Source organism: Micromonospora sp. RTBAU3-60, from assembly GCF_054963695.1.
In genome coordinates, this window is the sequence record NZ_JBUEGB010000054.1 from 1 (window position 1) to 45,887 (window position 45,887).

The following is a 45,887-nucleotide window of genomic DNA, read 5'->3' on the forward strand; positions in this document are numbered from 1 at the left end:
AAGGACTCCTGCCCTGCGGAACCGGAGACCCGCACGTACAGGCCCTCCAACCGAAGACGCCCGCCGCCGCTGGAGACCTTCATCGCCTCGACATCAATCGAGGAAAACCGCCGCTCACGGCCCACCCACGTCACTGGAATCTTCCCCGAATCAGCCCACAGGCGAAGCGTCGCAGGGTGAACACCAAGCCGCTTCGCGGCCTTCGCAAGCCGAAGAAGTTCCACACGATCATCCTACGATCAATGAGGATCCCTAATCAAACTAGTCAGCCTGGTGAAGCTCGTCCACGACGCCATCCAGTTGAGCTGATTCGTCCCGTGCGGTGAACGCCTCCACAGTGGGGCGACTGGCGGGTCGCGACAGGAGTAGAAGCTGCTGGATGAATGTTTCGCCACTCGTCGGATGATCGGCTGCAAGGGGCACCGTAGCGTCGATGCAATTCACCTCGCGCGGGTCTGGTCACTGAACGTGACCGCCCGGGTGAGTGCTGCGGATGGGCGTGGCGGGCCGCCCTCGGGCGGTGGTGGATCGGCGTTCCGTGCTGTCTTTTCCAACCCCGAGAGGAGCAACGGTGCCTCTGCATTGGCGTCCATCCCGTGGTCGTCGCAACGCTGCGTTGTTGTTGTCCACGACCCTGGTCGCGTCGGTGACGTCGTTGGCCGGGGGACCGGCCTGGGCGGAGCCCGACGGGGCCGGTCCGAAGAATCCGATTTTCCTGACCGGCCCGAACGAGGGCGCGGCGAACGACATCGCCGTGTCCTATGTGCGCGCGCATCCGGACGACTACGGTGTCCGTGCCGCGGACGTGAGTGATCTGGCGGTGGCGTCGAGCTACACGAGTCGCCACAACGGGGTCACGCACGTGAACCTGGCGCAGCGGTACAAGGACCTGGAGGTGTTCGGGGCGACCGCGACGGTGAGCGTCGCCCGGGACGGCAGTGTCGTCTTCGTCGGTGACAGTCTGGTGTCCGGCCTGTCGGAGAAGGCCTCCGGCACCGCGTCCTTGGATGCGGTCGAGGCCGTGCAGGCCGCCGCCGACGCCCTGGATCTGGCCGAGCCGGCCAGCCCGAAGGTGATGAGCCGCAGCGCCGGCGCGGCGCAGCGGACGATGGTGTCCGGTGGTGGGATCTCGGATCAGCCGATCCCGGCGAAGCTGGGCTGGCAGCCCACCGACGACGGACTGCGGCTGGCCTGGCAGCTGGTGATCGACGACTCCTCCGACGTGCACCTGTGGAACGCCAGCATCGACGCCCAGACCGGTGAGCTGCTCAACGCCGACGACTGGACCCATCAGGACAGTCCTGCGGAGCTGGCCGCAACGCTCGGCCGCCGGGAGGCTCCCGCCACGAAGGTCGCCACCGCCATCATTCCCGCGACGAAGGTCAGCCCCCCGAATCCGGCCGATGACGGGTCCAGCTACCGCGTCTTCGAGTTCCCCAAGGGCGACCCGAACGACGGCCCGCAGACCCTGGTCACCAACCCGGCGGACGGGGACGCCTCGCCGTACGGCTGGCACGACACCGACGGCGCCCCGGGTGCCGAATACACCATCACCCGGGGCAACAACGCGCACGCCTACACCGACCGGGACGCCAACAACCAGATCGACCCCGGCAGCTCCGCCGAGGGCGGCGCCGGCCTCACCTTCAACTTCCCCGCCGACCTGAACGAGCACCCGCAGACCTACACGCAGGCCGCGGTGGTGAACCAGTTCTACTGGTGCAACATCGTCCACGACCTGAGCTACCGGTACGGGTTCGACGAGGCGTCCGGCAACTTCCAGGTCAACAACTACGGCCGGGGTGGCACCGGCGGCGACGACGTGCAGTGCGAGGCGCACGACGGCTCCGGCCAGAACAACGCCAACTTCTCCACGCCGGCGCTGGACGGTGGCCGCCCCCGGATGCAGATGTTCCTCTGGCCGGGCAACCAGTTCGGCCTGCCCAACACCGTGACCATCGACGGCGGCTCCGCCGCCGGCACCTACGAGGCGGAGTACGCGCGGTTCACTCCCGCGCCCACCAGCGCCGGCTTCGCCGGCGAGGTGGTGCTGGTCAACGACGGCGTCGGGGCGACCGGCGACGGCTGCACCGCCTACAGCCTGACCCAGGGCGCGATCGCCGTGGTCGACCGGACCAGCGGTTGCAACTTCTACACCCAGGTGGCCAACGCGGAGAAGGCCGGCGCCGCCGCAGTGGTGGTGGTCAACAACGTCGCGGGCGCCCCGGCGGTGATGAGCGGATCCATGAGCCCGGCGGTCGGCATTCCCGCGGTCATGGTGAGTCAGGCCGACGGCAACCGCATCAAGGCGGGGCTCCCGGCGTCCGGGCGGGTGCAGCGGAACCTGGCCCGGCCGGCGATGCGGGACGCCTCGTTCCGCTCGGAGACGATCTTCCACGAGTACGGCCACGGCGTCTCGAACCGGCTCACCGGCGGTCCGACGGTAAACTGCCTCACCGGCGAGGAGCAGATGGGCGAGGGTTGGAGTGACTTCCTCGCGATCACCGCGCTGCTCAACCCCGCCATCGACGACCCGGAGAAGGCCCGCGGGTACGGGCAGTACGCGCTGTTCCAGGACAGCCGGGTCGGTGGGGGTATTCGGCCGCGGCCGTACTCGCGGAACATGGAGATCCAGCCGTTCACCTACGACAGCATCAAGACCGGCGGCTGGCTGGACGGCACGTCGCTGGCCGCTCCGCACGGCATCGGTCACGGCTGGGCGGCCGTGCTGTGGGACATGACCTGGGACCTCGTTGACCGGCACGGGTTCAACCCGAACGTCTACGAGGGGTGGAACACCGGCGGTAACAACCTGGCTCTGCAGTTGGTGATCGACGGGTTGAAGATGCAGGGTTGTGGTCCGGGCTTCGTGACCGGCCGCAATGCGATCATCGCCGCGGACGCCGCCCTTACGGGTGGGGAGAACGCCTGTACTCTCTGGGCTTCCTTCGCCCGTCGTGGTCTGGGCTACAGCGCGGTGCAGGGCACCACCGGTCGCAACGACAACGCGGAGGCGTTCGACACCCACCCGTCCTGCCGGGGTGACTTCGTCGGCCGCTCGGCGCAGCCGGCGCTGAACACCGTCATCGCCGGTGACGCCGCGCCGATGAAGTTCCAGCTGTCGGCGAACCGGGGCCTGGACATCCTCGCCTCCGGGTCGCCGTACTCGCGGCTGGTCGACTGCGACACGCTCAAGACCGTCAACCCGGACGGGTCGGTCACCCCGCGGCCGACCCCGGTCGCCGCGCGCAACCCGGGCGGGTCGAGCATGTCGGTCAGCGCCAACGGTCAGTACAACTACCCGTGGAAGACCGACCCCGCCTGGGCCGGCACCTGCCGCGAGTTCGTCCTGACCCTCGACGACGGATTCCAGTACCGCGCCTACTTCAAGTTCACCAGCTGAACCCGTAACACGCCGGAGGGGGCGTCCCGGACCCGGGCGCTCCCTCCGGCCACGGGGTGACAGGTGCGGGCCAGCTCCCTACGGAGCTGGCCCGCATCGTCGCCGGACAGGTTCGACGGTCAGCCGACCGACTTGTTGTAACCGTCGATGGCGCCCTGGACGCTCGCGGCGGCATCCTTCATGGCCTGCTCCGCCGGCTTGCTACCGACGATCGCGGCCTCCAGGCCGTCCTCCGACGCCTTGCGCGCCTGCGGCATCACACCGAGCAGGCAGCCGGCCGACGCGACCGACGGGGGCAGCGCGTGCAGCTGATCCACGGCGGTACGGAACTGGGGGAACTTCGCCATCCAGTCCTTGTCGATCTGCTCGTCCAGCGCCTTGGGGTTGATCGGCACGTAGCCGGTGCCGGTGTGCCACTTGGCCTGCGCGGCCGGGCTGGACGCGAACTTCACGAACTCCCAGGCGGCCCGCTTCTGCTGCGCGCTGTGACCGACGCCGCCGATCCACAGCGAAGCCCCGCCGATGATCGGTCCCCCCGCCGACGAGCTGTCCAACTTCGGGTACGGGGCGGTGAGCACGGTGAACTTACCCTTCGCCGCGTCCACGTAACCGCGCAGCACGCTGGTCGACTCCAGGTGCATGGCGACCGTACCCGCCTTGAACGCGGCCTGCGCGTCGTCGGTCTTGCGCCCGGTGTTGGTCGCGTAGCCGCCCTTCACCAGGTCCGCCCACCACTGCGCGACGTGTACCGCGGACTCCTGGTCGAACTGCACCTTCGAGGCCAGGCCCGCCCGGCCGTTGCCGTGGTCGCAGTATTCCTTGCCGTCGGTGGCGAGCAGCTGCTCCAGCAGCCAGCCGTAGATCGCGGCGCCGAAGCCGTACTGGATGGTCTTGCCGCCGGCGTCCTTGACGGTCAGCTTCTTCGCCAGCTCGCCGATCTCGGTGAGGGTCCGCGGCGGCTTCGTCGGGTCGAGCCGGGCCCGCTCGAACGCCTCCTTGTTCAGATACAGCAGGGGAGTGGAGGAGTTGAACGGCATCGACCACAGCTTGCCGTCGATGGAGTAGTAGTTGGCGATGTTCGGCTCGATGTCGGCCGTGTTGAACGAGTCCTTCTCGGCGAACTTGTACATCGGCACGACCTGCTTCGAGTCGACCATGAAGCGGGTGCCGATGTCATAGATCTGCACCAGCGCCGGCGTGCTCTTCTGCTGGACCGACGCCTTGTACTTGGCGATCGTCTCGTCGTAGCTGCCCTGGAAGACCGCCTTGACCTCGACCTTGCCCCCGCTCTGGGCGTTGAAGTCGGCGACCAGTTGGTCGACCGCCTCGGCGTTCGCCCCCTTCATCGAGTGCCAGAACTCGATGGTGGTCTTGCCCGAGGCCTTCTCGAGCACCTCGGCGCCGGGTGCGTCGAGCGCGTCGCTGCCGGCGTCGGATCCCGAGCCGCCGCACGCGCCCATCGCCGCGACGGCGACCAGGGCGACGAATGCCGTCATGGTTCGGCGGAGCCGAAGTTTGGTCATGCGCTCTCCTTCTGTCGGTTCAACGCAGCGCGCCGGCGGTGAGCCCGCGGACGATGTAGCGCTGACCCAGGATCACGACGGCCAGCGTGGGGAGCAGGGACAGCGCCACGCCGGCGAGGATCAGACCTGGCTGGGCGGCCTCCGCGTCGTTGAGCTGCGAGATGCCGATCTGCAGCGTCTGGAACTCGGTGTCCCGGATCAGGATCAGCGGCCAGAAGTACTGGTTCCAGGCCGAGAGGAAGACGTACACGCCGACCGCCGCGATGGACGGCTTGGACAGCGGCACGAGGACCCGCCACAACAGCCGCCAGTGGCCGCAGCCGTCGATCACCGCGGCGTCCCGCAGTTCGCTGGGGAACTGCAGGAAGGCCTGGCGCAGCAGGAACGTGCCGAACGCCGAGGCGAGGAAGGGCAGGACCAGGCCGAGGTAGGTCAGCCCGCCGCGGGCCAGTCCCCAACCGGAGACCGTCAGGTAGTTGGGGATGATGATCGACTCCCACGGCACCATCAGGGTGGCGAGGAACAGGCCGAACGTGGCCGCCCTGGCCGGCAGGCGGAGGAACGCGAACGCGTACGCGGCGACGATGCTGGTGATCACCTGGGCCAGGGTGATGATCCCGGCCTGGATCGCGGAGTTGAGATAGAAGCGGCCGAGCGGCACCGACCGGAACACGTCGGTGAGGTTCTGCCAGTGCAGTTCGCTCGGCACCAGCGCGGGCGGGTAGGTCGCCAGGTCGCCGGGGCCCATCACGGCGCCGACGAAGCCGTAGTAGACGGGGAACAGGACCGGGATCGCGGCCACGCCGAGCACGACGTAGACGGCGACCTGGCCGAGGGAGGGTTTCCTCATCGGTAGTGGACCCGCCGTTCGAGGATGCCGAACTGCACGGCCGTGCAGGCCAGCATGATGACCAGGAGTACGACGGCCTGCGCGCTGGCCGCGCCGAAGTCCGCCGAGCCGAAGGCGAACGCCTTCTCGTAGATCGAGTAGACCAGGGTGGTGGTGGCCTGGTCCGGTCCGCCCTTGGTCAGGATGTGGATCTGTCCGAAGCTCTGCAGGGCGTGGATCGTGGAGACCACGACGAGGAAGAACAGTTGCGGGGAGAGCAGCGGCACGGTGATCCGGGACGCCAGCCGCCAGCCGGTCGCGCCGTCCAGCCGGGCGGCCTCGACGACCTCGGGTGGGATGGCCGCCACGCCGGCGGAGAGCACGAGGACGTTGTAGCCGAAGTTCATCCACACCGTCGCCGCGCAGACGGCGGGCAGCGCGATCGAGGGGTCGGTCAGCCAGTTGACCCGGTCGATACCGAACGCACCGAGCAGGCCGTTGGCCACGCCGATCGCCGGGTTGTAGATGACGGCGAAGACGACCGAGGCGGTCGCCACCGAGAACGCGAACGGCAACGCGAACGCGGTGCGCAGCACCCGTACACCACGGATGCGTGCCTCCAGCAGCAGCACCACGACCAGCGCGCCGGCGACGGCCGGCAGCACCGAGAAGAGGGTGAACAGCGCGGTGGTGGCCAGGACCCGGCCGAACTCCGCGGACACCATCTCCTGGTAGTGCGCCGCCCCGACGTACGCCGACGGGGCACCGAAGATGTCGTTGCCGTGTACGGACAGGTACAGGGTCCGCCCGAGCGGCCAGAACACGAACAGGGCGAAGACCACGACCGACGGCAGTAGCAGCAGCCAGCCGAGACCGGCCTCGCGGAGGCGAAGGCGCTGCCGCCGCCGTCCGCGGGAGTTACCGGGCTCGGTAGGGGCGCGCTCGGCCGGTGGTGCGGTGACGGTCGGCGGGGGAGGCACGGCAGCACATTATCAACGACATCGATCAGGAGAAATCCTTACGCCCGCGATTCGCGGCCGGAAATTTTCTCCAGTTCGTGCCGCACCGTCCGCAGGGGATGATCGTGCGCACGGGTGGCAGAGCCGCGGAGCCGTCACGGCTTGCGGGCGACTCCGGCCCAGTAGTAGGCGGCGTGCGGGTCGCTCGGCGCCCCGTCGTCGGGTTGCCAGGCCAGCACCGGGACGATCCCCGGTTCGATCAGCTCCCATCCGTCGAAGAAACGCGCGACCTCGTCCCGGCTGCGCGGGACGAGGGTCATGCCGCCGTGACTGGCGGAGGCGACCGCTGCGGCCATCGCCTCCGGGTCGAAGTCCCCAGTGGGGTGGGTGATGGCCACATAGCTGCCCGACGGCAGCATGTCCATCAGCACCCGCACCTTGCCCCACGGGTCGTCGGCGTCCTTGAGCAGCATGAGGATCGCGATCAGGGTCAGCGCGACCGGCTGGTCGAGATCGAGCGTGCCGGTCAGGGCCGGGTCCTGCAGGATCTTCTCCGGCTCGCGCAGGTCGGCGTGGATGTATTCACTGCGCCCCTCGTCGGTGCTGACCATCAGGGCGCGCGCGTGCACCAGCACGATCGGGTCGTTGTCGACGTAGACCACCCGGGTCTCCGGGGCGATCTGCTGGGCGATCTCGTGCAGGTTGGGCCTGGTCGGGATGCCGGTGCCGATGTCGAGGAACTGCCGCACGCCCGCCTGCCCGACGAGGTAGCGCGCCACCCGGTGCACGAAGCGACGGTTCTCGGCCGCCATGGACCGGATCGTGGGGATCGCGGCGACCAGGGCCTCCGCCACCGCGCGGTCGGCGGCGAAGTTGTCCTTGCCGCCGAGCCAGTAGTCGTAGATCCGCGCCGAGTGCGGCATCGAGGCGTCGATGCCGGCGGACGCCGGCTGGTGCTGATCTGCCACTGCCTCGTCACCGTGCCGCACGAGCAACCTCCCACTGAGGACGATTCGCGAGTTCGGCACAGCGTAGCGTGGCGTGGCTTGGGTGTGTCCTGGCAGCGGCTATTCGTAGGGTTCTGCGGGTGGTGTGATCTGCTGCCAGGTGTCCAGTTGGAAGTACGGGATGTCGGAGTCGTTGACCGGGTCCTTGGCGGTGTGGGGGATCCATCGGCCGGTGGCCCGCACCCAGGTGTCCGCCGGCAGGTGGGGCACCTCGCCGCGCAGCCCGATCTTGATGGGGATGCCGTCGGCGGCGCAGCAGGACAGCACGATCCGGGCGAGCATGGGTTGGCCGTCGGGGCCGGGGGCCAGGAAGCCGGTGAGCTGGATCTGGCGGTCGCGCAGCGTCCGGCCCTGGTCGTAGACCGCCCGGTAGCCGTAGTCGAGGAGGGTGAGCCGGGCCGGGTCGCCGGGTGGCAGGGGCGGGTATGCGACGTCCTGGTTGTCGGTGAGGGCGGAGCCGGCACGGGCGGCGGTGTCGGCGCCGAGGGCCGGTGGCACGACGAACAGGAGCGCGAGCGCCGGCAGCAGCAGCAACCAGCCGACCGCCGGCCCCGAGTGACCGTGCTCGTCGTCCTCGATTGCGGTGGGCCGGTGACGGTCGCGGATCTCGTGTGCCAGCCCCATCACGGCGGCGACGACCAGCAGAACACCCGCGGCGACGAGAAAGGGCCGCAGTCCCTGCTTGACGTAGCGGAGATACAGGTCGGTGACGCTGGCGCGCAGGATCGCGCCGCCGAGGAACACCATCACCACGGCCTGGGCGGCCCGGTTCACCAGATCACCGTCCCGACTGCGGCCGCGACGAGCACGGCGAGGGCGAAGGTGGCCGGTGCGAACCGGGCGGCGAACCGCCGGCCGAAGATGCCGGCCTGCATGGACACGAGTTTCAGGTCGACCATCGGGCCGACCACGAGGAAGGCCAGCCGGGCGGTCAGCGAGAACTGGGACAGCGACGCGGCGACGAACGCGTCCGCCTCGGAGCAGATCGACAGCAGCACGGCCAGCGCCGCCAGCGCCAGCACCGACAGCGCCGGCCGGGCGGCCAGGTCGTGCAGGAACTGCTGGGGCACGGCCACGTTGATGGTCGCCGCGGCCATCGCGCCGACCACGAGGAACCCGCCGGCGTGGACGATGTCGTGCCGGCAGGCGGTCCAGAACGCCTCCATCCGGGGCAGGCCGTCGAGGTGCGCCCGGTGCGGCAGCCGGATCCACTCGGCCCGGCCCAGCCGCAGCCACAGCCAGCCCATCAGCAGCGCCACGACCAGACTCGCGCCGCCGCGGGCGGCGACCATCTCCGGGTCATGCGGGAACGCCACCGCGGTGGCGGTCAGCACGATCGGGTTGATCGCCGGCGCGGCGAGCAGGAACGCCAGCGCCGCGGCAGGCGTGACACCACGCCGGATCAACGACCCCGCGATCGGCACCGAGCCGCACTCACAACCGGGCAGCACGACCCCGGCCACACCAGCGATCGGGACCGCCAACGCCGGATGCCGGGGCAGCGCCCGGGCCCAGAACGAGCGCGGCACGAACACCGCGATCACGGCCGACAACACCACCCCGAACACGAGAAACGGGACCGCCTGCACCAGCACCGACACGAACACCGTCAGCCAGGTCTGCAACCGCGGATCGGCCACCACCCCGCCGACCTGCCGGTGCAGGACACCGACGAGGATGAGCAGCACGCACAGCACCTCGAGCGAACCGATCGCCCGGTCGCGTCGGGGTGACGCGGGTGCGGTGACCGGCGCCGGTGACGCCGGCGGGGGTGGTGCGGACGGCGGCGCGACGAGGTCGGCGGGGTCGGTTGCGCTCAGTACGGCCACCCTCTTCGAGTCGACGACGGGATCGTAGAGTCACCACAGTGTGACGCAGAGTCCGCCATGGCGGTGCTCGATCCCGCCATGGTGGGCCTTCCCCGGTCGGTGCGCGTGTGGACGCACGTGCGGAACAGGTACGGCGCGGCCAGCCTGACGGTGACCAGGTGCCGGGATGAGCTGCCCGACGGGGATCCGCGGCCCGGCGCGCTCCGGCGGGGCCGAGCACGACGACCGATGCGCCGACGACCGAACGGCCGTCCTTTCCCGACGCGCCCGACGGGTACGGTGAGGCGGCCCGGAGGAGGCGGCGATGGTCATCGAGGAACCGTCACGGCGAAGGCGGAAGCGAAGGCTCCTACCGATCGTGGGGTTGATCGGCGTGCTCGTCGTCGGCTTCGGCCTCATCTACGGGTCGCACTGGCTGCTCAACCCCTGGGTGACGGTGCCCGGGCGGCCCGGCCTGACCGGCTACTGGCAGGGCGAGGTGACGGTGGCACCCGGCGACAACCGGCGCGTCGTGCTTCACCTGAAGGGCGACCCACCGAACCGCTGCCAGAACTGCCCCGACATCGACGGCGAGGCCAAGGTCTGCGGCGCCACCCAGCACACGACCTACGACGTGTGGGGCGATCCGCTGAACTTCCGCGGCACCCGCTTCTCGTTGAAGATCCGCCCGGTGCGGGAGGGGCCCGGCCGGTTTCTCAACCGACTCGACGGGGAGTGGGACGGCGACCTGATCAGGGCGGAAACCGAGATCACCGTCATCGATGCCGACGGTGTGGCCCGCTCGACCACCAGCAGTGACAGACCCCCGGACCCGCCGCTGCGAGTGGAGCTCCGGCGCGCCACGGCGGGCGACTACCGCGCCGCGTGCTGACCACACCGCCCAGGGCGAGGCGCTGTCCGGCGGCGGACGGCGCATCGACCCCGGCCGGCCCGAATGGGCGGGCGGGCGCCGGCTGATCAGCACCGCCGGAGAAGGCGAGCAGCGCTGAGGGCACGACAAGCCGTCGACCACCACGACGGCGCCCAAGCACCCGACCGGCCCTGAGCGCCGGTCGAGCGGGCGAGCCGACCGGCTCAGCCACCGGCGAAGCAGACCCGCGCCCGCGCCGCAGGCGGCGGAACGCCGCCGTCACGGCAAGGACGGGCACCGTTCCCGCCAGCGCGCCGACGAGCGCGGCCAGGCCGGGCTGGACGCCGCCCGGCAGGACCAGCAGGACGAGGGCCACCGAGCCACCCGTGACCACCCGACGGATCGCGGTGCCAGCCGCCGCCGCGAGCGGCACGATCGCCCACAGCAGATACCACGGGTGTACCACCGGGCCGGCGATGACGAGCACCGCGAGAGACATACCGAGGGCGGTGACCGGTCCGATCCGCTCGCTGCGCCGCCACAGCGACAGGCACAACCCCGCGGCGACGACGAGACCCACCAACCAGACAGCGTGCCTCGTCTGTTCCACGCCCACGCCCGTCAGGTGGTGCAGCACCGTGCCCACGGCCCAGCCCAGGTCGGTGGTGATGGACATCCAGGTACGCGCGTGGGTGGGCGTACCCAGGGCCTGCACCCAGCCGAAACTCATCCCGGCCAGCGCCGTGACCGACAGCGCCGTGACGCCGGCGACCGCGCCGGTCCGCGCCGCGGCCCGCAGCCGTGGCCGGCTGCCCGCCAGCTGCTGCGCCCAGATGGGCACCACGAAGGCGATCGCCAGCGCCGCCGGCGCCTTGACGAGCGTGGCGAGGGTGAGCAGCACGACCCCGACCGCCGGTCGACGCCGCAGGGCCATGACCAGGCCGACGCACATCAGGCCCAGCATCACCGCCTCGTTGTGGGCATCGCCGATCAGATGGAGGAGCACGAGGGGGTTGAGCACGCCCAGCCACATCGCCGCCGCCGGGCGCACCCCGCAGAAGCGGGCCAGTCGGGGCACCGACCACACCAACAGGGCCACCCCGAGCAGGGCCAGCAGCCGCATCCCGAGGATGCCCACCCACACCCCACCCCCGGTCACCTCGGTCACCCCACCGGCGAGGTTGAGGAAGACCGGACCGTACGGTGCCGGAGTGTGCTGCCAGATGGCGGGCACGTTCACCGTGAGGGGGCCACCCAACGCGGCCGGCCCGACCTGATAGGCGTCCAGTCCGGCCCGGGTCATCGCACCCTGGGCGAGATAGCTGTGGACGTCGCCGCTGAAGATCGGGATGGTGAGGGCGAAGGGGGCTGCCCACCATGCCGCCGTGGTCGCCAGGCTGCGGCAGGAAATGTCACCGGAGCGAACCTGCCGGCCCACCCGCCACCACGCGAGCAGCAGCAGCGTGAGCCCGACGTAGACCACGGCCACCGACAGTGCCGTCGACGCGCGCACCTGATGGACGATCGGCAGGTCAACGGCCACCTCGCCGACGGGCCGTACGCCCGCCAGCAAACCGCCCACCACCGTCACCAGCGAACCCGCCACCCCGAGCGTGCGGAGAGCGGCCAGGCGGTACCTCAGGGGCCGCGCGGACACCCGGCCGTCGCACTCTGTGGTGGCGCTATGCAACATCATCAGCAATCAGCAACCATTCGCCCGGGCAGCGATCGCCGTCGAAGGCGATCCGCGACTGCCATCCCCCCACGTGCAGCCCTCGCCGCGGTCACTCGCCGTCGTCAGCAGGAACGGCTGCACCCCGGACTGAATCTAATGCGATGCACACTCACGTTCACCGGGTTCCGGTGCAATTTGTGGCTCCCGGCCGTCGGGTGGGCGGCCCCTGAGGCAAAGGCGAAGCGAAGGTACGCCTTTGTCCGCTGTCTTCCCGTCCCGTCCGGTCCGACCGGTACTGATCGGTTCGGAAATCATCCGACTTCCCCGCCCAGGCATTCAGCCGGGGGTCACCGCTGACGGTTGTCGAGGAGTTCGTTGAGCTGCAGCGCGGTGGTGATCAGGGCAAGGTGGCTGAACGCCTGGGGGAAGTTGCCGATCTGTTCACCGGTGAGGGCAATCTCCTCCGCGTAGAGGCGAAGGTTGCTGCTGAAGGTGAACATCTTCTCGAAGGTGAGGCGGGCGTCGTCAAGCCGGCCGGCACCGGCGAGGGCGGCGACGTACCAGAAGGTGCACATGTTGAAGGTGCCCTCGTCGCCGGGGAGGCCGTCGGGCGCGGTGGCCGGGTCGTACCGGTGGACCAGGCTGTCGGAGACAAGGTCCTCCTCGATGGCCCGCAGGGTCGACTGCCACAGCGGATCGGTGGGGGTGACGAAGCCGACCGCCGGCATGATGAGCAGCGCCGCGTCGAGGACGGGCTCCCCGTAGCTCTGAATGAAGGAGCGGCGGCCCAAGTGATAGCCGCGCTCCATGATCTGGTTGTAGATGGCGTCGCGCTGTTGGGCCCAGTGGGTCACGTCCCCCGGCCGGCCGTGGCGGTTGGCCAGACGGATCGCCCGGTCGAAGGCGACCCAGGACATCAGGCGGCTGTAGGTGTAGTTGCGGGGGTGGTGGCGGCTCTCCCAGATGCCTGCGTCGGGCTGGTCCCAGTTGTGGCAGAGCCAGTCGACGAGCCGGACGGTGCTGCGCCAGACCTGGTGCGACGGCCGGATGCCCTGCTCGTCGGCGAGGTGCATCGCGTAGAGGGCCTCGCCGTGGATGTCGAGTTGCAACTGTTCGGCCGCGCCGTTGCCGATCCGGACCGGGCCGGAGCCACGGTAGCCCTCGAAGTGGTCGAGGATCTCCTCGTGCAGGTCGGATGAGCCGTCAACGCGGTACATGATCTTCAGGGGGGCGTCGTTGTCGCCAGCCTCGCGGACGCGCTCGTCGAGCCACTCCACGTACCGGCTGGCCTCGTTGGTGAAGCCGAGCCCCAGCAGGGCGTGCACCGAGAAGGACGTGTCCCGGATCCAGGTATAGCGGTAGTCCCAGTTGCGGGTGCCGCCGATCTGCTCGGGCAGGGCGGTGGTCGGGGCGGCGATCATCGCGCCGGTCGGCGCGTACGTCATGAGCTTGAGGGTCATCGCGGACCGCTCCACCATCTCCCGCCAACGCCCGCCGTACCGGGAGCGGTCGAGCCAGCGGCGCCAGTATTCGATGTTCTGCTCGAACATCGCCGCGACCTCCTCGGCCGGGACCACGCGCGGCGGCCGAACGGAGGCCGTCTCCAAGATGACGCCGCCGGTCTCGCCCTCCTGCAGGGTGACCCGGCCGACCAGGTCGTGGCTGTCGGTGGCGGCCTCCCGCTCGCGAAGCAGCCGCGGGACCGGACGGACCGGATTGAGCGTCAGGCTCAGCGACGGGCTGCGGAAGACGTAGCCCTCGGGGTGTACCTCCAGGTTGTGACGGTCCCGGCCGTAGTTGAACCGGGGCCGGCACTCCAGCCTGAAGTGCATGCTGCCCCGGATCATGCGGACCATGCGTACCAGGCGGTGCTGTTCGGTGGGCCGCTCACCGGCGACCGGCATGTAGTCGATGATCTCCGCGACCCCGTCCGCGCTGATGAAGCGGGTGATCAGGATCGGCGTGTCGGGCTGGTAGAGCTGTTTGGTGACGTACCGGACGCCGTCCGGGGCGATGCGGAAGTAGCCACCCTTCGTCCGGTCCAGCAGGGCGGCGAAGACGCTGGGTGAGTCGAAGCGCGGCGCGCAGAACCAGTCGATGGAGCCGTCACACGTCACCAGGGCGGCCGTCTGGAGGTCACCGATGAGGCCGTGGTCCTCGATGGCGGGGTACTTGTCCACGCCGCCCTCCCCACGTCGCCTGCCTCCGATCGGACGGTAGACGCCCGGGGTGCACGCGGGGCCGCAAACGGCGACGGTTACCCCTTCGGGGGCATCCGTCCCGGCGACCCGACCGCGCCGTCAGCCCCGTCGAGGGTGCGTCCCACCGGCCGCACCGCGTCATGCTCCCTTCAACACGGGGCCGGAGTCGCGCTCCAGGCTGTCGGAATCGTGGGTGGGTCGGGTCATCACGTGGCTGACCGATGCCAGCAACAGGCCGAGGAGCAGGCCAGAGAGGGCGATCGAGAGATCAGTGTCGGCAGAGTTGACCGGTGGATTGCCGGCCAGAGAGGTCATCGCGGTGCCGACCGCTGAACCGGCCAGGTAGAGAATCACGGCTGCGGGAAGCAGCGCCACACAACAGGCGACCGCGACGGGAAGCAGCCGGATCAGGGAGACCTCCCGGACCGCGACGACAGCGAGCGCTGCCGCCACCGGCATGCCGATCAGCCCGACAGCGGTGAGAGATCCGTGGTTGCCGGTCGCAAGCCAGGCGGCCAGCGCGGCCACCACGACGAAGGCGACCACCCGCCGGGCACGGAGGAAGGTGAGCTGAACCGCGACGAGTCCCAGGACGACGGCGACGAACAACACCACCAACCCCGCCTTGAGCATCGACAGCGCGTTCTCGATCCGTACCTGATCGGGGTCGGTGACCGGCTCGTCCCACGGGGTGGTGACCACCATCGTGGCCACGGCGAGCACTGCGGCGACGCCAGCGGACAGTTGGCGGGCCAGCGCCGTCCCGGCCTGACCCGTCGAGACCCGGGCAGCGACGACGGCGGTTGCCGAGAACAGGGCGACCGCACCGACGGCGAGCCACGCTGCGGTGGTGCTACCCGCCACGTCAATGCGGTCCAGCCACAGGTCCACGGCGAGCCAGCTGATCGTGGCGATCGCGCCGGCGAGGACGCCGCGTACGTTCGTGCGACAGATCAGGATCACTGCGCCGAAGGCCAGCAAGATCGCCAACTGGCGGATGTCGCGTGGCCAGTAGGTGTTGTTGCCGCCGACCTCCGGGAACGTCTGCCCGGTGCTGGTGTCGGTCCAGAAGCCGTGCGGCTGCATGAGCGGCTGATAGACGGCCGTCGCGAGCGCCCAGATCACCGCGCCAGCCACTCCGGCCAGCCCGCCCACGAGGTTCTGCCAGTTTCTCCGCATGCCGCATCATCGCCTGCGCGCGCCGGGCTGGGAAGTACCGGACCTACGGCCTGCCGCCGAACACCAGCCGCAACATGGTCCGGAAGCATCGGGCAGCGGCGCTGGACCAGCTGGTCGAGGTCGCAGTGTCGCTCTGACACCGCCGCGGTGGTGACCGGGCCAACCCGCCGTGGTCGGGCCGGACGCGGTGTGGCGCGCAGGCGCGGCCCGGGCGCGGGCCTTCCGCGCCGGGCCGCGTCCGGTCAGCCGGACCACGGTGTACGCCGATGCCGCTGCCGGACGATGATCGCCGTGAACCGCTGCCGCGGCAGGCGTTGCCGGGTGGACCGGCATCATCGTCGCTGGCGGGTCCGGTGTGGTGACACTGTGGCTGTTGGTTCCGGGCGCTCAATCCGGGTGGGATTGCCACGGATTAGTTCGTCGTGGACGCGCCACCGGTCGGTGGTGGCGGCCCGCCGGGCTGCCTCATCGCCGTGCTCGATCCGCTGTCGTAGCAGTTGAATGGCGATGCGGCGGTTGAGGCTCAACTGCCGTTCGGTGTCGACCACGACGACGATGCCGGAGGGGCGGTGGGTCGCCCGTACCGCCGTGCTGGCCTTGTTCCGGTGCTGGCCGCCGGGGCCGCCGGTGCGGCAGGCGACGATCTCGACGTCCGCCTCGGTGAAGGTCGTGGCCGGGGTGTCGACCTGGCACGGCCGGGCGGTCACGTACCAGTTCTTCCGCCCGGTGCTCGCCCGGTAAGGGCTGGGCGCCTGCCAGCACAGGGTTCCGGTCCATGAGGCGGCGAACGCCTCGACGCCGGCGCCGAGGATCTGCACCATGACCGATCGATAGGTGCCGGGCCGATCACCGGGCACCGTCTGCACCCGGTGGATGGTCACCTCGTGCCGGGTCGCGTCAGCTTCCAGTCGGGACAGCAGCCGAGCCAGCGCCCAGGCGCACTCCTGCGAGCCGCGCCCGGCGGACAGGAGCAGGTGGACGCTCATGATCGGCCTCGCCTGCGGCGGTTGTCGCGGCGGTCCGGTCGGGCGGTGGATCCGATGTCGGGTGTCTTGTAGGTGACCAGGGGGATCGTGGTAGCCACGGGGGTGGCGAGGTTGTGGTCGACGAGGTCGCTGATCACCTGCTCGATGTGTTTGTAGGCCGTGGGTGCCTCCTCGAAGAGCAGTTGACGGTCGCCGCACACCACCAGCGAGCCGACCGGGGTACGGCGCAGTTCCTCGACGGTGTGCTTGGCCCGGCCGCGGCGCAGGGCGTCGGCGCGGGACATCTTGCGGCCCGCGCCGTGGGCCACGGAGTGGTTGGCCGCCGGGCCGGCGTGGGCGGCCACGAGGTAGGACGGGGTGCCGCGTGTGCCGGCGATGAGCACGTCGCGGCCGTCGCCCGGGGCCGCGCCTTTGCGGTGCAGGTACCCGCCGTCGCGTATCTCGACCTGGTTGTGGCACTGGTCGACGATTGGGTCGGTGGGCTGGGCGCCCAGGGCGTGGGCGACCCTGGCGGCCAGCAGGCGCCGGTTGAGCGAGCCCCAGCGTACGGCCTGGTCGTGCCTGGACAAATAGGCGGCGGGGTCAGGGGCGGGGCCCGCGCCGTGGACCTCGGTGTGCGCCCGCAGGATCCGCTCGCCGAGGCCTCGGGAGCCGCTGTGGACCACGAGCACGAGGTCGCCGGCGTCGAGTCCGAGACGGCTCGCGTGGCCGGTGTCGAAGACGGTGCCGATCCGTGCCAGCTCGACGAAATGGTTACCCCGACCGACGGTGCCGAGGCCCTCGACGTGGCCGGCCGGAACATCACCGTCCACGACGGCCCACGCGGGGTCGTCGGCATCCCGCTCCGGGTCCAGCGGGCGGTCGAGGTCGGGGAACCGGGCGGCGAGTTTCTCGGGTACGGGGCGTTTGAGCTTGATGGGGAACACGGCGATGCCGCACCCGATGTCGGAGCCCACCAGGAAGGGGTACAACACGGTCGACGCCATGGCGGCACCGATGGGGGCGCCCTTGCCGGGATGCAGGTCGGGCATGGCGGCGACGTGGATCATGCCGTCGAGGGCGGCCACCTGCTGACACTGCGCGATGGCATCGGACTCGATCCAGCTGGTGGGGGACGCGAACACGGTGAGGGTGGCCGGGGTGGACTGCGGCGCAGCCTCCGGCCGGGAGGGGTGCTGAGACAAAGACGCTCGCTTCTCGCGGAAAGGTGTGGGCGGACGGCAGGACGGCACGGGTCGGTGCCGTGGAACCGGGGAGCAACGGGGCTGTCCGTCAGAACGTCATGGGACACACCATCCCGGACCCCGCCGGGCGCGGCAAGCGACTTTCGGTCGTGCGACGGGGCCGGCTGCGTGTCGGTGGGCTCGGTTAACCTCCGCCGGTGACCGACACCGATCTCGCGGCTTCGCCGCGGTTGCCGACGCCCGAGGAAGAGAGCCGTTTCTGGGCGCTCGTGGAGGAGGCGTGGGCCCGGCTCGGTCCGGAGCCGGCGGTGCTGCGCCGCGCGCTGCTCGACCGGGATCCGGAGGACGACGAGCAGGGTGAGCTGTACGCGATCGACAGGTGGCTCGACCCGTTCCTCGGGACCTTGCGTGAGTTGTGCGCCGAGCTGTCGGGCCCGGAGTTGGTCGACCTCGACCGGGTCGTCGAGCGGAAGCTGTACGACATCGACCGCGCCGACATCCAGGAGGTCACGGACGGCTCCGACGACGGCTTCCTGTACGCCCGCGGTTTCATCGTGGCGATGGGCCGCGAGTTCTACGAGGCGGTCCGGGCGGATCCGGCGATGGCCGTGCTCGACGCCGACTGCGAGGGACTCTGCTACCTGTTCGCCCACCTCTACGAGGAGTGCTTCGGCGCGTGGCCCGAGACCCGTTCCGGCATCTCGCGGGAGTCGGTCAGCAATCCGGACGGGTGGCCCGAGGACTGACCATCCGGCCGTCTAGGATCTGCGCCAAGATCACGGGGGAGGGGAGACCGGGCATGTGGCCATTCCGGCGCAGGGCGAAGCAGGCTGTCACCGGCACGCTGTCGATCGACCCGGCCATGGGCGATCCGACGGCCGCCGCCCTGCGGGCGGCGTTGCAGCAGCGGGACTGGCACACCGCTCGGGATCTGCTCAGTCCGATCACCGACCCGGACGACCACGCGTACTACCTGGGGGTCACGGGAGACGTGTCCGGCGTGCAGGACTGGATCGGCGAGTGGATCGAGGCCGAGCCGCGGTCGACCCTGCCGCTGCTGGTCCGCGGCGTGCACGCGGTCTACTGGGCGTGGGAGGCGCGGGGTGGCGCCCGGGCGTCGCAGACCAGGCAGGAGCAGTTCCGGGAGTTTCGGAAGCGGCTCACGCTCGCCGAGAACTGCCTCGACGAGGTGGCCGACCGGGACCCGGACGACACCACCGCCCGCACGTTCCTGGTCACGTCGGCCCGTGGCCGGCAGGTCGACCGGGACGAGGCACAACGACGCTTCGACGCGGTGATCGAACGGCATCCGTGGCACCGGATCGCCCACGAGCACATGCTGCAGTACCGGTGCCGGAAGTGGTTCGGCAGCCACGAGGAGATGTTCGAGTTCGCCCGGGGCGCGGCGGCGAATGCGCCCGCGGGCTCCACGCTGGGGCAGCTCGTCCCGGCCGCGCACCTGGAGATGTGGCTCGATCTTCCGGTGGGCGAGGACGCCGAGTACATCGGTGGGGCGGGGGTGGTGGCTGAGCTCAACGCCGCGGCCGATCATTCGGTACGGCATCCGGACTATCAGCGTCGACCGGGTTGGCCGGTGGTGCACAACCTGTTCGCGATGAGCTTCGCCATGGCCGGTGACTTCCCCTCGGCCGTCGAGCAGTTCGAGGTCATCGGTGGCCTCGTGACGGAGTGGCCGTGGCAGTACCACTCGAGCGATGCGGTCGGCTCCTTCGTTGCTGCCCGGCAGCGGGTGCGCGGCGAGGACGGCTGAGCAGGCGGGCGCCGGGCAGGTGGCCGGCGTGCCGCCGTCGGTTAGATCCAGTGGTTGCCCAACCAGATCCGGGCGGCCCAGTCGGTGTACGGCAGAACTCTGCCGACGTAGATCGGGTAGAAGTACGCGAAGCACGCCGCGATCAGGAGCACGTACGCCCCGGCGACGATCGCGCCGATCAGCCGTCGGTCCTGCCCGGACGGGGCGCCGTCGGCCGCAGCCGACGGGAGCGGGCGCGGGGTCATGATCATGCCGAGGACGTGGACGACGGCGAGGACCAGGAACGGCTCTGCGGGGAGGGCGTAGAAGTAGAACATCGTCCGGTGGTCGGCGACGGCGAAGTAGAACCACGGCAGCAGGCCGGCGAGGACGCCGAGCCAGATGGTGCCGGCCCGCCAGTCCCGCCGCGCGATCCCGAACCAGGTCAGCGCGCCCAGCGCCGGGAGGAACGACCACCACAGCAGCGGCGTCCCCAACAGCAGGACCTCCCTGGCGGGGGCCGACCCGGAGCATGGTGCGGGACACCACCAGTCGAACGCGACCGGGCGCCCGAGCAGCAGCCACTGCCACGGCCAGGACTGGTAGGCGTGCTTCTTCTCCAGCGTGGTGTGGAACTGCAGCGCCTCCACGTGGTAGTGCCAGAGGTTCTGCAGGGCGCCGACGACCGGCAACTCGGTGCCGCCGGTGTCGCGCAGCCAGTGCCGGAAGTGTCCCCCGTCGGTGAGCAGCCACCCTGACCAGCTCGCGAGGTAGACCAGGAGGAGAAGCGCGCCGCCGAGTGTCACCCAGCCGACCTCTCCGACCAGAGCGTCCCGCCACGGTCGCGGTACGCCGGCGGAGCGGCGTGCCTGGATCGCCCAGTGGAGCATCAGCGCCGTGAAGACGAGCACGTACCAGATGCCGCTCCACTTGACCGCGCATGCGCAGCCGAGCAGGACGAAGGTGGCCAGGCGCCACCACGGCACCGCGAACGGCAGGCGGCCGGCCGGGCCTGGCGCGGCCGGGTCGAGGCCGGCTTCGAGTGCCGTCAGCCAGCGGCGCCGGTGGGCGTCGCGGTCGAGCAGCAGCGTGCCGAACGCGGCGAGGATGAAGAACATCAGGAAGATGTCGAGCAGCGCCACCCGGGACAGCACCAGGTGCATGCCGTCCAGCGCCATCAGCAGCCCCGCCGCGCAGCCCAGCACGGTGGACCGGAACATCCGCCGCGCCACGCGTACGAGGATCAGCACCGACAGGGTGCCGACGACGGCGGCGGAGATCCGCCAACCGGTCTCGTTGTAGCCGAACACCAGTTCGCCGAGCCCGATCATCCACTTACCGAGTGGTGGGTGGACGACGTACGCGGCGCTGTTGGTCTTCTCGTTCCACTCGAAGCCGCGTAGCAGCAGGTGGTGCGCCTCGGTGGCGTAGTAGAGCTCGTCGAAGATCTTGCCCTTTGGACTGTCCAGGTTGACCAGGCGCAGCACACCGGCGATGACGACGATCAGCGCGGTCGCCCACCACGAGTAGCGGTCGCCGCCCGCGTCGAACGGCGAGAGCCGATGCCGGACGGCTTCCGGGACCTCGCGGCGGACGTCACCGGGAGAACCGGCGCGGTTCGGCGCGCCGGCGGCGGCCCGTTCGGGCTCAGCCCGGAGCGCGGCAGAGATCCGGTACGTGCCAGCCGCCGCCATCATCCGGCAGATCGTATAGGCCAACGAGTCCAACTGTCGCAGCAGCTCATCGTGGCGTGGGGCGACGGTGGGTGACCGGGCTTGGGCGCGGAGTGATGTTCGGCCTATATTCTTGACTCATTCCAGAAAAGAGGCCAGACTGCGTGACGTGGTCACCAGCCTGGACTTCCAGCAGATGCTGCGCGGGGCCGCGTTGCGCGTGACCCGTCCCCGGGTGGCTGTGCTGAACGCGGTGCACGCGCACCCGCACGCCGACACGGACTCGATCATCGGTGCCGTGCGCCAGGATCTCCCCGGGGTGTCCCGCCAGGCCGTGTACGACGTGCTGCACGCGCTCACCGCCGCGAGGCTGGTGCGGCGCATCGAGCCCTCCGGCTCCGTGGCGCGCTACGAGTCGCGGGTCGGGGACAACCACCACCACGTCGTGTGCCGGTCGTGCGGTGTCATCGCCGACGTCGACTGCGCCGTCGGCGAGGCACCGTGCCTGACTGCGTCCGACGACAGCGGCTTCGTGATCGACGAGGCCGAGGTCGTCTACCGGGGCCTGTGCCCCGACTGTTCCACCGCCGGCAAGTCCTGATTTCCCCTTGATCCGCCACGTCACGGAAGGAAACCGATGTCCGAGAACCACGACGCCGTCGTCCACGACGCGGAGGCGGGCAGCGAGTCCCGCTGCCCGGTCGCGCACGGACGCGCCCCCCACCCGACCCAGGGCGGCGGCAACCGCGGCTGGTGGCCCAACCGGCTCAACCTGAAGATCCTCGCCAAGAACCCCGCCGTGGCCAACCCCCTCGGTGCGCAGTTCAACTACGCCGAGGCGTTCAAGTCCCTCGACCTCGCCGCCGTCAAGCGCGACATCGCGGAGGTCCTGACGACCTCGCAGGACTGGTGGCCGGCCGACTTCGGCCACTACGGCCCCTTTATGATCCGGATGGCGTGGCACAGCGCGGGCACCTACCGCATCAGCGACGGCCGCGGTGGCGCCGGTGCCGGGCAGCAGCGCTTCGCGCCGCTCAACAGCTGGCCGGACAACGGCAACCTCGACAAGGCTCGCCGCCTGCTGTGGCCGGTCAAGAAGAAGTACGGCCAGAACCTGTCGTGGGCCGACCTGATGATCCTCGCCGGCAACGTGGCCCTCGAGTCGATGGGCTTCAAGACCTTCGGCTTCGCCGGTGGCCGCGAGGACGTCTGGGAGCCCGACGAGGACGTCTACTGGGGCCCCGAGAGCACGTGGCTCGGCGACGCGCGCTACACCGGCGACCGGGAACTGGAGAACCCGCTCGCGGCGGTGCAGATGGGCCTCATCTACGTCAACCCGGAGGGGCCGAACGGCAACCCGGACCCGATCGCCTCGGCCCGGGACATCCGCGAGACGTTCCGCCGGATGGCGATGAACGACGAGGAAACTGTCGCCCTGATCGCCGGCGGTCACACCTTCGGCAAGACCCACGGCGCGGGCCCAGCGGACCACGTCGGCCCGGAGCCCGAGGGCGCCCCGCTCGAGGAGCAGGGCCTGGGTTGGAAGAACAGCTTCGGCACCGGCAAGGGCGCCGACACCATCACCAGCGGGATCGAGGTCACCTGGACCTACCACCCGACCCGGTGGGACAACGAGTTCTTCCACATCCTCTTCGCGTACGAGTGGGAACTGATGCAGTCGCCGGCCGGCGCGCACCAGTGGCGGCCCAAGAACGGCGCGGGCGCCGACATGGTGCCCGAGGCGCATGACCCGTCGAAGCGCCGCGAACCGCGGATGCTCACGAGCGACCTCGCGCTGCGGTTCGACCCGGTCTACGAGCAGATCTCGCGGCGCTTCCTGGCGAACCCGGCCGAGTTCGCGGACGCCTTCGCCCGGGCCTGGTTCAAGCTGACCCACCGCGACATGGGGCCGGTCGCGCGCTACCTCGGCCCGGAGGTCCCGACCGAGACCCTGCTGTGGCAGGACCCGCTGCCGCCGGTGACCCACGAGCTCGTCGACGCGGAGGACGTGGCCACCCTCAAGGGCCAGATCCTCGCCTCCGGCCTGACGGTCTCCCAGCTGGTCTCCACCGCCTGGGCATCGGCGTCGACGTTCCGCGGCAGCGACAAGCGCGGCGGCGCCAACGGGGCGCGTATCCGCCTCGAGCCGCAGAACGGCTGGGAGGTCAACAACCCCGACGAGCTGGCGACGGTGCTGCACACCCTGGAGAAGATCCAGGAGGCGTTCAACGCCGCCCAGGCCGGCGGCAAGCGGATCTCCCTGGCCGACCTGATCGTGCTGGCCGGTGGGGTCGGCGTCGAGGAGGCCGCCCGGAACGCCGGCTACGCCGTCGAGGTTCCCTTCACGGCGGGGCGTACGGACGCGTCGCAGGAGCAGACCGACGTGGAGTCGTTCGCCGCGCTGGAGCCGACCGTGGACGGGTTCCGCAACTACCTCGGCAAGGGGCACCGCCTGCCGGCGGAGTTCCTGCTGGTCGACAAGGCGAACCTGCTGACCCTGAGCGCGCCTGAGATGACGGTCCTCGTCGGCGGTCTGCGCGTCCTGGGGGCGAACCACCAGCAGTCGCCGCTGGGTGTCTTCACCACGACCCCGGGGTCGCTGACGAACGACTTCTTCGTCAACCTGCTCGACCTGGGCACGGCGTGGCAGCCGACGTCCGAGGACGCGAACACCTTCGAGGGCCGTGACCTCGCCACGGGCGAGGTCAAGTGGACCGGCAGCCGGGTCGACCTCGTCTTCGGTTCGAACTCGGAGCTGCGTGCGCTCGCCGAGGTGTACGCGGGTGACGACGCGCGGGAGAAGTTCGTGCACGACTTCGTCGCCGCGTGGGTCAAGGTGATGAACCTCGACCGGTTCGACCTGGCCTGATCCGCACGTCCAGGCCGGTCCTCGTGGGGCTGGCCTGGACGTCCAGGCGCCGCTCAGCGATGGCCGCGCGCGGTCGCTGCGCGAGGGTGACCCGCTCGTCCGGTACGGCGGACAGGCGGGTCACCCCGTCGGCTGATGTCGTCAGCGGCGGTGGATCGTGTAGACCGCGCCGTTGGTCAGCGAAAGGACGGACAGGTTGCCGTCCGGGCTGGTTTCGATGTCCGTGACGACGCCGAAGTCCCGGCCGATCAGGAGGCTTTCGCTTTCCGTGATCTCGTGTTTGGCGAGGTTGTCCGCGACCCGGTCTTCCAGTCGAGGGTCGTCGACGGCGATCTTCTTCCGGTTGCCGGTCAGGTTGAAGTGGAAGAGGTAGCCGCCGTTGAGGGCGCCCGTCGCGGCGCCCATGAACAGGTCGCCCTGGAACTGTGGCCCGAGCGCTCGGCTGTTGAGGAAGCCCATTCCGCCGGGGGCGACCTCCCACCTCCAGCTGAACTCGGGATCGCGGTAATGCGCCCCGGGCAGCATGAACAGCCTGTCGAGCGCCTCCTGCGGGCTGTCGGCGATGTTGCTCGGCGGCCAGCGTAGTTGCTGGAGGTTCTGCCCGCCGAACGTCGTCTCGGTCTGCTTGAACTGGGCGACCCGCTGCACCGGCCCGGCGAGCTGGACCCAGCCGCCGTTCATGCCGGGCTCGAGCCGGTTGATCTCGCTGAAGCTGTCGTCACCGTTCTCCTGCATCCACACGTTCCCGGTGGCGGGGTCGACCGCCATGCCGAATCCGTTGCGATGGCCGTACGAGAAGATCTTCTGGACGGTGTCGCCGACCTCGCCGCCCATGGCCGCGCCGGCACGGAAGAAGGGGTTGTCGGTCGGCGTGGTGCCGTCGTCATTGAGGCGCAGGACGACGCCGCTGAGGTGGGCGTTGTCCGGTGTCGGTCCGCCGAACTGGTCGTCCGGCACGGTCGGGCCCGGGCAGACGGCGGTGGGGCCGCAGGTGAGGTTCTGCAGTTGGCCACGCCGACCGAGGTCACCGGTGAAGGTGTACAGCTTCCCGTCGCGACCAAAGCTGATCACCCCGCCGTTGTGGTTGGCGCGTGCGGGCTGGCCGGCGTCCTCTTGACGGGCGCGGATGCGGATCAGGTTGCGGTCGAAGGTGAGTGTGCTGCCGTTCCACACGAACCGGTCGACCCGGTTGCCGAGCAGGGGAGTTTCGCTGAGGACGCTGGTGTCCGTGCCGGTCGTGCTCTCCGTCCAGTACAGGTAGACCCCGGGATTCGCCGGGAAGCCCGGGTGCAGGGCAATTCCGAGCAGGCCTCGCTCGGAGCCGGAATTGACGGCGAGGTCCAGTGGCGTGCCGGCGATGGCCCCGTTGACGACGCGCTGGACGCGCCCGGTCGTCTTCTCGAGCACGAACATGTCGTCGTCGCCGATGAATGCCAGCCCGGTGGGGCTGACCAACCCCGTGGCCGCCGTCCGCACCGCCAGCTTCGGGTCGAGCATCGTCGGGCCGCCCGGCTCGGCGTTCGCCGGGGTACCGACCGCGGTCATGGACAGTCCCGACGCGGCCAGGGCCAGCACCGCGGCGATCGCTCGCGTTCGGTGGCGGGTGCGCGTCGGTGACACACCGCAGCCAGGTGATCCGTTCGGTCCTTGCCGGGTCTCGCGGCGTGGGACGACGGTGCGGCGAGGTCGTACGTGCATGCCTGGTTCCCTTCTTCGGCCGAGTGGTGAAGCGTGTGCCGCGGACGGCGCCGGCGGTCGCGAAGCCCGGCTGCCGCCGCGTGGTGCCGTTCGGTGCGCTGGCCCTCCTCTGTCCAACGTCGGTGCAGGCGGGCCGTTATGTCGGACGAAACCGCTGGTGACGACCGTCCTTCGCGACCGCTGGTGCTGGCAGGGCCCGAGGTGACACCGCTCACCGGCAGGCCGCCGGCGGAGCCGTGCCAGGACGTCGGGTCCTATCGGTAGGCACGCGTCCCAGGTGCGCCCGGTTCACTCTCGATCGAACAATTTCGACAGAGGTGGGGAGGGTGGTCGATGTGATGCGACCTGATGCGACGCGGCGGGCCAGGCAGATGATCGCGGCGTGGTGGTTCCTGCTGGCGGCTTTCTCGCGGTCGTACTAAGACCCGGCTGGTCGGGTGGGAGGGGCTCGCACCATACTGGTCCGCCATGGACCTGGACGAGTATCAGCGCGGCGCCCTCCGTACTGCCGCTCCCCGTGACAAGCCGAACGAGCTGCTCCATCTGGTGCTCGGGCTGGTCGGCGAATCGGGGGAGATCGCCGAGAAGTTCAAGAAGTGGGTCCGAGACCTCGACAGCGACGAGTCGCGGATCGACCGGGCCGACATCGCCAAGGAACTCGGTGACGTGCTCTGGTACGTGGCGGTGCTCGCCGACTATCTCGATCTGTCGCTGGACGACATCGCGGCGGCCAACCTGGCCAAGTTGGCCAGCCGCCAGGACCGTGGCGTGCTGAGTGGCAGCGGCGACAACCGCTGAATCGTGACCTGACGGACGGCGTCGCCGGCCCGCGGGGTCTCGCGGGCCGGCGAGTTCCGTCAGTAGCGGAGCGCGCGGAGATTGGCGTAGCTGTCGCAGGCGGACGAGACGCCGTCGGGGCGCGGGCTGTCGTTCTCGGTGAGGTAGTAGTCGACGCCGGCCATCTCGCTGTAGGCGAAGATGCGGGCGAAGTCGATGGTGCCCTCACCCACGTCGGCGAACGACCCGTTGGCGGCCATGTCCTTGACGTGGAACAGGGAGAACCGGCCCGGGTACTGCTTGATCAGGTCCACCGGATCGGCGCCGACGCTGGACGCCCAGTACAGGTCCAGCTCCATCGCCACCAGGTTCGGGTCGGTCTCGCGGACCAGCACGTCGTAGCCGCGTACGCCACCTTCCTGGGCGGTGAACTCGAACCCGTGGTTGTGGTAGGCGACCGTGATGCTGGCCTGCTTGAGCGTGGCGCCGACGGTGTTGAGGGTGGCCGCGACCTCCGCGTAGTCGTCGAGGTCCCAGGAGGCCGAGCCTGAGATCCGGACGTACCTGGCGCCGAAGGCCCGGGCGTTGGCGATGACGCCGTCGAGGTTGTTCCGGAGGTCGCCGAGGCCGATCCCGATGGATGGAGCCGAGAGCCCGGCGTCGGCCACCAGGGGCGCCAGCGCTGTGGCCGTCTTACCGTAGAAGTTGTTCACCGCACCCGAGGGTTCCGCGTTGCGGTAGCCGCAGGCGGCGAGCGCGGCCAGGGTGGCTTCGGGCGCGGTCGGCATGGTGGCCCGCACCGTGTAGAGGACGAGGCCGATCCGGTCGTCGGGCACCGCGCGGGTCCCCGGGGCTGGCTGCGGCGTGCCGATCTCGGAGTCGGCCGCCGCCCGTACGATGTTGCTGCTCTCCTCGGGCGTGAGGATGTCGGCCTGCCGGAGTGCGTTGGCGAGCCCGCTGACCGTACTGACGAAGCTGCCGTGGTTGGTGAACGGTGCGGCGGCCCAGACGGCGTCCATGATCGTGCATCCGTCGCCGAGGTCGCGGTTGGGTACGCCCGAGTCGGCGCGGTCCCGGCCGAAGAAGACCGTGGACGAGGTGGTGTAACCCCAGGGGCAGCGGTCCGTGGTGGTCTGTTCGGTGACTGGCGCGCTCGACTCGTCGGTCGCTGTTTCGGCGGCCGCCGCCGGCGCCGGTGTGAACGGCAGGAGGGCCGCGGCCAGCGATGCGGCGAGCAGGTGACGCACTCTTCTCGATCGGTGGTGGGGCGGGCGGGTGGAGCTGGCGTGCATGTCGTCTCCCAGATGGCTGAGGAATTCGGAATGGTCGGGTGGGTACGGCCAACGGGCCCGTGCGACAGAGGGCGGGTGGGCCGGTTCGGTGGTGGCGGGGTGCCGTCCCACCCCGCCACCGCTCCGGACGCTCAGCGCACCGTCACGACCACGCTCGAGGACATGGTCGCCCCGAGGCTGTCGGTGACGGTCAGCCGTGCGGTGTACGTGCCCTTGCGGGCGTAGGTGTGGCTGGTGGACGCGCCGTGCGCGACGGCGGCGTTGTCGCCGAAGTCCCACGCGTAGTCCGTGATGCTGCGCCCGGCCGCCGGCGAGGCTGTCCCGGTGAATGCCACCGCCAGTGGTGCGGTGCCGGTGGTGGGCGTCGCCGAGGCCGACACCGTGGCGTCGGTCTGTTCACGCACCCCGGCGCCGTTGAAGCGCAGCCAGTCCAGCGTCATCAGGTCGGGCGTGCCGCCCGTCTGGTTCGGGTTGACGAAGACCAGGTAGAGCGTGCACGTCCGGCCCGGATCGGTCAGCTCGACGGTGGGTGAGACGAGGTTGTCCCAGCCGCCGGTGCCGGCGATGGTGGCCCGGCCGAGGAGCTCGCCGGTGGGAGAGTCGGCTCTGACTTCGATGTCGCCGCCGCTGCTGCCCGAGGCGACGCCGAGGGTGACCGAGTCGACGTTGCGGAGGTTGACCGGGCTGAACCTGATCCAGTCTCCGTTGTCGATGTCACCGATGCGCTTGCCGGCGCTCGCGGTCGCCCGGTCGATCACCTGGATGCCGCTCTGGCCGTCGAAGTGCTCGGCCTCCTTGCTCTTGGTCTGCAGCTCCACCCGGGTCGAGCCGACCAGTGCCGGTGCTCCGGCCGCCCCGCCGTCGGTGTATTGCGCGGTGAGCACGGTGTAGAGGTTCTGTCCCGGGCCGTGCCCGTCGCCGCCGTTGCTCTCGGTGACCGCGACGCCGGTGCATCCGACGTAGTTGTCCAGCGGGTGCGTGTGTGAGTCGTGGCCGAGCTGGGTCTGCACGACCACCTTGGCGCAGTCGATGCTGTTCTCCTCCGGGTCGGTGACCGTCACCGTGTACGGGATGCGGTCACCGAAGTCGAAGAAGGCGCCGTCGGGGACGCTGAGGGTCACCGTCGGGCGGGTGTTGCCGGCCGTGATTTCCTGTACGGCGACGGCGGTCTGCCCGTTGGTGGCGGTGACGGTGAGCCGGGCCGTGAAGCGTCCCGGCGTGCTGTAGGTGTGGCTGGGGTTGGCGGCGGTGGAGTCGACGCTGCCGTTGCCGTCGAAGTCCCAGGCGTACTGGACGGCGGTGCCGTCCGGCCCGCTGGTGCCGGCGCTGGAGAAGGCGACGGTCAGCGGCGCGGGTCCGCTGTCCTTGTCGACGGTCAGCTTGGCCACGGGGGGCCGGCTGTTGGCGACGTAGTCGATGCGGTAGATGCCCGCGCCCTCGTTGCTGCCGCCCCGGCCGCTGCCGCTGCCGGCGCCGAAGTCGATGACGTAGAGCGAGCCGTCCGGCCCGAACTCCGCCTCGAACGGCTGGATCCACGACATGTTGCCGAAGAGCCCGTTGATGGACTGCAGGTCACCGACGTTGGTGGGGCCGAAGCGGGGATCGTTGAAGGTCTGGGCGGTGGAGTGGATCGACAGTGTCTTGAACCACCTGCGGGTCAGCTCGTAGACGATCCACTTGCCGTCGAAGTACTGGGGGAACTTGGTCAGCCGCTTGTTGGACGGGTCGTAGTCGTAGACGGGTCCGCTCATCGGGCCGCCGCCGCCCGTGCCGAGTTCGGGGAACTGCGGGGAGGCCGAGTAGGCGTACCAGACCAGGGCCGGCTTGGCCGCCGGGAGGTTGGTCAGGCCGGTGTTGTTGGGGGAGTCGTTGACCGGCGCGGCGCAGTCGAACTTCGGCCCGGAGGTGGAGGTGGCGAAGTCGTAGTCGTTGAACGGGGTGTTGTTGCCGATGCAGTAGGGCCAGCCGTAGTTGCCGGCGCTGGTGATCCGGTTGAACTCGACGGTCCCTTCGGGCCCGCGGTTCGGGTTGGCGGACCGGGCGTCGGGGCCGTAGTCGGCCACGAGCAGCGCGTTGGTCTTCGAGTCCACGGTGATGCGGAACGGGTTGCGCATGCCCATCGCGTAGATCTCGGGCTTGGTCCTGGCCGTGCCCGGGGCGAAGAGGTTGCCGTCCGGGATGGCGTACCCGCCGTTGGACAGGGGCTTGATCCGCAGGATCTTGCCGCGCAGGTCGTTGGTGTTGCCGGCGGTGCCCTGCGCGTCGTAGGCGCGGCGGCCGGCCCGCTCGTCGATGGGGTTGAAGCCGCTGGACTCGAACGGGTCGGTGTTGTCGCCGATGGCGGCGTACAGGTTGCCCTGCTTGTCCATCGTCAGCGAGCCGCCCATGTGCGAGTTGGCGCGCGCTTCACCGCGCCAGGTGGGGATCGTGAGCAGCCGCTTCTCCGAGTCGAGGCTGACGCTGTTGCCGTCGACGGTGAACCGGGACAGGTTCAGCTGCTTCTCCACCCGGTCGGACCAGAGCAGGTAGATCCAGTTGTTGTTCGTGCCGAAGTGCCGGTCCAGGGTCATGCCGAGCAGGCCGTCGGACTGACTGGTCTGCTCGGGCGTGTAGGCGAAGTCCAGGAGGGTGGTGACCGCGAGGCTGTCCTGGTTGACGACTTTCAGCGCGCCGGTGCGTTCGATGTAGAAGACGCGGCGGTCCGGTGCCACCGCCAGTTCGAACGGGTCGGAGAGGTCCTGGTTGACCAGGGGGATCCGCTCGAAGTTGTCGGTCCTGGTGGCGCCGCAGTCACCGGGGGCGGCGCCCGCCGCCCATTTGATGCCGCCGAGGAGGTGCTGGAGGAAGGCCGGCTCCTGGAACGACGAGGAGCTGTGCCCGCCGGCGGTGAACCAGGACCGACCGCCGTCGTAGTTCTGGCACCACGAGTAGGCGTGGTCGATGCCCTCGTCCAGCCCGGGGATGCCGTCGCGCACCTTGATCTGGGCGAGGGTGTGGACCTTGCCGGTGGGGTTGGTCCGCCAGTTGTACCACTCCTCGCTGCGCTCCCACAGCTCTGGGAGGTTCTTGGTGGATGGGTGGGCGTGGTCGAGGACCTTGATCCGGCCGGGGAAGGTGCCGCCGGTGCCGGAGAAGTCCGGGTGGTGGTCGAAGATGGCCCCCACCAGTCCCTCGTACCAGGTCCAGTCTCGCTCGCTCGCCGAGGCGGCGTGCAGGCCGACCCAACCGCCACCGTCGCGGATGAACTTCTGCAGCGCGGCCCGCTGGTCGGCGTTGAGCAGGTCGCCGGAGGCCGGGGTGGAGTTGGTGTTGTTGAACACGAGGGCGTCGAACCGGGCGAGGTTGGCGTCGTTGAAGGCGGCCGCGTCCGTGGTCGCCTCGACGGCGAAGCCGTGCTGGTCGCCGAGTTGTTGGATGGCGGCGAGGCCGGCGGGGATGGAGTCGTGATAGAAGTTCGTGACCTTGGAGAAGACCAGTACCCGGAAATCGGTGGCGGTGCTGGATTCGGCGGCGGTCGCTGCCGTGCTCGGCAGCACGAGTGCGACGGCCGCGAGTAGGGCGAAAAGTAGCGTGCGTTGGCGTCTCATACACGCGCTCCTCAACGGGGGGACGGTGGTAGGAAAGCGCTTTCACGTTGCCTGCACCCTACGAGATCTATTTCCATGGGTCAATATTTGGAGGGGCCCATATTTCGGGTGAAGGTGTCTCGACGAGAATTCTGGCGGCGCGGCGCCCGCTGCGGTTACTCGCCCTGCGGGTGGCCGCTCAGCGCCACGACCTGCGCCGCCGCCCTGGGGAGCGGGCGCGGTCAGCCGACGCGAGGGCGGCGGATGCCGAGGGGACGGCGGGATGCTGGCGATACCCCCGACCATTTCGACGGGGCCGCCAAACGGCGTGGAAAATATGCGATCGCCGGTGCCGTCGAGTTCCTTTTGCACAGTTGAATGCCCCCTCCGTCGAGGGAGCTGGCCGGGTCGATTATCTGCTCCGGGTCGGCCAACTGAGTGGCCGCAATATCGTGGTAGGTGAACACCAGGGCCGGCAGTTCCGGCAGCGCGGCAGAATGGCTGGTCCGCCCGCCGGCCCTGGTGTCCGTCAAGGCTCCTTTCCGGGGTTCGTCAGAACCGCACGTTGCGCAGGTAGCGGTAGCCGACCTCGGCCGTCCGCTGGGGCGTCACATCGGGGGTGTCGTTCTCGACGATGTACTCCTGCACGGAGTGAGCCCGGAAGATCCGGGCGAAATCGATCATCCCGGTGCCCAGGTCGGCCATGTCGCCGTCGGACGCGTGCCGGTCCTTGACGTGGTACTGCAGGACCCGCTGCGGCGCGGAGCGAATGACGTCCAGGGTGAAGCCCTCGGGGTCGGCCACGCCGTCGCCGGAGTTGATGCCGCCGGTGACGGCCCAGTAGATGTCGACCTCCAGGTGCACGAGCTTGGGGTCCAGCTCCGCGGTCAGCACGTCCCAGGGGCGCTTGCCACCACCGAGGTCGATGGTGAACTCGTGGGCGTGGTTGTGATATCCGTAGCGCAGGCCGGCCTCGGCTGCCGCCGCGGCCTCGACATTCATCTGTTCCGCCCAGCGCTTCCAGTCGTCCTCGCGCTCGGAGTACAGGTACGGCACCACCAGGTAGGACTGGCCCAGCGTGGCCGCGTTCTGGATCTTCTGCGCCAGGCCGGCGGCGTTGTCGCTGATCCCGTCGTGGCTGGAGCTGGCCTTGATGCCGATGCTGTCCAGGAACCGGCGCAGCTCGGCAGCGGTACGACCGAAGTAGCCGAGGGCCAGCTCCACCTTCGGGTAGCCGATCCGGGCGAGGTCGGTGAGGGTCGCGTCGTAGCCCGGCGCGCCCCACAGCGCGTCACGTACCGTCCACAGCTGGATGCTGATCAGGCCCGGTGGCACCTGCGACCGTCCGGTGGGGCGGGTGGTCGCCGCCGCAGCCGTCGCACCGATCCCCGTCGACGCCAACCCGACACCGGCCAGCGCCGCCAGCGACCCGCGCAGCAGGCTCCGCCGGTCCATGACGGACCGCCGCAGCGCGGCCTGCCCGTCGTATCCGTAACACATGGTGACTCCTTCAATGGGGTTACTTCGAGGGAACCAGGACGACCTCGTCCGATCCGGTCAGGGCGGGCAGCCCGCTGTCACCCGGGTCGGTGTAGGACGCCACGAACACGGCGGTCAGGTTGTCCTTCTCCGGGTCGTGGCCGGACGGCACCGTCGTCTGGATCGAGCCGGTGCAGCCGTTGGCGGTGGTCTGCGGGTGGCCGTGCGAGTCGTGGCCGAGGATGTACGTGACGCTGACCCGGGCGCAGTCCACCGGCTGGTCGTCGGTCACCCGTACCTCGAACTGCACGGTGTCGCCGAACGTGAACGGCTGGCCCGCGACGGGCTTGACCAGCTCCACCACGGGTTCGGCGTTGCCGACCACGACCCGGACCGACGCGGCGGCCGAGAGCCCGCCGGGGTCGCTCACCTTGAGCGTGGCGTGGTAGAGGCCGTTCTTCTGGTACGTGAACGTCGGGTTCGCCACCCGCGAGTCGACCTTGCCGTCGTTGTCGAAGTCCCACGCGTACGACAGCCGGTCGCCGTCGTAGTCCGTGGTGCCCTCGCTGGAGAACGTGACCGTCAGCGGCGCGAGCCCGTTGGTGGGCGTGGCCGATACCTGAGGCACCGGGGTGTGGTTGCCCGTCCAGCCGATGTAGTCGATCCGGGCCAGCTGCGCGTCCGGGTTCTCGCTGAAGAAACCGTCGCCGTACTCGAGCACGTAGAGCGCGCCGTCGGGACCGAACTCCAGGTCCATCGGGTTGTCGAAGGTGAACGAGGGCAGCACCGGCTCGATGCCGGTGAGGTCACGGCTGGCGTTCAGCCGGAAGCCCTTCACGTAGTCCCGCGTCCACTCGTGGAACAGCGGAACGCCGTCGTAGTAGGCAGGCCACGCCACCGGGGCGCGGCCCCGCGTGGTCGGGAAGGAGAAGTGGTACGCCGGCCCGGCCATCGGCCCGATGCCGCCGGTGCCCAGCTCCGGGAACTGCGCAGAGGCGCCGTAGCCGTACCAGACGTCCGGCTGCTGCACCGGCGGCAGGTCGCGCAGGCCGGTGTTGTGCGGCGACTCGTTGATCGGCGCGGAGCAGTTGAACGGTTGCCCGGACCGGCCGGTGGCGAAGTCGTAGTCCACGTACGGCAGCTGCGCGGTGGCGCAGTAGGGCCAGCCGTAGTTTGCGGCCTTGCGGACGGCGGCCCACTTGCCGTGCCCGGCCGGCCCGCGCAGCGGATCCGCTTCCCCCGCGTCGGGTGAGTAGTCGGCGACGTAGAGCTCGTCGGCCTGGCGGTCGAACTCGATCCGGAACGGGTTGCGCAGGCCCATCAGGTAGATCTCGGGCCGGGTCTTAGGCGTGCCCGCCGGGAAGAGGTTCCCGTCGGGGATGGTGTATCCCCCGCCGTCACGCGGCTTGATGCGCAGGATCTTGCCGCGCAGGTCGTTGGTGTTGGCCGAGCTGCGCTGCGCGTCGTACGCCGGGTTGCGGCCGGCGCGCTCGTCGATGGGGGTGTAGCCGCCGGACTCGAACGGGTTGGTGTCGTCACCGGTGGACAGGTACAGGTTGCCCTTGGCGTCGAAGACGATGTCCCCGCCGACGTGGCAGCAGATGCCCCGGTCGACCGGTACGTCGAGGATCTGCTGCTCGGTGGACAGGTCCAGGGTGTCCTTGACCAACCGGAACCGGGAGAGCCGGATCGCGCCCTTGAACGGCGCGAAGTCCGCGGCCGTGCCCCAGGCCGGCGCGTCGCCCTCGTTGACGTTCGGGGTCGACGGGTCGTCGACCGGGGTGTTCATCGGCGGCGAGTAGTAGAGGTAGACCCAGTTGTTCCCGGCCTTGCCGAAGTTCGGATCGATCGCGACGTTCTGCAGGCCCTCCTCGTCGTGCCGGTAGACATCCAGCGTCGCGGCGAGGGTGTTGCGGCCCGAGGTGGGGTCGTGCAGCCAGACCTCACCCGCTCGGGTCACGTGCAGCACCCGGCTGTCGGGCAGCACGGCGAGGTCCATCGGCTCGCCCGGGTGGTCGTTGAGGGTCACCTTCTGGAAGCTCGACTCGGGGGGCGCGCCCGTGGTGCCGGGCTCGGCCATCGAGACGGCTGGTGTGGCGACGAGGGCGGTTGCCGTCAGGCCCGCTACGGCGAGCGCGAGTCGTCTCTTCATCTGCCGCTCCTTTGAGTGAGGACTGGTCGGGGCAGGTCGGGGACGTACTGCTTGTTGTTCTCAGGGGACGGATCCGGGCGGTTGGGCAGCGCTGCGCCGCCCGGCACGGCGTCGACCAGCGCTGCCCGCGGCGTACGCGGCCAGCTGCGCGGCCGGTCGGTTTACATCGACGAAACACGTGGTGGCCGACGCTACAAAACTAATGTCGATATGTCCATAGCTTTCACCTGCCAGGCGCTGACTTTCGTCACGTCCAGACGAAAGTCGGTGTGGCTATTGGGTTTCCCGGCGAGCGAGGAGGTCGGGCGGGAGCCCGATCAGCGGCGCCGCCAGTGGATCGGCAGGCGCTTGACGCCGCGCTGGAAGTTCGACCGCAGATAGGCGGGCGAACCCGCGTACGTGATGCTGGCGGTGCGCGCCAGGAGGGCCTCGAACAGGGCGCGTAGCTGGCACCGGGCCAGGTGCGCGCCGAGACAGAAATGCGGTCCGTGGCCGAAGACGAGGTGCGGGTTGGGGCGGCGGGTGAGGTCGAGCCGGTCGGCGTCGGCGAAGACGCGTTCGTCCCGGTTGGCCGACGCGAACGAGACCACCACCTTGTCCCCGGCCCGCACCGGCACCCCGCCGACGGCGGTGTCCGTCGTGGCGGTACGCCGGAACACCATCACCGGCGTCCACCAGCGCAGCAGCTCGTCGACGGCGGTGTCGAACAGAGCCAGGTCCCGGCGTAGCCGCTCCAGCTCCGCCGGGTGCTCCAGCAGGGCGATCATCGCGCCCGGCAGCCCGTTGCGGATCGTCTCGTTGCCGGCCACGGCGAACAGCCAGAACATGTTCTCGAACTCGTCCACCGAGAGCCGGTCGTCGCCCTGCTGCCCCAGCAGGATGGACATGACATCCGGTCCCGGGTCGCGGCGCTTCGCCTCGGCCAGCAGGTGCGCGTACACGTAGAGGTCGGCCATGCCGGCCCGGGTCCGTGGATCCGGCATCCGGCCGTCGGCGTCCGGGGCCGGTCGGTGCCGCAGCGCCTCGCGGGCCGCGGCGGTGCCGGCCCGCGGGTCGAACGCGGCCGACACCGCGTAGTCCGGATCCTGGAAGCCGATCACCCGGTTCGACCAGTCGTACAGCAGCCAGCGGTCGGGCTCCGGCACCCCGAGCACGTCCGCGAGCGTGAGCAGCGGCAGGTCGGCGGCGAGATCACGGGCGAAGTCGCAGGTACCCTCGTCCGCGTCACCCAGCACACGCTCGACGAGCGCCGCCGCGTTCGCACGGATCGACGCCTCCAGCACGGCAACCGCCCGCGGGGTGAACGAGCGGGCGACCGGGCGACGCAGCCGGCCGTGCTCCGGCGGGTCCATGTTGAGCATCATCCGCCGCACATACCCGAGATCCTCCGGCTTGGCCGGGTCACGGATCTGGGTGGCGCCGAGCCAGGACGAGAAGAGCCGTGGCTGCTTGAGCACGTCCTGCACATCGGCGTGCCGGAGCACCAGCCAGAAGCCCGGCCCGCCGGGCAGCCCGAGCAGCGGCGGCTCCTCGACCCACACCACCGGGCTGGCCGCGCGCAGCTCGGCGAGCAGGTCGTACGGGACGCCGTCGACGTAGGTGCGGGGGTCGACCAGGGGCGCCGAATCGGCGGTCACTGCCCGAGGAACTCCTCGAGCACCGTGGCCAACCGGACCGGGGTCTCGTACATCGCGTAGTGTCCCGCGTTGGCGAGCACCTCGAGCCGCGCGTTGGGGTAGTGGCGCAGCCAGGTCTCGCGCATCGTGTCGGCGCCCAGCGCCGGGTCGTGCTCGCCGACGACGGCGAGCGCCGGCACCGGGTTGCCCTTCACCTCGTCGGTGAAGTCGGTACGCGCCCAGGCGGTCAGGTATGCGCCGAACGCCTCCGGGTTGGAGTGATCGAGGGAGAACCGGACCATCTCGTCCAGCCAACGGCCGGACAGCCGGTTGCCGGTGGTGAGGTCGATGATGGCGCGCCGGTTGGCCGGGTTGGCGGCCGCACCGTCGAACAGCGCCCAGCCCTGCAGGTCGAAGGGCACCCCGCCGGCCGGGACCGGGCTGATGCCGACGAGGCGTTCCACCCGCCCGGGGGCGTCGGCGAGCACCCGCTGGGCAGCACTGCCGCCCATGGAGTGCCCAACCACGGAGAACGTGTCCCAGCCGAGGGAGTCGGCGAGCGCCAGGGCGTCGCGGGAGATCTCGGCGATCGTGTGCTCGCCCGCGACCGCCCTGCGCGCCCCGTACCCGCGGTAGTCCAGGAACGCCCAGGTGAAGCGTTCGGTGTCGATCAACTCCGGCAGCCAGCCCCAGCCCTGCGCGGACCCGAACCACCCGTGCAGGGCCAGCACCTTGCGGGGGCCGTGACCGAGGCTGATCGGACCGGCGCCGGAGTCATCGGTGCTGCTGTGGCTGATCGTCATGGCGGCGACCCCTTCCGCGGTCGCAACGCCGCGACCGAGGTGAACGACCGGACAGCCAGCAAGGCGGACGCTGGCGATGTGAAGCGACCGTAACCTGCGCGTGGACCGAACGGAAGAGTCGCCGACGGCCGGTCGAGCGTCACGGCTGCCGGGGGTGCGGCGGCCGAGCCGGAATTCGAAAAGTTGACATGTTCGGGTTGCCTACCGCCGGCCTGGGAGGTAGGCAGGAGGTCCACACACGCCGATCGCGGGAGCGCACGTGAGACCTCGGGCCATCCTCACCACGACCATCGCGCTGGGCACGCTGGTGGCCGGGACCGCAGTTCCCGCGCAGGCGAAGCCGGCCGACCCGCCCAAGGAGCCGGTGGCCGTCGGTTACGGCGGCGCGATGTCCACGGTGGATGCGACGGCCACGGCCGTCGGGCTGGACGTGCTGCGGCGCGGGGGCAACGCGGTCGACGCGGCGGTCGCCGCCGCGGCGACCCTCGGCGTCACCGAACCGTTCTCGGCCGGCATCGGCGGCGGCGGCTTCTTCGTCTACTACGACGCGAAGCGCGGCCGGGTGCACACCATCGACGGCCGCGAGGCGGCACCGGCGTCGATGACCGAGACCAGCTTCGTCAACCCGGCCACTGGGCAGCCGTACCGGTTCGACGAGGCCCGGATCAGCGGGCTGTCGGCCGGCGTGCCGGGCACGCTGCTCACCTGGCAGGACGCGCTGGATCGCTGGGGCACCCGATCACTGGCGCAGATGCTCAAGCCCGCCGAGCGGGTCGCCGAGGACGGCTTCACCGTCGACGAGACCTTCGCCGGCCAGATCGCCGGGAACCAGGCCGCGTTCGGGCAGTTCAGCTCGACCAGCGCGCTGTACCTGCCCGGCGGCCAGCCGCCGGCGGTCGGCAGCACCTTCCGCAACCCGGACCTCGCCGAGACGTACCGGCTGATCGCCAAGCAGGGCACCGACGTGCTCTACCGGGGCGAGGTCGGCCGCGACGTCGTTGCCACCGTCCAGCACCCGCCGGTGGCGGCGCAGCCGGTCGGCTCGTGGCCGTACCCGATCCGCCCGGCCGGGATGACCTCCGCGGACCTCGCCGCCTACCGCACCCGCTTCCCCGAGCCCACCCGGTCGGACTACCGCGGCCTCGAGGTGTACGGCATGTCCACCCCGTCGAGTGGCGGCACCGCGGTGGGGGAGGCGCTCAACATCCTGGAGCAGTTCGACCTGCGGTCGATGACCCCGGCGCAGGCGATGCACCGCTACTTGGAGGCCAGCGCGCTGGCGTTCGCCGACCGCAACCGGTACGTCGGTGACTACACCCAGCCGAACGTGCTTCGCGAACTGCTCAGCGACGGGTTCGCCAAGGAACGGGCCTGCCTGATCGCCCCGTCGGCGGCGCTGCCCAAGCCGGTCGCACCCGGCGTTCCCGACGGCGCCTACGGCGGCTGTTCGGCGGCGGCGGTCGCCGACACCCGCGACGACCGCAAGAGCACCACCAACCTGACGGTGGCCGACCGGTGGGGCAACGTGGTGGAGTACACGCTGACCATCGAGGCGACCGGCGGCAACGGCATGGTCGTACCCGGTCGGGGATTCCTGCTCAACAACGAGCTGACCGACTTCAACTTCGCGCCGACCCAGGGCACCGCGCCCGACCCGAACCTGCCGGCGCCGGGCAAGCGTCCGCGCAGTTCCATGTCGCCCACCATCGTGCTGGCCGACGGGCGGCCGTTCCTGGCGGTCGGCACGCCCGGCGGCGCGACGATCATCACCACGGTCCTGCAGATGCTGGTCAACCGGATCGACCTGGGCATGACCCTGCCGGAGGCGCTGGCGGCGCCGCGGGCATCACAGCGCAACGGCGCCAGCACCCAGGCCGAGCCGGCGTTCATCACGGCGTACGCCGGCGGCCTGCCCCCGGGTCACGCCTTCTCACCCACCGAGGAGATCGGTGCCGCGACCGGTATCGAGTTCCTGAACGACGGCCGGATGGTCGCGGCGGCCGAGCCGGTCCGCCGGGGCGGGGGCGCGGCGGCGGTGGTCGGCCGCTGGGGGCGCCCCTGAGGGGTACGGACCGGATCCGCTCTCAACGCCCGAGAAACCGGAGGATCGCGTCGCGAAGCAGTCGGTCCGGGTCGCGCGGTCGAAGGTCAGGGTCGGTGAACGGGGGACCGGCGACGAGCTGCGCCAGAACTGCGGCGAGTCGCTTCCGGTCCGCGGGCAGCGTCGACCATGCCGAGTCGGGTAGGCGCAGCACGTTCGAGAGCAGATCGCCTGGGTAGTAGTCGCCCTCGGCCAGGGGATCGCGGCGCAGGACCTGCATCGCGATGGGCAGCAGAGCCGGCACGCCGATCTCCTGGCCGAGCATGATGCGCAGATCTTCGACCGTGAACCCGGCCAGCGGCTTGCGTCGTAGATCCCAGCAACGCCTGACGAGGAACGAGGCGTCCGGACCGGGATCCGGCCACACGTCGAACTCAAGCTGCTCGATGGTGGTCACGGCGATCAGGTTAGTCAACCGGGGTGGCCCCGTAGCGGCAGGCGTCGGCGGGCTCGCCTTAGCTGGTCGTTAAGTAACGGCCCATTCGGTTCATCCGGCGGGCGGCGCCGGGCAGACTGGATCAATGCCCGCCGCCGGTCCGCTCACTCCCACGTTCCGCCGCCGTCGTACCCAGGCGCTCGTCGCCGTGGTCGCCGCGCTCGCCGTGGTGCTTGGGGTGGGCGCCTGGTCGCTGCGGGATCGGGTTGGCGGTGCATCGGTGGCGGGCGACGTCGCTGCCTCCGGTCCGGCGTCCGGCACGCCGGTCTGCGCGGGCCGGCCGGTCCGGGCTCCCCGGGAGTTGCGCGGCATGTGGATCACGACGGTGAACAACATCGACTGGCCGAGCCGGCGCGGGCTGCCCGCCGAGACGGTGCGGGCGGAGTTCCGGGGCTGGCTGGACCTGGCCGTGCGGCGCAACCACAACGCGGTGTTCGTGCACGTGCGGCCGAGCGGGGACGCGCTCTGGCCGTCCAGGTACGCGTCCTGGTCGGAGTGGCTGACCGGGAGCCGCGACGGCCGCGACCCGGGCTGGGACCCGATGGAGTTCATGGTCGCCGAGGCGCACGCCCGCAACCTGGAGTTCCACGCCTGGTTCAACCCGTACCGGGGTGGGCAGCCGGCCACGGTGGGCGGGCCGGGCCCGCGACTGGACCAGCTCGCCCCGACCCATCCGCTGCGCCAGCACCGCGACTGGGCGGTGACCTATCCCAGCGCCGACCGGCCCGGCAGTCGCCTCTACTTCAACCCGGGGATTCCGGAGGCGCGCACGTTCGTCGAGGATTCGATGCTGGAGGCGGTCCAGCGGTACGACGTCGACGGGGTGCACTTCGACGACTTCTTCTATCCGTACCCGGAGGCCGGGCAGGACTTTCCCGACGGCGCGGCGTTCGCCCGCTACGGCCGGGGGTTCGCGGACAAGCACGCCTGGCGCCGGGACAACGTGAACACGCTGGTCCGGGAGATGAGCGAGCGGATCAAAACGATCAAGCCGTGGGTGAAGTTCGGCATCAGCCCGTTCGGAATCTGGCGCAACAAGCGCTCCGACCCGGCCGGCTCGGCGACGGCCGGTTTGCAGAGCTACGACGACATCTACGCGGACACCCGACTGTGGGTACGGCAGCAGTGGCTGGACTACGTCGTGCCGCAGCTTTACTGGCAGATCGGGTTCGGCAAGGCCGACTACGCCAAGTTGCTGCCGTGGTGGGTGGCGACGGTGCGGGGTACCCGAGTGCAGCTCTACATCGGCCAGGCCGACTACCGGGTGGGCGAACGCGGCGCCTGGCGTGACCCGGCCGAACTGGACCGCCAGCTCGCCCTCAACCGGCGGCACGGAGTGAGCGGGAGCGTGCACTTCAGCGCCAAGCAGGTGCGTGCCGACAAGCTCGGGGCGGTCAGCCGGTACAGCGAGGCGCACTACGCCGGTCCGGCGCTGGTGCCCACGATGGCGCAGCTACCAGCAGCGCCACCGGCCGCGCCCGCGGTCACGGGCGTACGCCGTGCGGACGGCGGCGGGGTGGCGCTGACCTGGCGCGGGGACGGTGCGACGAGCTTCGCCGTCTACCGGGTGGACGGCGACGCGGCCCGGCTCGTCGGCACCGCCCGAGGTGACGGCTGGGTCGACCGCACCGCCCCGGCCGGCCCCTCCCTGTCCTACTGCGTGTCCGGGCTGGACCGCAGCGGGAACGAGGGCCCGCTGAGCGCGCCGATGTCGGTCGCCGCGAGGTAGAAGACCTGAGGATCTCTTACTTGGCGCAGAAGCGGGCCATGCTGAACGGCGGACCGGGTGGCGCGGTGGGCCGCCAGACCGGGTTCAGCTGGATCGCCAGGGCGGGGGCATGCCAGGCATCCCCCAGTTGCTGGAGCGGGCCGAACTCGCGGCGGGGGTGATTGACGTTCGCGCCGGCGAGGAAGCTGATTAGCACGTCGTCGGTGCCCTTTCGGCCGATGATTCCCGCGTGGAAGGTCGGCACCTCGACCACCGGGATTTGGAGCTTCTGGCCGGGTGGGGCCTCGGCGGCGCTCACCGTCGGCAGGAAGGCGACAACGCGTACGCCCGGGACCGGGCACAGGATCTGGTAGCGGTAGAAGGTCGCCCCGTCCAGCAGTGAGCGGACGAACGGCTCGTCGGGTGTGCTGGCGGCCCGGTTGCCGATGGTCGTCACCTTGAACATCACCCGCAGCAGCCACCCGGCGGCCAGCCCCCAGCCGGCATTGGCCTCCGGTGGGGGATAGTAGGTTCGTCCGGCGCGGACCAGCGGGCTGAACATCGCCAGCGCCCGCACCGGAGAGTCGGGCCGGTCCCGCAGGTAGGTGCGGGCCACCATCACCCCCTCGCTCCGTGCGACCAGGGCGATCGGCCGTCCGGTCCGCCGGTGGAGCGTCTCGATCTGCGCGGCGAGCAGCTGTGAGCTGGACTCCAGCGACCGGTGGGTGGCGTCCGACCGGTACGGCATTGGACGGCCAGCTGAGTCCAGGCCGAGGTAGGAGAACCGCTCCAGGTTCGGATCCGCTGTGGGCCGGCCGTCGTACGCCGAGTCGTGCCCGTCGAGCACGATCACCGCGTAGGGCACCTGCGGCGGTAGCGGCTGGTTGAGAATCGGCGCCATGAGGGTGTTGGCCTGGTTGCGGGGCTGGGAGATCACCTGCGACGCCAGCGGAACGGCCAGGGCGAGCACCACGACGATCGGCACGACCGGCATCCGCGCCCAACGTACCCGCTGTTGCAGGACGGCCGCGCGCACCGTCTGCCGCCAGAGCAGACCGTTGAGCGCGCCGGCGGCGACGGTGACCACGGGCGTCCACACCTCCGGAGTACGCCACACCAGCCCGCCGAGAACGGTGATCACCACGAAGTCGAGCAGCGACCAGCCGACCAGTTCGACCGACGGCAGCCCGCGCCACCATCCCGGGCCCACCGACATCCGCTGCAGGAAGGGGGCGAGCAGCAGCATCGGAATCAGGGCGGAGAACAGGAACCAGGACAGCGAAACCACCGACGCGGCTATCGCATAGGCGGCGTACGGCAGGACGAGGACCGCTCCGAACGCCGCTACCCCGACGTTGCGCAGGAGCAGCGCCCGGTACGCCGGCCGTGGGCTGCGCGCTGGCCAGGCCAGGCTGACTATCGTCGCGGACAGCAGCCCACGCAGCGCAATCAGGGCCAGCAGGCCGGAGCCGAACATGAGCCAGGAGTTGTGGTAGACCAGCAGCCAGCGCATGTCGTGGTAGGAGTCGTACGGCCAGACCGCCGTACTCTGCGGCGCCAGCCCCTCGGCCGTGATGAACCCGACCAGCACTAGCACGAGGACCTCCGCCACCGGGACCGCCGCGGCGATCCCGAGCAGCGCCAGCAGCCGCCGGTGCGTTGGTCGCACGGGTTCTCCTCCGGTACGTGCGGCTCTGCGCCGAGTCTCCCGCGTTTGCCAGTTGCATTGGGGTAAACGATCAGATCGGTCCCTCCGTCGCCCCGGCGTACCGGTGGTCTGCCCCGGCGGGGCGTCGCCGGACGCCAGCCGGCCCGCCGCCGGCCGGGGTCGGCTCGACGATGACCACCTGGATGCCCTTGTCGCGGAACTTGGCCACCTCGTCGGCGGGCGCGGAATCGTCCGTGACGAGGGTTCATCGCGGCGGCATCACCGCCCACGCGTGGAAGGGCGCCGCGGCGAGGCCGGCGACTGGGACGTCCTCGGCAACGGCTACGGCAACCAGACCGGCCTGGCCATCACCAACCTGCAGGGCCAGTACGGCGGGACCGCAGCGACGTCGCGGCGGCGTGCGCGGCAGCCGGAGCACCCCGGCCGGTCGTGGCGCAGCAGCTGTACAACCTGGTGGCCCGCCGCATCGAGGACGAGTACGTCGAGTACGCGCGGACCCACGAACTGGCCACCGTCGTGTACAACCCGCTCGGCGGTGGTCTGCTGACCGGCCGGCACTCGTTCGACGCGGTGCCGGTCCAGGGCCGGTTCGGCAGCTCCGCGCTGTCGGGCATGTACCGCGACCGGTACTGGAACCGGCCGATCTTCGAGGCCGGGGACGCCCTGTCGCGTATCGCCGACGGCGCCGGGATCCCACTGCCCGAGCTGTCGCTGCGCTGGCTGCTGTCCCGGGAGGTGGTGTCGGCGGTCCTGCTCGGTGGTTCCAAGCCGCAGCAGCTGCGCGACAACATCCGGGCCGAGGCGCGCGGGCCGCTGCCGCGCGACGTGCTCGACGCCTGCGACGAGGTCGGCCGCGTCCTCGCCGGCCCGATGCCCGCCTACAACCGGTGACCCGACCAGGAAGGACCATCGTGACCATCGAGCACCCACCAGCCGCCCGGCCCACCGCCCGCGCCTTCACCGCCCGGCTCCGCCGCCGCGAGCGCGCGCTGGGCTACTGGGTGATCATGGACTCGCCGGTGTGCACCGAGCGCATCGCCCGGCTGGGCTACGACTACGTCTGCATCGACGCCCAGCACGGACTGGTCGAGTACGGCGGGATCCTGCGCGCTGACCGCGATCGACGCCGGCGGCGCCTCGGTGGGGATGGTGCGGGTCGGTGCGAACGACCCGTTCCACATCGGCCAGGCCCTCGACGCCGGCGCCGCCGGGGTGATCGTGCCGCTGGTCAACTCGGCGGACGACGCGGCGCGCGGTCGCCGCGGCGACGTACCCGCCGCGCGGCGTCCGGTCGTACGGGCCGATGCGTTCGGCGCTGCGGGCAGGCCCGGTGCCGGCGGAGGCCGACGCGTCGGTCGCCTGCCTGGCCATGATCGAGACTCCGGAGGGGTTGGAGAACGTCGAAAAGATCTGTGCCGTGCCCGGTCTCACCGGCGTCTATGTCGGCCCGTCCGACCTCTGCCTGGCCGTCGGCGGGGCCTATCCGGGAGACCCGGCGGTGGCGGAGGTGCTCGAGGCGGCGCTGCGGCGGATCAGCCGGGCCGCCGCCGACGCGGGCGTGGCCGCCGGCATCCACACCACAGCCGGTCAGGACGCCGCCCGCCGGCTGGCCGAGGGCTTCACGTTCGCCACGGTCTCCTCGGACCTCGTACACCTGGAACGCGCGGCGGCCGACCACCTGCGCGCCGCGGGCGGGGGCGCGGTGAGCGCCCCCACCTCGCTGGCCACCGACTGGCTGGTGCGGACCCGGCCGGACGGCCTCGGCGAGGCATACCTGCCCACCCAGACGGTTTAGTCCCACGCGGCCAACCTGGCCGTGCTGCCCGACGGCGACCTGGGCTGCGTGTGGTTCGGCGGCACGCAAGAGGGGGTGGCCGACAACGGCGTCTGGTTCTCCCGCCTGCCGGCCGGCACCGACCGGTGGAGCGATCCGGTGCCGCTCAGCGACGACGCCACCCGCTCCGAGCAGAACCCGGTGCTGTTCGCCGCGCCGACCGGCGAGCTGTGGCTGCTGCACACCGCGCAGCACGCCGGGGACCAGGACACGGCAGTGGTCCGCGCCCGCGTCTCGGTCGACTCAGGCCGCAACTGGGGGCCGATGCGAGAGTTGTTGGCCTCCCCGCACGGCGGCCTCTTGTGCGGCAGCCCCCGGTCGTCCTGCCGTCCGGGCGGTGGCTGCTGCCGGCGTTCGCCTGCCCACGGCTCGCCGGCCGGGCGTGGAGCGGGGAGCACGACATGAGCAGCGTGTGGTTCTCCGACGACGGCGGCAGCTGGCGGGAGTCGCCCGTGCCGGCGTCGACCGGACTGGTCACATGAACATCGTGCCGCGGCCCGGCGGGACCTTCACTGCCTACTTCCGCAGCCGCTGGGCCGACCACGTGTACCGCAGTACCTCCCCGGACGGGATCACCTGGGAACCGCCGCACCCCAGCTTGCCGAACAACAACTCCTCGATCCGGGCGGTCGCGTTGCCCGGCGGCCGGACCGCCCTGGCGTTCAACGTGATTTGGCGAGGAATCCCGGTCCTTCAGGACTCCGTTGGGAAATGGCTGAAGGGGGATTCTTCATCCGATCTGGGCTGCGAGGTGGGTGAGGTGGCTTGTTCTGGTCTGGCCCAGGGGGGGTTTCGGTGAGCCACGCGTCTATGCGGACCAGGTTGACTGCGCTGGCCGT

At 70.5% G+C, this 45,887-nt stretch carries 36 protein-coding genes and 1 pseudogene; 13 read left to right on the plus strand and 24 right to left on the minus strand.

The window, feature by feature from the left end; genetic code table 11:
• Nucleotides 1-224 (minus strand): helix-turn-helix domain-containing protein (locus tag ACY34I_RS31145; protein ID WP_462758712.1); only part of this gene is annotated, 224 nt, incomplete at its 3' end.
• Nucleotides 225-619: 395 nt separating this feature from the next.
• Here ACY34I_RS31145 and ACY34I_RS31150 point away from each other — a divergent pair.
• Nucleotides 620-3,403: a M36 family metallopeptidase gene (locus tag ACY34I_RS31150; protein WP_462758714.1), complete on the plus strand. Its 2,784-nt coding sequence runs from the start codon at nucleotides 620-622 to the stop codon at nucleotides 3,401-3,403.
• Between the two features lie 119 nt (nucleotides 3,404-3,522).
• Here ACY34I_RS31150 and ACY34I_RS31155 read toward each other — a convergent pair whose 3' ends face one another.
• The 6 genes from ACY34I_RS31155 to ACY34I_RS31180 form a co-directional block, all read right to left on the minus strand.
• Complete coding sequence (locus ACY34I_RS31155; protein ID WP_462758716.1) at nucleotides 3,523-4,926, minus strand: ABC transporter substrate-binding protein; 1,404 nt, start codon at nucleotides 4,924-4,926, stop codon at nucleotides 3,523-3,525.
• A 19-nt stretch (nucleotides 4,927-4,945) separates the two neighbouring features.
• Nucleotides 4,946-5,776 carry a carbohydrate ABC transporter permease gene (locus ACY34I_RS31160; RefSeq protein WP_148804467.1) on the minus strand — a complete coding sequence of 277 codons (831 nt, stop codon included), beginning with the start codon at nucleotides 5,774-5,776 and terminating at the stop codon, nucleotides 4,946-4,948.
• The gene (locus ACY34I_RS31165) at nucleotides 5,773-6,735 is read right to left on the minus strand and encodes a carbohydrate ABC transporter permease (protein WP_462758719.1); all 963 of its coding nucleotides are present in this window, start codon (nucleotides 6,733-6,735) and stop codon (nucleotides 5,773-5,775) included. Before ACY34I_RS31165 ends, ACY34I_RS31160 begins: the two co-directional genes overlap by 4 nt.
• Nucleotides 6,736-6,869: 134 nt before the next feature.
• Complete coding sequence (locus tag ACY34I_RS31170; RefSeq protein WP_462758721.1) at nucleotides 6,870-7,682, minus strand: SAM-dependent methyltransferase; 813 nt, start codon at nucleotides 7,680-7,682, stop codon at nucleotides 6,870-6,872.
• 99 nt (nucleotides 7,683-7,781) lie between these two features.
• Nucleotides 7,782-8,495, minus strand: a complete 714-nt coding sequence (locus ACY34I_RS31175; RefSeq protein WP_462758723.1) for a TIGR03943 family putative permease subunit — start codon at nucleotides 8,493-8,495, stop codon at nucleotides 7,782-7,784.
• Entirely contained in the window at nucleotides 8,492-9,433 is a 942-nt protein-coding gene (locus ACY34I_RS31180) for a permease (protein WP_462758773.1), read from the minus strand. The genes ACY34I_RS31175 and ACY34I_RS31180 overlap by 4 nt, the downstream gene beginning before the upstream one ends.
• A gap of 475 nt (nucleotides 9,434-9,908) precedes the next feature.
• Between ACY34I_RS31180 and ACY34I_RS31185 the strand changes: the two genes are divergently transcribed.
• Entirely contained in the window at nucleotides 9,909-10,421 is a 513-nt protein-coding gene (locus ACY34I_RS31185; RefSeq protein ID WP_462758725.1) for a hypothetical protein, read from the plus strand.
• On the opposite strand, the gene mptB is transcribed toward ACY34I_RS31185, so the two are convergent.
• The 5 genes from mptB to ACY34I_RS31210 form a co-directional block, all read right to left on the minus strand.
• Entirely contained in the window at nucleotides 10,306-12,096 is a 1,791-nt protein-coding gene (gene mptB, locus ACY34I_RS31190) for a polyprenol phosphomannose-dependent alpha 1,6 mannosyltransferase MptB (protein ID WP_462758727.1), read from the minus strand. The two genes, ACY34I_RS31185 and mptB, sit on opposite strands and share 116 nt — an antisense overlap.
• Nucleotides 12,097-12,422: 326 nt before the next feature.
• The gene (locus tag ACY34I_RS31195) at nucleotides 12,423-14,255 is read right to left on the minus strand and encodes a glycoside hydrolase family 15 protein (RefSeq protein ID WP_462758729.1); all 1,833 of its coding nucleotides are present in this window, start codon (nucleotides 14,253-14,255) and stop codon (nucleotides 12,423-12,425) included.
• A gap of 159 nt (nucleotides 14,256-14,414) precedes the next feature.
• Complete coding sequence (locus ACY34I_RS31200; RefSeq protein WP_462758731.1) at nucleotides 14,415-15,455, minus strand: hypothetical protein; 1,041 nt, start codon at nucleotides 15,453-15,455, stop codon at nucleotides 14,415-14,417.
• Nucleotides 15,456-15,787: 332 nt separating this feature from the next.
• Nucleotides 15,788-16,441 (minus strand): peptide chain release factor H, encoded by a 654-nt coding sequence (gene prfH, locus ACY34I_RS31205; RefSeq protein ID WP_462758733.1) that lies wholly within the window; start codon nucleotides 16,439-16,441, stop codon nucleotides 15,788-15,790.
• On the minus strand, nucleotides 16,438-17,625 hold the full coding sequence (locus tag ACY34I_RS31210; protein ID WP_462758735.1) for an RNA ligase RtcB family protein: 1,188 nt from the start codon (nucleotides 17,623-17,625) through the stop codon (nucleotides 16,438-16,440). The genes prfH and ACY34I_RS31210 overlap by 4 nt, the downstream gene beginning before the upstream one ends.
• A gap of 197 nt (nucleotides 17,626-17,822) precedes the next feature.
• Between ACY34I_RS31210 and ACY34I_RS31215 the strand changes: the two genes are divergently transcribed.
• Together ACY34I_RS31215 and ACY34I_RS31220 are read left to right on the plus strand one after the other, a co-directional pair.
• The gene (locus tag ACY34I_RS31215) at nucleotides 17,823-18,371 is read left to right on the plus strand and encodes a DUF4240 domain-containing protein (RefSeq protein ID WP_462758737.1); all 549 of its coding nucleotides are present in this window, start codon (nucleotides 17,823-17,825) and stop codon (nucleotides 18,369-18,371) included.
• A gap of 53 nt (nucleotides 18,372-18,424) precedes the next feature.
• Nucleotides 18,425-19,396 carry a DUF4034 domain-containing protein gene (locus tag ACY34I_RS31220; RefSeq protein ID WP_462758739.1) on the plus strand — a complete coding sequence of 324 codons (972 nt, stop codon included), beginning with the start codon at nucleotides 18,425-18,427 and terminating at the stop codon, nucleotides 19,394-19,396.
• A 41-nt stretch (nucleotides 19,397-19,437) separates the two neighbouring features.
• On the opposite strand, the gene ACY34I_RS31225 is transcribed toward ACY34I_RS31220, so the two are convergent.
• A complete protein-coding gene (locus ACY34I_RS31225; protein ID WP_462758775.1) occupies nucleotides 19,438-21,069 on the minus strand; it encodes a dolichyl-phosphate-mannose--protein mannosyltransferase in 1,632 nt (543 codons plus the stop codon).
• Between the two features lie 175 nt (nucleotides 21,070-21,244).
• Between ACY34I_RS31225 and ACY34I_RS31230 the strand changes: the two genes are divergently transcribed.
• Both ACY34I_RS31230 and katG read left to right on the plus strand, forming a co-directional pair.
• Nucleotides 21,245-21,649, plus strand: a complete 405-nt coding sequence (locus ACY34I_RS31230; protein WP_462758777.1) for a Fur family transcriptional regulator — start codon at nucleotides 21,245-21,247, stop codon at nucleotides 21,647-21,649.
• 36 nt (nucleotides 21,650-21,685) lie between these two features.
• Nucleotides 21,686-23,917: a catalase/peroxidase HPI gene (gene katG / locus ACY34I_RS31235; protein WP_462758741.1), complete on the plus strand. Its 2,232-nt coding sequence runs from the start codon at nucleotides 21,686-21,688 to the stop codon at nucleotides 23,915-23,917.
• A 141-nt stretch (nucleotides 23,918-24,058) separates the two neighbouring features.
• Here katG and ACY34I_RS31240 read toward each other — a convergent pair whose 3' ends face one another.
• Complete coding sequence (locus tag ACY34I_RS31240) at nucleotides 24,059-25,462, minus strand: PQQ-dependent sugar dehydrogenase (RefSeq protein WP_462758743.1); 1,404 nt, start codon at nucleotides 25,460-25,462, stop codon at nucleotides 24,059-24,061.
• A gap of 621 nt (nucleotides 25,463-26,083) precedes the next feature.
• Between ACY34I_RS31240 and ACY34I_RS31245 the strand changes: the two genes are divergently transcribed.
• Nucleotides 26,084-26,413: a nucleoside triphosphate pyrophosphohydrolase family protein gene (locus ACY34I_RS31245; protein ID WP_148794767.1), complete on the plus strand. Its 330-nt coding sequence runs from the start codon at nucleotides 26,084-26,086 to the stop codon at nucleotides 26,411-26,413.
• Between the two features lie 59 nt (nucleotides 26,414-26,472).
• Here the strand turns inward: ACY34I_RS31245 and ACY34I_RS31250 are convergent, their stop codons facing one another.
• From ACY34I_RS31250 to ACY34I_RS31275, 6 genes are all read right to left on the minus strand, one after another.
• Complete coding sequence (locus tag ACY34I_RS31250; protein WP_462758745.1) at nucleotides 26,473-27,684, minus strand: sugar phosphate isomerase/epimerase family protein; 1,212 nt, start codon at nucleotides 27,682-27,684, stop codon at nucleotides 26,473-26,475.
• Nucleotides 27,685-27,815: 131 nt separating this feature from the next.
• Nucleotides 27,816-31,271, minus strand: coding sequence for a ThuA domain-containing protein (locus ACY34I_RS31255; RefSeq protein ID WP_462758747.1), 3,456 nt, complete (start codon nucleotides 31,269-31,271; stop codon nucleotides 27,816-27,818).
• Nucleotides 31,272-31,802: 531 nt separating this feature from the next.
• Nucleotides 31,803-32,750 carry a sugar phosphate isomerase/epimerase family protein gene (locus tag ACY34I_RS31260; protein WP_462758749.1) on the minus strand — a complete coding sequence of 316 codons (948 nt, stop codon included), beginning with the start codon at nucleotides 32,748-32,750 and terminating at the stop codon, nucleotides 31,803-31,805.
• 19 nt (nucleotides 32,751-32,769) lie between these two features.
• Complete coding sequence (locus ACY34I_RS31265; RefSeq protein WP_462758751.1) at nucleotides 32,770-34,881, minus strand: PQQ-dependent sugar dehydrogenase; 2,112 nt, start codon at nucleotides 34,879-34,881, stop codon at nucleotides 32,770-32,772.
• Nucleotides 34,882-35,198: 317 nt separating this feature from the next.
• The gene (locus ACY34I_RS31270; protein ID WP_462758753.1) at nucleotides 35,199-36,518 is read right to left on the minus strand and encodes a cytochrome P450; all 1,320 of its coding nucleotides are present in this window, start codon (nucleotides 36,516-36,518) and stop codon (nucleotides 35,199-35,201) included.
• Nucleotides 36,515-37,300, minus strand: a complete 786-nt coding sequence (locus ACY34I_RS31275) for an alpha/beta fold hydrolase (protein ID WP_462758755.1) — start codon at nucleotides 37,298-37,300, stop codon at nucleotides 36,515-36,517. Before ACY34I_RS31275 ends, ACY34I_RS31270 begins: the two co-directional genes overlap by 4 nt.
• A gap of 259 nt (nucleotides 37,301-37,559) precedes the next feature.
• On the opposite strand from ACY34I_RS31275, the gene ggt reads away from it, so the two are divergent.
• Nucleotides 37,560-39,362, plus strand: a complete 1,803-nt coding sequence (gene ggt / locus ACY34I_RS31280) for a gamma-glutamyltransferase (protein WP_462758757.1) — start codon at nucleotides 37,560-37,562, stop codon at nucleotides 39,360-39,362.
• A 22-nt stretch (nucleotides 39,363-39,384) separates the two neighbouring features.
• Here ggt and ACY34I_RS31285 read toward each other — a convergent pair whose 3' ends face one another.
• On the minus strand, nucleotides 39,385-39,798 hold the full coding sequence (locus ACY34I_RS31285) for a contact-dependent growth inhibition system immunity protein (RefSeq protein ID WP_462758759.1): 414 nt from the start codon (nucleotides 39,796-39,798) through the stop codon (nucleotides 39,385-39,387).
• Between the two features lie 124 nt (nucleotides 39,799-39,922).
• Here ACY34I_RS31285 and ACY34I_RS31290 point away from each other — a divergent pair, with 124 nt between their 5' ends.
• Nucleotides 39,923-41,566 (plus strand): glycoside hydrolase family 10 protein, encoded by a 1,644-nt coding sequence (locus ACY34I_RS31290; protein ID WP_462758761.1) that lies wholly within the window; start codon nucleotides 39,923-39,925, stop codon nucleotides 41,564-41,566.
• Nucleotides 41,567-41,582: 16 nt separating this feature from the next.
• Here ACY34I_RS31290 and ACY34I_RS31295 read toward each other — a convergent pair whose 3' ends face one another.
• Together ACY34I_RS31295 and ACY34I_RS31300 are read right to left on the minus strand one after the other, a co-directional pair.
• Nucleotides 41,583-43,214 carry a lipase family protein gene (locus ACY34I_RS31295; RefSeq protein ID WP_462758763.1) on the minus strand — a complete coding sequence of 544 codons (1,632 nt, stop codon included), beginning with the start codon at nucleotides 43,212-43,214 and terminating at the stop codon, nucleotides 41,583-41,585.
• Between the two features lie 70 nt (nucleotides 43,215-43,284).
• On the minus strand, nucleotides 43,285-43,422 hold the full coding sequence (locus tag ACY34I_RS31300; RefSeq protein WP_462758765.1) for a hypothetical protein: 138 nt from the start codon (nucleotides 43,420-43,422) through the stop codon (nucleotides 43,285-43,287).
• Nucleotides 43,423-43,514: 92 nt separating this feature from the next.
• Here ACY34I_RS31300 and ACY34I_RS31305 point away from each other — a divergent pair, with 92 nt between their 5' ends.
• The gene (locus ACY34I_RS31305; RefSeq protein ID WP_462758779.1) at nucleotides 43,515-44,105 is read left to right on the plus strand and encodes an aldo/keto reductase; all 591 of its coding nucleotides are present in this window, start codon (nucleotides 43,515-43,517) and stop codon (nucleotides 44,103-44,105) included.
• Here ACY34I_RS31305 and ACY34I_RS31310 read toward each other — a convergent pair.
• Entirely contained in the window at nucleotides 44,093-44,446 is a 354-nt protein-coding gene (locus ACY34I_RS31310; RefSeq protein ID WP_462758767.1) for a hypothetical protein, read from the minus strand. The genes ACY34I_RS31305 and ACY34I_RS31310 overlap by 13 nt on opposite strands.
• 17 nt (nucleotides 44,447-44,463) lie before the next feature.
• Between ACY34I_RS31310 and ACY34I_RS31315 the strand changes: the two are divergent.
• From ACY34I_RS31315 to ACY34I_RS31325, 3 genes and pseudogenes are all read left to right on the plus strand, one after another.
• A pseudogene (locus ACY34I_RS31315) lies at nucleotides 44,464-45,009 on the plus strand (aldolase/citrate lyase family protein); the annotation flags it as partial.
• A 21-nt stretch (nucleotides 45,010-45,030) separates the two neighbouring features.
• Nucleotides 45,031-45,453 (plus strand): exo-alpha-sialidase, encoded by a 423-nt coding sequence (locus ACY34I_RS31320; RefSeq protein WP_462758769.1) that lies wholly within the window; start codon nucleotides 45,031-45,033, stop codon nucleotides 45,451-45,453.
• Nucleotides 45,454-45,460: 7 nt separating this feature from the next.
• A complete protein-coding gene (locus ACY34I_RS31325) occupies nucleotides 45,461-45,847 on the plus strand; it encodes an exo-alpha-sialidase (protein WP_462758771.1) in 387 nt (128 codons plus the stop codon).
• Nucleotides 45,848-45,887: the final 40 nt, after the last annotated feature.

Bases quoted from the DNA above. Each gene is read 5' to 3' on its own strand.
- katG (WP_462758741.1), top strand. From the start codon at position 21,686: ATGTCCGAGAACCACGACGCCGTCGTCCACGACGCGGAGGCGGGCAGC.
- mptB (WP_462758727.1), bottom strand. From the start codon at position 12,096: ATGATGTTGCATAGCGCCACCACAGAGTGCGACGGCCGGGTGTCCGCG.
- prfH (WP_462758733.1), bottom strand. From the start codon at position 16,441: ATGAGCGTCCACCTGCTCCTGTCCGCCGGGCGCGGCTCGCAGGAGTGC.
- ACY34I_RS31265 (WP_462758751.1), bottom strand. From the start codon at position 34,881: ATGAAGAGACGACTCGCGCTCGCCGTAGCGGGCCTGACGGCAACCGCC.
- ACY34I_RS31275 (WP_462758755.1), bottom strand. From the start codon at position 37,300: ATGACGATCAGCCACAGCAGCACCGATGACTCCGGCGCCGGTCCGATC.
- ACY34I_RS31240 (WP_462758743.1), bottom strand. From the start codon at position 25,462: ATGACCGCGGTCGGTACCCCGGCGAACGCCGAGCCGGGCGGCCCGACG.
- ACY34I_RS31250 (WP_462758745.1), bottom strand. From the start codon at position 27,684: ATGCACGCCAGCTCCACCCGCCCGCCCCACCACCGATCGAGAAGAGTG.
- ACY34I_RS31260 (WP_462758749.1), bottom strand. From the start codon at position 32,750: ATGTGTTACGGATACGACGGGCAGGCCGCGCTGCGGCGGTCCGTCATG.
- ACY34I_RS31160 (WP_148804467.1), bottom strand. From the start codon at position 5,776: ATGAGGAAACCCTCCCTCGGCCAGGTCGCCGTCTACGTCGTGCTCGGC.
- ACY34I_RS31155 (WP_462758716.1), bottom strand. From the start codon at position 4,926: ATGACCAAACTTCGGCTCCGCCGAACCATGACGGCATTCGTCGCCCTG.
- ACY34I_RS31225 (WP_462758775.1), bottom strand. From the start codon at position 21,069: ATGGCGGCGGCTGGCACGTACCGGATCTCTGCCGCGCTCCGGGCTGAG.
- ACY34I_RS31220 (WP_462758739.1), top strand. From the start codon at position 18,425: ATGTGGCCATTCCGGCGCAGGGCGAAGCAGGCTGTCACCGGCACGCTG.
- ACY34I_RS31290 (WP_462758761.1), top strand. From the start codon at position 39,923: ATGCCCGCCGCCGGTCCGCTCACTCCCACGTTCCGCCGCCGTCGTACC.
- ACY34I_RS31255 (WP_462758747.1), bottom strand. From the start codon at position 31,271: ATGAGACGCCAACGCACGCTACTTTTCGCCCTACTCGCGGCCGTCGCA.
- ACY34I_RS31200 (WP_462758731.1), bottom strand. From the start codon at position 15,455: ATGCGGAGAAACTGGCAGAACCTCGTGGGCGGGCTGGCCGGAGTGGCT.
- ACY34I_RS31245 (WP_148794767.1), top strand. From the start codon at position 26,084: ATGGACCTGGACGAGTATCAGCGCGGCGCCCTCCGTACTGCCGCTCCC.
- ACY34I_RS31230 (WP_462758777.1), top strand. From the start codon at position 21,245: ATGCTGCGCGGGGCCGCGTTGCGCGTGACCCGTCCCCGGGTGGCTGTG.